Source organism: Paenibacillus durus ATCC 35681, assembly GCF_000993825.1.
Taxonomy (GTDB): Bacteria; Bacillota; Bacilli; order Paenibacillales; family Paenibacillaceae; genus Paenibacillus_AQ; species Paenibacillus_AQ durus_B.
Map to the genome: position 1 here is coordinate 3,571,985 of NZ_CP011114.1, position 57,671 is coordinate 3,629,655.

Below are 57,671 nucleotides of genomic sequence, written 5' to 3' on the forward strand. Positions count from 1 at the left end.
CTGTTTGCAGCGGTTGTAGTAATCCTTGTCGCGCGGCTCGCCAATAACCAGGAAACGCGCCTCCGGATGCTGCTCTGCCACAAGTACGGCCATGCGGATGAAATGCTCCAGCCCTTTTTGCTCGATAATAAAGGAAGAGATGTAACCGACGAGCCGATTTACGGGCTTGATACGCAGCTCCCGCCGCCGCTCTCCCCTCAGCTTGCTCCACGCCGCCGTCATCATATCCTTGTCATCCCATGTAGGCGGAAGCAGCGCGATTTTACTTGCCTGTATTTCCTCCATAAAATAAAGAGCCGCCGTTTGGGATATGCAGAGGATCTGGTCGCTGAACCGATTAATCACATTGATGCTCAGCGAAGTATGCTCGTTCTCGGTAATAATCTCACTGATCTTCCATACCACTGGTATGCCCAGCGATTTGGCGGCAATAGCCGGCAGAACATGTACACACGTACTCGTTACGATGAAGGCTGGACGCCGCTTAGCCAGCCATGCATGAAGCTCCTTGAACTCCCTGCCGTTCTGAAACGACTTGATGTCCTCTTCGAGTCCCGCATAGGGGGTATACATGCCGTACACCAGCGGAATCGGCAGCAGTTCGACCGCTATTCCGCTGCGGCGGGCCTGACGCGTCAACTTCCCTTCCTGAGGCGCGACAAGCAGGCAGTCAAAGTAGGAGGACAGTTCCCGGGCGAAGAACAGCAGCAGCTTTTCGGCGCCGGTTATGCTGTTGTCATTGGATACATGGGAAAAAAGGACAACGGCAGCTTTATCAGCCATTGGCGTATTGGCGCTTCCGAACAGATGATTCGGAGCGGCCGCTCACCTCCCTGTTAGGTATGCATTGCCCGGACGTTAGCAGAAACCTCCTGCGGTTCCGCCGCCCGAAAAGAAAGACTCCCCCTGCCGCTTTCCAAGGTCCGCACCGGACAGAAGCCCCCTGAAATGATCCAGCGTTTACCGGATTTTGTCTTGACTTATCGTATGAGGCCCGCAGCGGCAGCGGACATGACAACCGCCCTCGGCAGGAGTATAAATCGGCAGACCCGGAGCCCGGCGGATATTTATCCGAAAATAGTGGCCAACAACTGATTAACCCGTTTCGGATACGTGTGATCCCGGAGTGTCCGTTCCAGCCCCTTCAGCACTATCGCTTGACGCTCCTCCTCATGCGTCAGGTAATAACGGATTTTGTCGATCATCTCCTGCGGTGTGCTGAACGTTACAATCTCCTCTCCCGGATTGTAGAAGGAGGCCAGATCATCCCGTACATCGCTTAGCTGCAGCGTTCCGCTGGCCGCAATCTCGAAGGTCCGCGGATTCGGCGAAGCCGCCGAAATCGCCAGTGTATTGTTGTTGAATGCATCATCGACATGGGAGCGGTGCAGATTGATCACAATTTTTGATCCGCTGTAAGCGGCAGCCGTCTCCTGCGGAGACATCCACTTTCCGACCTCGATCCGGTCCCCATAAAGCGAGGCCTCCGGAAGGCGATCCCACCATATTCCGTTGATAACCGTATTGAATTCCATCAGCTGCGGCATGATTTCCCGGAAGAAATTGACCCGGTTCCAATACGCGGAGCCGATGAAGCTTACCTCGCGCGATATCGGCGAGCGGGAGATCGTGGGGCGGTAATGCGGCCGGTAAGCCGCGAACGGCAGATAATGGACCTCCGCACAGCCAAGCTGCCGGTAATATTCGACGCAGTTTCGTTCTAGCGTGAATACATAATCGTAGTGATTCACGATACCCAGTGTAAAATCAGTATAATAAGGATCATCTGTAAGCCAGATTGCCGTAAGGATACCCAATCCCCGGATCTGGTCGATTTGTTCCAGCGGCAGTTCCATACCGTCGAGCACAAGGACCAAGTGCGGCCGCTTGGCGCCGGCCAGTTCTACCAGGTTCTGATGCACATTCGTTACCGTTACTTCCGCCGTCAGGCTTTGCAGCGATGTCAGTACGGCTTCATCCAGCGGGGAATAGGGGTAGCCTTTGCCGGAACCGACATACATAACATGTATATCGCGTACGGGCAGCGGCTCTTCGGGGCGGCCGTCCAGAATGGCTAAGCGTCCGCGCAAATAACCTTCGGCATAGCCGTTCTTAAAGCCGTTCAGCCTTCCCTCCAGCTTCGCTTGCTCAGCCGGCGTAAGGGGAAGCGGCGGAACAGGAAGAATGAATTCTTTGCTCATCGTGCCTCGCTCCTTTGTTTAATTAATGTCTCGCTCGCGCCTCGTCGATCACATCAAGCAGCTTTGGCAGCCGAGCCGCAAAGGTATGATTCCGAAGTGTTGTCCGCAGAGCTCTCAAGGCGAAAGTCCGCCGCTCTTTCTCATGTTTGAGATAATATTCAATTTTGGATTCCAGTTCCCTGGGCGAGCTGAAGGTCTCCAGGTCATATCCAGGCCGGTAATGTTCCGTCAGATCCTCGCGGACATCCGTAATCTGCATCGCGCCGCAAGCGCTGATCTCATAGGTGCGCGGATTGATGGACTTTGCGGGAATCCGGTATGAATTGCGGTTATCCTGTCCCGATTCCCAGGGGCGGTGAATATTGATCACAAGCTTCGCGCCGCTGTAATAATTCGCCGTCTCCTCCGGCGGAATAAAGCCTTTGTGGATGAGCGGAGACAGCATGTCGAATTTTTTCAGCCGCTCCCAGAACCCGCCGGCGATAAACGTCCGGTGACGGAGCAATATCGGGGTCAGGCGGTCAAACAGCTCAGTCCGGTTGAAAAAAGCATTGCCGATAAAAACGATGTCATAGCAATACGCCGGTCCGATGCGGCGGGGATTGAACATTCCCGGATTAACGCACAGCGGCAAATAATGCACCGAATCCGCTCCAAGGGACCGGTAAAAATCCAGACATCCAAGCTCATGCGTGAACACATGATCGTAATGCCGGCAAAGAACAGCCGTATCCTCCGTAAAATAAGGATCGTCGACAAACCAGATGGCGGTGGAAATGCCCCGCCTGCGGATTTCCGCGATCTGCTCCAGATGGTCATCCGGAAATACATGCAGCCCATTCATGACCAGCACCGCTTCCGGAGATTCCCGGGCGGCGGTCTCCAGCATGGCATGCGGCGGGCATACAATCAGTTCGGTAACGAGCCCGGCCAGCGCCTCTGATACCCCGGCATCGATCGCATCGAATCCCTGCGGGACATACATTAACCTTAAGGGACGCTGAGCACCTGCAGTACCCGGATTCAGCTGTCTCACAGCTTCGCACAGACCCAGATGGTAGCCCTGGCGGTAGCCGTCACGGTAGCCCTGTTTTCCCTCCTGCTTTATTTTCGCTTTCACAGCCTCACCCTGCCCTGTCGTAATCTGATGACAGTATAGTTATATGCTTCGGAGATATCCGCCTCATGGACACCTGTCCGTCATCGCAATAAATTGGCAGATGCCCTCTGGCAACCGTACAAGCTGCATATCTAGGCCTGGACTCTGACTTGGACTTTAGGAACTCCTGATGATAGAGTGGTAGAAACAGGAACTGGGCCTAAGCGCGGCTCGGAGCAGTCTTGCGGGGAGGAGCATGACAATGGAGAACGACAAGCTGTATTTACGCCATATGGAGCTATTGAGGAACAAGGTTCCCTCCTTCCGCTCCTATCCTTTTCAACTGCCGGTGATCCGTTCTTTGAAGCGGCTTGTGTTCAGGAATCCGGTTACTTTCCTGGTGGGAGAGAACGGCAGCGGCAAATCGACACTGCTGGAGGGAATCGCCGCCGCCTGGGGATTTAATCCCGAAGGGGGGACGCTGAATTTTTCGTTCGAGACCCGTCCCTCCCACTCTGTCCTATATGAATATCTCCGAATCGCCAGAGGGGTCAAACGGCCGAAAGACGGGTTCTTTTTGCGAGCGGAAAGCTTTTATAACGTGGCTTCTTATATCGATGAGCTGGGTATCCAACATTCTTACGGGGGCAAATCGCTGCATGAGCAGTCGCATGGCGAATCCTTCTTCGCCGCTTTCATGTACCGGTTCAGCGGACGCGGCCTGTACATCCTGGACGAGCCCGAAGCCGCGCTGTCGCCTCTGCGGCAAATGTCGCTGCTGGCCCGCATGCATCAGCTGGTGCGCAGCGACTCGCAGTTCGTCATCGCTACCCACTCGCCGATTCTGATGTCCTATCCGGGGGCGGATATTTGGCTGCTGGAAGGGGAAGGAATCCGGGAAGTTTCTTTAGAGGAAACGGAGCATTACGCGGTGACCAAGGCGTTCATGAATGACCGCGAGGGCATGCTGCGCGAGCTGCTGGAGGAGGAGTGAAGGTTTTTATCTGATGGTGCCCCATAAACTATGGAAAAGGCTGCTGGACGCCCTTTGTTTCTGTGGTGGAGTCAGGCAGGTGTACGGGGCCACTCTCAAAATGGAAGCAGGATAATGCAGAATACCTGAAATTGTGCATCTTTTGGTCGTGCAGGAACACGCGTTTTATACCATACCTACGAAAGTACAGGTTTTTTCCCGCTCACCTTCAAATTCACTCAGCACATCCTCAAATTCCTGTATAGAAGCAGGACTTCTCTGTGAATAAGCGTTTTGTGTTCAAAAAGATGCAGTTTAGCCGTTTTCAAAGACACTACACTAAATTTACAGCCAACCTGAAGGCTCGTTACTTGATTTTGGAGCGTCAAGCTGGCTTCTCCTAAGCCCGCAGTAATACATATCGATGTCGAGCCGCCCCAAATGTCTTTTTCGAACCATTGCCGATAACAGAACAACGGGAGCCAGCCAAGTCTTTATTTCTATAACCGAAAGACTTGCTGGCTCCATAACTTTTTTTCTAGAACATGATATCAATATCTATTTTCCAGGCCCCGTCTTCCAATCTCCACAAAACCACATAGCCGGAGGTGGGATGAATTTCTTCCTCGCCATTCTGAAGCGTTAAGTGAGCAATTCCGCTTTCACGTACTTGATCTTCCCCGCCGGCTTTAATTTCCTTGCTTTCCAAAGCCAGATCGGTCAGTCCACTATTGAGCATGGTAACCCAGAAGGAATGAATAGCCTCGCTGCCTTGAATATTGGCGGAACCGCTTGGGATCAGGATGGCTTGCTTCGTGTATAAATCTGTGATTCCTGTGGCGTTTTTTTGCTGAACAGCTTGTACAAACAATTGATTGTTAGATTCTATGACCTTACGAATCTCTTCCATATTGCTTCTCTCCCTGGCTTAATAGCCACTTATTCTTCAAATGGAGCATTGCTCAGTATATCCATAAAGCCGATTTCTTTGTTCACCCGGTCAGCGAGCATATTGGGTTTGCGTTTGGCCTCAGACATCCATACCTCTGCAAAAGCCTTCTTAAATCCAAGACGGGGATACGCTTCAAGAATTTGCTGTACACTGCTGGAAGGCAGGTCCTTAATGTGGAATGCCCCAACGTCAAACCCAGCGCCAAAGTGAACGAGAGCAATCTCCGGCTGTTTTTCTTGTGCGAGCAGAGAAGTATGCAGAACGATCGCTTCACGGACGATGTCTATCTTGTCTCTGGGATAGCCGTGATGCGTAAGAAACTCCTCCGCCGCATCCGCGCCATCCACCTCAAAGGAATGACCATGGTCACAGCGTTTGGTCAGGCCGATATCGTGCAAAATGGAAGCTAAATAGAATAGCTCCGGGTCCACCTTCATTCCTTCTCTTTGCGCTAGAAGTCCTCCAAAGCGGTACGTTCTTACAGAATGATTGAACAAAAATTGCGGGGACAACTCCAGAACAAGCTCCGTCGCTTTTGTGCACAAGGAACTGTCAGGAATACTGAGTTCGGCATTCATATTAATCGCTCCCTCCTATCTCTTGGACGATTTCATCTTATCAAAGACCGACCGGTCGGTCAATTAAAAAATATGAAGTCTGCTTTCTTGACATCGAATGGTTCAAATGGTAACTTGGGTGAATTGGTAATAGAGAGGGAGGGCTGCAGCATGCGAAAAGGAGCAGAGACTCGGGAGAATATTATCCGAAAAACGGCCGAATTGCTCAACGTTCAGGGTTATCATGGACTATCCATTTCTGATATTATGCGTGAAACCGGTCTTCAAAAAGGAAGCATATATAACCATTTTCAAAATAAAGACGAAGTGGTTCTGGAAGCATTGGACTACGCTGTAGACATTGTAAATACCCGTTTTCAGGAAGCGATAGCCGGACATACCCGCGCATATGATCAGCTTATTGCTGCGATCCGGGTGTATGAGCATGTCGTCGAAGCGCCGCCTTTTATCGGGGGGTGCCCTGTCATGAACATCGCTGCTGAAAGTGATGATACCCATGAGGCATTAACGGAAAGGGCGCAGAAGGGGTTAACCGCATTCGTTTCTTTTGTCTCCAACATATTGGAATACGGAATGGAAAGAGGCGAATTTAAGCCGGATATCGATAAGAGAAGGGTTGCCAATTTTATCGTTACGTCCATTGAAGGCGGAGTTATGATCAGTAAGCTCTTTCATTCCAATACGCCCATTCAGGAGAATAACAAACTGTTAATAGATTTTATCATGCAAAATATTTGCAAATGATTGGTTAGCGGCAAAGTCCGGGCCCTGACATTAAGCATTTTGGCAGATATAGCATATATCATGAGCTACCGAGCTTTATTCCATAAAATCATTTCTCCTTTTCTAGGGACAAAAGGCAAGGCAACCAGGTCAAATTGTTCAGCGTAGGTTCCCTCTTTATCATTTAATACAATGGCCAATTCGATAACTTTCAATTCCTCACCTCTCACATGTAGAATTATTCTTTAATTAATGCCTGCATTACTGTATGTCCATGTTTGAGTGAGAGTTACTCCTCCCGCATTCGGCCCCTTAAAACTAGTAGTATCCGTAAATGAAGCCCCCCTAAACCGGCTTCTGAACATGCATAAACTCTTTGATCAGATCGCCGAAATAAGTCTCGCTGTTAGTCGTGGAGGACAGTGCAAGCGCCTTCAGGCAGCTTTCCATACCTTCTTTCATTTTTCCCCGCCGGACACAATAGATGGAATACTGAATAGCAAAACGCAGCCGCCGCTCCATATTCACCACATCCGTGAATTGATCGAAGCCGGAAATCGAGTCGGCAAATTCATTTATAATCCAATCTATCGAAAAATGATATTTATTCGCGGATTGAACGATTGTAACCAGCCCGGACAAAATTTCATTCGGGTGACTCCGCAAAAAATCAACGTAGGCTTCCAGCGACTCCTGACGGCCCATCAGGATGTCTTGGGTGTAGGAATTCGCCGTGGCCCATTCGCGAAATTGCAGTACTTGCCTCACTTCTTCGTCATCCGCCGGCCCCAGCCAACTCAAGTCGGCATAACAGTCAATCGCTTCTTTGGCTTCTTCGTATCTGCCCATTTTTTGCAGCGCGGTCGCTTTGCAGAGATACCCCTGTCCAAAATAACGAATCAGCGGCTTTTGTAGCCGGATCGGCTCCACTCTGGACGGATTGGAAGATCTCTTACCCCGCTCCCGCTCCGCGTATACGGCTTGTGACTGCTCGATCAGTTCATCGGCTAAACTCTCAAGCTGTTCCCAATTATGTACGGAAAAGTATATCTTAATAAGTTCAATAAGAGCATCAAGTCGATGCTGCACAGGCAACCCACTCCGATAAGGTTCAAACCTTAGAGCTGCCCGCAAGTTGACTTGCGCATCTTGCCCAATATTTATTTGTAATAGTCGGTAGTAACTAATAGCCAGACGTTCGGAATTATTGTATTTCTCACATTCAATCACGCATTGATACAGTAAACCAGAAGCCTCCCTATGGCCTTGGTCAAACATCTGCTCCGCCGCGACAAAGATACCTCGGATATAAGATAAGTCATCTGCCAGCTTTTCCAGTACAATTTTGATACAGTCCAGTTTACCTATTGCCGCGCAACGCAGCAAAAAAGGCTTTACACGCCGCCAATGGGGAGCAGACTGCATCAAGCATTCTTCTGCATATAGAGAGTATAGCTCACCTTCCGGAAGCTCCATCCCCCATGAAATCATATCAAGTTCGCGCACAGAAATGCTGCGTGGAGGATTTCTGTTGATAACAGCGCTTAAGGTTCCACGATTGAGGCCACATTTTTCCGCAAAGCCCTGCAGAGTCAACCCATTCTCGCGAATATAAAATTCAATTTTACAGCGAATCATAGAACTTTCCATTAAAGCAAAGGCCCCCTCACTAAACATTCACCAGCAGCCTAAATATCGTTATGCAAAAATTGTAATATATTAGTAACTTATGGTCAATCCATTAATAATTCAACAGAGAATTTTATAGAAATCCATAAAAAAACAGGCCCTGTTAAGGCCTGTCCAAATTAATGGCTTTAGCCGCCATATCCGTGATCTAACGGCTGCACTGTGGAACCACCATGATAACCTGCGGCGGATGCCAGCACCGTAGTGCCAGATGCTAAGAGAAATACAACAACCAGGGAAACTGCAAATTTTTTCATTAATCCCAAACCTCCTCAAATGGCTATATTTGCATTGAATATTTTAGAGTTGTTCTTATTCGCATCTGTTCTATCACCGTTTTAAAAACCTCTTCATGAGGCGGCCCCGTATAAGCCCTATATGCCTCAAAAAGAGTTACGGCTTCTGCAAATACTGTCTGATTATTAGTCGTAACAGCTAAGTCCAGAGCCTTAAGACAACTCTCAATGCCTTCACTGAATTTGCCGCGTCGAAAATAGTAGATAGACATCTGAATGGCAAGGCGTAATCGCCGTTCCATACTGACAGAATCATTATAACTCTCAAATCCAGAAATTTCATCAAAAAATTTCCAGAGAATGTCGTCTATTGAAAAATCGTATTTATTTGCAGATTGAATGATTGTTGCCAATCCCGATAAAATCTCTTCAGGATTATTTCTCAAAAATTCAACATATTCCTTAAGCGTATCCTTTCTTCCTGCGAGGATGTCCAATGTATATAAATTCGCCTTGGCCCATGAAGCATACTTCTGTACTTCCTGCTCTTCTTCAGTGTTTGCGGGCTCCAGCCAGCTTAAATCAGCATATCGTGCAATCTCTATTCTGGCTTCTTCAAGATCCCCCATTTTTTGCAATGCGGTTGCTTTACAAAGATAGCCTTGGCCATAGTAATGAATCAGCGATCGCCGAAGCCGAACAGTATCCGCTCTTAATGAATTGGAGTTTGACTTTCTCCGCTTCCGTTCTCCAAACACAGCTTGGGATTGCTCGATCAACTCATCGGACACTTTCACAATATGATTCCAGTTATGTATAAAAAAATATATTTTTAATAGTTCTACTAGAGAATCCAGCAGTAACTCCAAAGGCAGCGATTTCCTATAAGGCTCAAACTGCAAAGCCGCCCGTAAATTGGCCTCCATATCCTTTCCAATGGCTATCTGAAACATCCGGTAATGGCTGATGGCCAGACGCTCGGAGTTGTTGTATTTTTCGCTTTCAATCACGCATCGGTACAATAATTTGGAAGCATCGCGGTATCCCTGTTCGTACATCTGCTCCGCGGTAGCGAAAATCTCCCCGATATGGGACAAGTTGTCCAGCAGCATTTCGAGCACTTTTCCAATACAATCCAGCTTCCCCGTCTCAGCGCAGCGCAGCAAAAAAGGCTTAAGCCGCCGCCAATGCGGAACAGCTTGAATGAAGCACTCCTCCGCATAAAGACTGTAGAGCTCCCCTTCGGGCAGACCCATGCCTTTGGTTATCAAATCAAGCTCGCGCACGGATATTTTGCGGGGCGGATTTCTGTTGATGATAGCGCTCAAGGTTCCCCGATTGACACCGGCCTGCTCCGCAAAGCTCTGCATGGTAAGTCCCTGCTCCCGAATATAAGTTTCCATTTCACATCGGATCGTAGCATTGCTGATCAATAGAGTCACCTCCAACAAGACATTTACTAAACATCCAAATATTAGTATATCACAATACTAATCTATTACTCGCCAGCGGTCAATTAATAATCCTTGAATTTATTAGGAGCCCATTCAGGGAGACAGGTGCCGTGCCGGTCTACGCATTCAACCGATATACTGCAGTATTCGGATTCCAGAATAAGGAGGATGATCCACCCGTGATTATCGGAACGGTAGTTAATGCGTCCGGATTAGCCCAGGCCAGGCTGATGGCTAACTCAGTCAAGCGGCAAATGCCTGACGCCAAAGTTTTAGTCTGCCTAGTAGAAGAGAGCCCAGTGGGACCACTGCCGGACATTGATTGGATTTTTACGGCCAGACAAATTTCCAGCTACATCGGATTTCATGATTTTGACAGATATATATTCAAGTTTAACTCCCTCCAGTGTGGTACGGCAATGAAAGGACAGCTGTTAACCTATCTTCTTGAAGCCTTTCCGGCTGAAGAGCATATTATTTATCTCGATCCGGAGATGTATGTGTTTAAGCCGTTTCACGAGATCGAACACATGCTTGGCTATTACGATGTTGTGTTAACCCCCCATCACCTTGAACCTTCGGACGCCTGGGATTGTTCCCGTGAAATCGGAACGCTGCAGGACGGCACCTTTCACAGCGGTCTTGTGGCCGTGAAGAACTCCTGGGAAGGACGCAATTTTGCAGATTGGTGGATGAAGATCATTGCAGGCGATTTTGACGGCCAGCCTGGCGGAATTTTTACCGATCAGCCTTATTTGAATTTCGCTCCGGCTTTTTTCAATGTGGGCGTATTGCGCCATCCGGGATATAATCTGGCATTCTGGAATCTGCATGAGAACGGGAGAAAGCTCTTTCGCACTGGCGATGAATACGGTCTAACCAACCACACCCCTCTTCGCTGCGCGAATTTCAGCAACTTTTTGGGACTGCTGGACAGCTGTATAGACACCTATTTTCCCCATGACGGGACTTATAGACAATTGTGGAACGAATATCAGCAAAACCTGGCTTGGCTGTCTCTTCAGCATCCCGCCCTGCCTTGGGTCTATGACTACTTTTACAGCGGGGAGAAGATTGCCGATGAGACCAAACTGCGCTATAGAGCGGCCAAAATAGACCACTTCGTCGAGGCAAATCCCTTCACGCTTTCAAACCACAGTGATTTCTAATCCACATTATGAAAAGGAGGCGCTCCATGATTATTTGTTCGGTGACCTGTGCCGATAACCTGCACGAAGCAAAAATGATGGCAAGAGCAGCCAAATACCACATGCCGTATGCCAGGGTTGTCATCTGCCTGATGGAACGGACCATTCATCCGGCGGCGTATAATGTGCCGTGGTTTGATGAGGTTATTCTTGCCAAGGATCTGGGAATTCCCCGGTTTGAAGGAAGTGTTTTTAAATACAGTCTGCTTGAGGGGGTAACCTCGATCAAACCGGCGTTTCTCCGCTTATTGTTTGACCGGCATCCGGAGGAGATGAATGTCGTATTCATGGATACCGATATCATCGCCTATGCTCCTTACGACGATCTGCTGGCCGCCCTGGAGCATCATGATATTCTGTTATCCCCTCACCGGATCGAACCTAACGGCGAGCCTCTTGGTTATTTGCACCACGGTATTTTTAATACCGGCTTTCTGGCGCTCCGGAGATCGGAGGAAACAATGCGCTTTCTCGAATGGTGGGGGCAGCGGCTGTACAGCTACTGCTATTATGACGCTCCCTTTTTTGTCGATCAGAAATGGGTGGACCTGGCTCCGGCTTTATTCAATGTAAAAGTATGGAAGCATCCGGGATATAATGTCGCCGCATGGAACCTGCATGAGCGCTACCGAAAGATTGTCCGTGAGGAGAATGGGCGGTATTGGCTGGAAAATAATATTCCTTTCGTATGCTATCACTATTCCGGATTGCACGGGATGCTGCAGTACTGCATGAACAAGTGGATTCCCGACCGCGAAAACCCGCTGTACCAGCTGCTTCAGCTCTATTTGGAGGAGATGGATACGATGGGGAAAGAGGAACTCTCCAAGGTCCCCTGGAGCTATGACTACTATCTGGATGGCAGTCCGGTAACCGCCGAAGAAAGGAAAGCCTACGGCAGCGATATTCAGGCTTTTGAGTCAGGCCGCGATCCCTTCCTGTCCAGATACGGCTCCCGCGAGGGAGACGGAGGAATATGAAGGGGTTGATCGTCTGCGCCGGAAAAGGCACCCGCCTAAGACCATTTACGCTCACCAGGCCGAAAACGCTGCTTCCTGTCGCCAATAAACCGATTCTGTTCTATGCGATTGAAAAGCTGGCCGCCGAAGGCATTCATGAGATCGGCATCGTGATCCATCCGTCCCAGGAAAAGATGATTCGCGGCGCCGCTGGCAGCGGGGAACGATTCGGAGTATCCCTGACTTACTTGTACCAGCAAGAGCCGCGGGGCATTGCGGATGCGGTGGCCGCAGCCGAGGATTACATCGGACAGAGTGATTTCATTCTGCTTCTCGGCGACAATCTGATCAAAGAACCCCTTAAGACGCTGATTGACCTGCTGAAGCACTCGGCGGCCTGCATCCTGCTGAATCATGTGGAGAATCCGCAGCAGTTCGGTGTTGCAGAAATCAATGAAACCCGCATTATCTCGCTGGAAGAGAAGCCGCGATTCCCTAAAAGCAATCTCGCGGTCGTCGGCAGCTATGCTTTTAAGGCCGGAATTTTTAATTATTTTCGAGCCTTGACGGTTTCTGAACGGGGAGAGCTGGAAATAACGGACGCCATCCAGCGGTTGATCGACAGCGGAGAAAGGGTTGCCTATGCGATAACCCGGGAGCGCTGCTCCGACGTGGGGACCTCAGAGCGGTGGCTTGCGGCCAACAGCTGGATGATGGATGAATTGTACGGAGGGAAGAGTGAAATTGCTGAGGAATCCACTCTGGTCAATTGTACGGTTCAAGCTCCGGTGGCCATCGGTCCCGGCTGCGCATTAAAGAACTGCACGATCGGTCCTTATGTTTCGGTCATGTCAGGAGCCCGTTTAGAGGAATGCCATCTTGCGCACAGCATTCTGCTGCGGAATGTCACAATCAGCGGCACCGGCGAAGAGGTCATTGCTGGCATTTTCGGCGATGAGGCGAGCATCACAGGCACCTCTGTCAAAGGGCCAATCGCCCTTAAGATCGGAGGAGATCAAGGATGAAGATTATTCCAAGAAGGCTGGAAGGCGTGTTTGAAATCCAATTGTCTCCGCTTTCCGATCACCGGGGGCAGTTCATGAGAACCTACGACGAGTCCATCTTCGCCTCTTACGGCATCCATCGGCACTGGATTCAAGAGAATCAATCGGTGTCGGTCCGCAAAGGGACGATCCGGGGACTGCACTTCCAATATTCTCCCAGCTCAGAGACCAAGCTCGTAAGAGTCGCTACCGGCGCCGTGCTTGACGTATTTGTAGATCTGCGGAAAGACTCCCCGACCTTCGGAGAATGGGACAGCATTGAGCTGTCCGAAGACAACCGGGCGATGATCTATATTCCCCGTGGCTTCGCCCACGGTTTCTGCACGCTGTGCGATCATTGCACCGTACAGTATAAAGTAGACCGGGCATTCTCCCCCGCAGAGGATGGCGGCATCCGCTGGAATGATCCGTTGGTCGCTGTGAAGTGGCCTACGGAAACTCCGATTCTCTCTGAAAAAGACAAGAACCAGCCTACGCTCGAGATGTTCATTTCGCAAAATAAAGGTCTTGATTCGGTATGAGATATATAGTTACCGGAGCCGGAGGATTTATCGGGAGCTCTTTGTGCGAGCAGCTTCGCCGGGAAGGCCATGAGGTGGTGCGGATCTTTCGAAGCCTTCCAGAGCATGCGGCCGATCCCGGGAGGAGAGCCTATGAGGATGTAGCGGCGGATGTACTCGCGGACGGCTTTCCCGGACTCCGCATCAGCGGGGATGCCGTCATTCATCTGGCAGCCGCTAACGACATCCTTTCCAGGAATGGCCGGGAAGGAATTAAGCTCTCCTTGATCGGGACCAAAAATGTGCTGGATTTTGCCGTAAACAACGAAATACGGCAGATGATATTTTTTTCGACCATACAGGTACTCGGATCGGAACTGCAAGGGATGATCACGGAAGAATCGGCGGTCCTTCCTGAGAACGATTATGCCGCCAATCATGCGGTGGCTGAACTGTATACGGAAATGTACGCCAGAAAAGGACTGCTGCGTGCGGTCAGCATCCGGCCGACGAATGTGTACGGCCACTTTACGTCTCCGACCATCAACCGCTGGAGCCTGGTCCCGGCCTGCCTGTGCAGGGAAGCTTTCTTTAACAAGACGATTACGATTCGTTCCTCGGGAAGGCAAAGAAGAAACTTTGTCAGCGTCGACAGTGTGGCCAAGGCGACAAGCGCCGTACTGGCGAACTTCCCGGCTTCCTACGATACGTTGAATACCGGTTCCCCACTTCATATGACTATTCTGGAAGCTGCGCAATGCGTAAAGGAAGTTCACGATGAAATGTATCCCGATCCGGTTCAGCTGCTCGTTCAAGGGGAGGAGCCGCGGCAGGAGAACCGGTTCGAAATATCCCTGCGGAAATTGGAGGACTGGTACGGATTCAAGGAACACCTGGGAGCCGAGGATTTCCGGAAGGAGATCCGTCTCATCTTCCTCAGCCTGGAGCGTTCAGCTCAATGAGCGTTAAAGGACGGGGCTATCCCTTACAAGTTAAGAAGCCAGCAAGCCTTTCGGTTGTTGAAAGACTTAGCTGGCTTCTGCTTTTTTAGATCAGGTCGACCTTCATTTTAGTTCAGCACCTTTGCAAAACAGCTAAAGCGGCTAGGCCCCTTTAATCCGGAGTCATGCCCTACAATTAACAAGCGTTCGTAAAATAACTCTTTATTTCAAGATATTACATGGCTTTATGAAATGTCGATGAGTCTTCCAGCGTTTTAACCCACTCTGAAAACTTCGCTGGAGGCATTAATTTCAAGCTGCCATGCATCTTGCGGTTGTTGTAGAAGTCCATATATTGATCGAGGGCCTCATAGGCTTCGTCGAAGGTCATGAACTCTCTTTTGCTGAACAGATCGCGTTCCATTAAGCTATGAAAGGATTCAATGTATGCATTCATATTCGGTGTCCGCGGCGGGATACGTTCGTGAATCATGTCCAGGCTTTCACAGGTATCTCCAAATAACTTGCTGACGAATTGCGGCCCGTTGTCCGTTCGAATCACGGGCATGACTTCTCCGGATTGGAGACGACTCTGTAGCGCCCGCCATAGGGTTTGGACTGCATGTTTGGCCTCACATACGGGTCCTCTGTACTGCCGAACAACCATACGATCAAACACATCAATGATGCTAAGTACAAAAAAGAAACGTTCCTGGCCGATGATGTAGCCGTACTTGATGTCCATTTGCCACAACTGATTGGACCCGGTGACGACCCGGTTCTTGGGAAGCCGGCGTGGATGTGAGGGGAGGCGCTTACGGGATTGCTGAAGAATCCCTAGCTCTTTACACAAGCGATATCCTTTCTTCTTGTTCAGCTTTACGCTGTACCGGTTACGAATACATTGCGCAAGAAGTTTGTAGCCATAGACATGCTCTTCGCCTTCGAGGAGCTCAAGCAGCCATTCCTTGATTTGTTCGTCGCTGACTTTTTCTCCCGTAACCGTGAAGGAGTAACCCGGCACCGGACGTCCCATCTGGCCTTCTGGTGGGCGTTTTGTTGCCGGACGGGCAGCTCGTTTTTTACGATCGTAGTACGTCGATTCGGATAATCCAAGGATGCGCAGAACCCATGCCACCGGTTCCCCCCGCTTAATAAATAGGTCTGCTACTTCGAATTTTTCGGATAAGCGGGGTCTTTCTTTTTTAGCAGTTCTCGCAGAATCTCAAGCTCCAGTTCTTTTTCCCCGAGCACCTTCATGGCCTTTTCGTAGCGCTGTTCCACATCCTGCAGTCGCTGAAGTTCTTGCAGATGCTCATCTGCAACCGGAATATCTTCGGGTGGAATGGAGTCACGATGATCCCTAATCCACCCGCGTATGGTTTCTGGATGGATGTCATACATGCGGGATAATACCCCCACCTTAACTCCAGCTAACGCTTCCTTAACAACTTTAAGCCGTTCTTCCTCTTTCAGCCTCTTTCCCATCCTCGTCATCTCCCCCTTAGCTCCAGTTTAAATTATTGGGTGGGAGGACTCCAGTTTAATTAGGGGGCCTAGGAGAAAGTGCATCTTTTTTCGGTCAAAAATGTTGATTTACAGGGAAACCTACGAATTTACAGGAATTTTCGGCTCAGCTGACTGAATTTGAGGCTGAACGGGAAAAAAAGTGTATCTTTGCAGGTACGTAATCGAACGAATGTTCTCACATGACCAAAAGATGTACAATTTCAGGTATTCTGCCCTATCCCGCTTCCATTCGAGCAGCCCCGAACACCTGCCTAAATCCCACCACAAAAAAACCAGCTAATACTTGTCAAGGATTTTGTATTGGTGATTTGCGTTCTTCTTGGTATACTATTTTTAAAGCATGACAAAGAACCTTCATTGGCGTGAAGGTTATGGATAATTATGGGTTATGGTTGGAAGGGCTGCTTTTTACGGAGGATGGCGTATACGTGATGGAGTAGCTTGTTGGCGCAGGCGATCACAACCACCTTGTAGGGCTTGCCCTCTTTTCTTTTTTTATCGTAATAGTCTCGGATTCTAGGATTGGTTCTTCCTCGAATCCCGCACTGTACGGCTAAATATAACGCTCGACGAAGTCTCTTGGAGCCACGTTTTGTAATTCGGGAGCTAGTCGCCGTAAATTTGCCGGAGCTGAATATTCCAGGGTCTAAACCTGCAAAAGCCACAAGTTGTTTTGCTTCTTTAAACTGCCGAGCATCACCGATCTCTGCGACAATTGCAGCTGCAAGCTTATCCCCGATTCCCGGTATACTCTTCACTAATTCGACCTCTGGAAGACACGTTGCCAGCTCATCCATCTGCTTTTCTAGTTCGCTCAGTTGGTCTGAAAAAGCAAGGACTAAGTTGACCATACCACGCAAAACGGAGGTTTGAGCACGACTCCTTGACTGTTCTTTCCAGTAAGATAATGCTTCTTTCATTTGCTCCATCTTGGCTTCCGTCCACTTCTGAGAATGTGAACTCCTTGTACATTTTTGGATGACTGCATGAAGATTCTCGATTTGACCTTCCAGACAACAGGCCAATACGTGTAAAGACGTCACGGAGAATAGATTGCGAAAGACCTTCTCGTATGTCGGAAACACCTGATCCAGCAAGGCCCTCATGTTTAACTTCGCTTGCACAAACATCCCCGTCACAAACTCATGTTGTCTGGTTACATGTTGGAGCTCCGTAAACCCCTCATCCCAAGTCCGATGCGGTGTAACATCTCCCCGGTAGTACATTTCGGCTAAGTGCCAGGCATCTGCAGCATCCGTCTTTACCTTGCGCAACTGTGTGCCTTTCGCTCGTTTTGCTTGTAACGGGTTGACAATGAAGTACGTCCATCCGCTGCGCTCTAGATAGGCGACAAGTCCACGGTGGTAATGGCCTGTCGCTTCAAGAATAACGACCGGGGGATGCATTGTCTTTGTCTGCAGCTCTGCTAGAATCTCCCCCAATTGCTCAAATCCGCCTTCCTCATGCGAGATGCTCATCGCTTTCCCGCAAGGCTCATTCCGTTTTAGAAATGCTTGTACCACACTGAATCCCTTTGCTACATCCACTCCCACTACGGGTTCCATAACAACCTCCTGATTATTATTTACCGGCAATCCTACGATGGTTCCAACCCCATAGCTTCGCTTGTGATGCGGGGTCCATTGCCCCTACCAGCTCAAACATGGTCATTGGAGGCAGTAGGAGAACAGTTTTTTTGACGGGGTATGCTCCCCAAGGACATCCACGTTCTCCCGGCTACCGCCATCTTAAAACAACTACAAAAATAGGCCAACTAGAAGTTTCTGGCTGACCTAATAATACGAAGGGCATCCCCGCAGCCATTTCCATGGCTTGTGGAACACCCCAATCTCGCCTGAATCAACCCCCTGCCTGCTCAAACACCCTAATCTGTGCGCGGCAGAGTTCCAGCATGTCATCCCCATTCAAATAAGCTTTGTACCAGGCGGCGGTCTGAGCCAGGGCGGTATCCAGATTCCATCTGGGCCGCCAGCCAAGCCTAGCCCTTGCCTTGGAGCAGTCGAGCTTCAGCGCGGCGGCTTCATGGAGCTTGCCATCAGGTACAACCTCATAGGCCGCTCCCTCTCCCCATAAACGGCAAAAACGGCTGACTACCGATTCAACGCTCTGCGCATCCTGCTCCTCTGGTCCGAAATTCCAGGCTTCCGCATACCGCACTCCTTCTTCGAACAGCCGCTGAGCCAGCAGCAGATAACCGCCAAGCGGCTCGAGTACATGCTGCCAGGGGCGTACCGAATGCGGACTTCGAATGACCAGGGGAGCCTGATTGCAAAAGGCCCGGAAGCTGTCCGGGATCAGCCGTTCACCGGCCCAATCTCCGCCCCCGATCACATTGCCCGCTCTTGCTGACGCGATGGCTACTCCATGCTCCTCATACCGGCTGGGGTTAAAAAAGGAATCCCGATACGAAGCGGTGACAAGCTCGGAACAGGCTTTGCTGTTAGAATAAGGATCAAAGCCGCCAAGCCTGTCATTTTCCCTGTACCCCCAGAACCATTCCTTGTTGCTGTAGCATTTGTCCGTCGTAACGTTAACGACCGCCTTAATCCTGCCTCCTTGGGAGTTGTTCTGGCGCACCGCTTCGAGCATATGCACGGTTCCCAGCACATTAACCGCATACGTATCCACCGGCCGTTGATACGATTCCCTGACGAGCGGCTGTGCGGCAAGATGAAGCACGATATCCGGATCGGCATCCTGCATTGCCTTCTGCAACCGGGCGGCATCCCGGATATCTCCTGTGATTGAAGTCAGAAGCTGACCGGCCTTGCTGCATTCATACAGGCTGGGATCAGTCGGAGGCGCATCGGAGTAGCCGGTGATTTCCGCTCCGTGCTGATGCAGCCAAATGGACAGCCATGAGCCTTTAAAGCCCGTATGGCCGGTAAGAAACACCTTTTTACCCTTCCAAAAGTTTATTTTTTCCACGGAGCATTCCCCGATTTCCATAACTGGTCCAAATAATTCTTATCCCGCAGCGTATCCATCGGATGCCAAAAGCCTTCGAATGGATAACCCATTAAGTGACCATCGCGGGCGAGATTTTCCAAGGGCTCCTGCTCAAATACCGTTCGGTCTCCCTCAATATACTGGAACACTTGCGGCTCGAGCACAAAAAAGCCCGCATTAATCCAAGAGTTGTCGCCTTTGGGCTTCTCGCGGAAAGCCTCTACCCGCTGCTGGTCATTAAGCTGCATCGCTCCGAATCGTCCTGGAGGCTGGGTTACGGTTACTGTGGCTAATTTGCCGTGGCTGCGGTGGAATTTGAGCAGGGCGTTAAGGTCGATCGAAGAGAGTCCGTCACCGTAAGTCATCATAAATGTCTCGTCGCCGACGAACTCGGCAATCCTTTTCAATCTCCCGCCGGTCAGCGTCTCGAGCCCCGTATCCACCAGAGTGACCTTCCACGGCTCCGCCTTGCGCTGATGAATCAGGACTTCGTTATGATTGGCATAATCGAAAGTGACATCGGAATTGTAAAGATAATAGTTGGAGAAATACTCTTTGATCATATTCCCTTTGTAGCCAAGACAGATCACAAAGTCGTTAAATCCATAATGGGAATACAGTTTCATGATATGCCATAAAATAGGCTTTTCGCCGATCTCGATCATCGGCTTCGGCCGCAGATGCGATTCTTCACTGATGCGCGTGCCGTAGCCGCCTGCAAGAATTACTGCTTTCATTCCGGACATCCCCTTTCAGGATTTACGTGAAAACTATCCTCTCAAGACACTGTTCAGCACATCCATCAGCGCGACCTGATCATATCTTCGGACAAGCAGATTCTGGAAAAATATTTTCCGGGTCCATTCCCTTTCGGACGGTCCGCGGCTCCTCATATGGCATAAATTCAGATGAAGCGCCCATTCTTCGGCTGTGGGATCAAGTCCCATCCCCTGTAATAAATCCAGACGAATCCGATCCGCTTGCCAGATCTGCTCCAGGCTTTTGGTTCTGCTGATCTGCTGATCATGATAGCGGTAATGCAAATAACATTGGTTCAAATTGGCTATACGAGTGATTGCTGAAAGCCTGGCCCAGAGATGATAGTCTTCCGCATGCTGATAGTTGGAGTCATAAGGCGAACTGTGAAGCTGGTCCAGAACCCGCCTTCTCATCACTACGGTAGGGTGTGCGAGACAGCAATTGATCAGCAGCGAACAAGCAATAATATCCGGATCGCAGGGAAGCGCGGTATTGAAACCTCCGAACTTATGAGAATCCATTATCCGGTACTGCGTACCGCAGACCCCGATATCCGGGTGCAGATCCATAAACTGAATCTGTGCCTTGAAGCGCTCCGGCAGACTGTAATCGTCTGCGTCCATTCTGGCAATGTATGCTCCTGAGGCAGCGTTCAAGCCGCAATTAAGGCTGGACACAATTCCGCAGTTCGTCCCGTTATGAATCAGTTTGATACGGGGATCGGAATATCGCTCAAGAATCTCCAAGCTGTTGTCGGTTGATCCGTCATTGATAACGATCAGCTCAAAATCGGTATAACTCTGCTGCAAAATACTCTCCACCGCGTGCTCCAGAAAGCGAGATGCGTTATAGACCGGCATCAGGACAGAAAGGTTCGCCATTCATATCCCCTCCTCTTACAATAGATTCCTGCGGAAGGACGATAGATATGGACAATTACACCGGGAAATCCGCATATTTTGACCGATCTTTTAGCAAAAGGATTATTCACGATATAGGCAGACTCCGTATGCAGCGGCGAAACGGAAGTCATATGATGTCATAGTCCATAAACAAAAGCTTAAGTACAGGAGGGTTATACATGAGGATTCTGCAAGTCGCGCCAAATCATGAAACAGTCCCTCCCTTCAGGGACGGAGGAACGGAACGCATAATCTATGAGCTTTCCCAGGGGCTAGCCCAGAGGGGACATGAAGTTATTCTCTATGCTCCATCCGGCAGCCATATTTGGGGAACCGTAATAAACTACCCGTTCTACGGAGATGATTCCATCGGATCTTATGTCATGGAAAATCTTCCCGAAGGCATCGACATTATTCATGACCATACCTTTGATTCTACGCTCAGCCGTATTGGAGTAAATGTTCCGTTAGTGCATACCATTCATCTGCCTGTCTACAATCCCGTCCATTTTCCGATCTATGTAAGCCGAAGCGCCAGAATATCGATAGGCGGCGGATACGGATTCGATGTGCACAACGGTATTATTCCTGAAGAATATGAGTTCAGCTATGAAAAAGAAGATTATCTGCTCTTTATGGGCAGAGTGGTCCGGGAAAAAGGAATTCTCGAAGCGATGGAACTTGCGGAAATGACCGGACAGCGGCTCGTTATAGCCGGGCCGCTTCATGATGAAGAACTGTTTTATCAGGAGATTTCTCCCCGGTTGAACCGCAATCCCCTGCTCCAATTTGTTGGCCCGGTCGGCGGAAGAGTCCGCCAGGATTTGTTAAAGCATGCCAAATGCCTGCTTTTTCCTATCCAGTGGGAGGAACCGTTCGGGCTTGTACTGATTGAGGCGATGGCCTGCGGGACCCCTGTACTCGCTCTCTCGAAGGGTGCCGTTCCGGAAATACTGGAGTCCTTCCCCGAGATGATGTGCGAGTCATTCGAACAGATGGCAGGAAAGCTTTATTATTACGAAGCCCCCTACTCCCCTGACCAATTAAGATACTATGTCGCAGAACGGTTCTCGGTATCCAAAATGGTCGACGGCTATCTCTCTCTGTATCAACTGGCCATCTCAGAGTATTGGGGAAAGTAGGAGGGATTGTACATGTATAACGGAAGTACATTACATTTTGATGGCAACGAATGGATTAAGTTTCAGAGGACCTGTGAAATCAGCAATACCTTTACTTATGAATTTTGGGTAAAAGCAGAAGAGGAACAGATTCTGGACGAAGAACGGAATACAGGGGCGGACGGTATAAACGGAAGAAAATATTTAGTAGGGCCGGATTTCTACCCGGCAGGAGCCGCGGGTTGCGGAATCTCCGTGGGCACGAACGGCATCTCGGTGTTTGAACATTCAGTAAATCATCTTCCCGCCAGGCTCGTCTTCGCACATGATTTCTCGGATTGGCAGCATGTGGCCGTTGTCTCCGACGACAAAAAGCTGCGGCTGTATATTAACGGAGCCTGGGTAAAGGGAGAGAGCATGGCCAGCAATGCCGAACGGGTCATCCCCTCTCTCGGCCTTGGAGGACATATGTACGGCACTTTTAAGGGCCAGGTCCGGGAGTTCCGCTTATGGTCCTCAGCCCGAAGCGAGGAAGAGATCCAAGATCACATGTTCTCTAGTCTGGATGGCGATGAGGCCGGTCTTTATTTTTACCGCGATCCAAGCAGAAGCCTTGCAGTAATTAGGGGGATCAAAAGAAGCTTTACGGCGAGCGTGATAATGCCTTCCTATAACCGCTGCCCTTCGAACTATTTCTCCCTGCTGAGCTTGGAGCGGCAGCAGTTTCCGCTTCAGCAGATGGAGGTTATTTTTCTGGATGACGGCTCTACGGATCATACGCCTGTCATTTACTACTCGATATACCCGGAATATACATTTATTTATGTGCAGCAGCTTAAGAGCAGAGGAAGATCCAAGATCCGGAACATCGGCGCAAGCATTGCCGTAGGGCATGCCTTGCTGTTCGTGGATGCCGAGATGATATGCGGGCCGGATTATGTCATGACCCATGTAGGCCACCATCAAAGCGGTGAACGAAAGATTGTATCCGGGGCCATGCGATGGAGACAAATATATACAATGACGGGTCCCGGCTATTCTCCCGGGCAAAAGGCGGCTATGAACGCATTATATGCCGGCCATCCGATCGCCGCGCCTATCATTGAGCGATTTATACAGGGGGATCAGACCCCGGTGCAGCTGCTCCCCTTTGAATTGATGTTCGATCCCGGGCACCTTAACCGGTGGAGCAGCAAGAACGATTTCTTCGAGATCGTACTGCAGACCTATGGCAGCAGATTTAAACTGTTTCACTACGCTTGGCTGAATCTGATCACGAATAACGCCTCGATGACCAAACGCTTTTTTGATGAACTCGGCGGCTTCGAGGAACATTTCGAGGGATTCGGCTGGGAGGACTGGGAGCTCGGATACCGCGCGGCCCGGAAAGGAGCGATATTCATCCATGATGACGCAGTGATTAATTACCACCAGGAGCATCCGGTTTCCCCCAGCAATGCTGTCCATTCCCGGTTCAACTATTTAAGATTTTATGAAAAGAACCCTCAAGCGATAGAGATCAAATTATTCGTTCTTACCATGGTGCCTGACTATGTGACTCTGCCCGTCCTTAACGATTATTTAACGGATTATAATAACCTCGAGACGATATACATGAACCGGTTCGGATCCTTGCGTCACTACTTGCACCGGACCTTGGATCTGCTGGTCGACACTTTACGGCATAATGATTCAGTCACACTGCCCCTTACCCGTTCGGCATCCTGGCAGGAAGAAGAGGCGACGGTCTATGAAGATGTTGCCTCGGTCAAAGAGATTGGCGCATTTCCTAAGCTGCTGGAGATGTTCGAGCGAGTCTCCAAATACTATGATTGAAATAATGCCGCAAAAAAGCCGTGACCTTCTTATGCGTCACGGCTTATAAGTTAAAACGCGTCAGTAAGACCTGCCGCGCCCCAGAACCCATCCTGTCAATTTGTAAATGACCCAGATGAACATCGTTACGGCCATCATATCGAAGCAGACATTGAACAGAAACAGATGCTTGCTAATATCTGCGCGCCCGTCGCCGAGGATCGGAACCAGAAAGGCGAATATACCGATGAGTCCGAGCAGCAGCATCAGCTCGCAAGCCACGCGGTGCCGCCGGTCCGCGCTGCGCAGGTATTCGTACAGCGCCCCGGCATAATAAACGGCGTAGAATATGGCTAGAAAGGCGAGATGATGCGGCAGGACGTTATTTTTAAATTGGCTCCATGCGCTGTATGTATAGGCAAGGGCGCCTGGCGGCTTGTTCTCCGCCTTCTCGAAATTCCCGAGGTACGAAGGGCGAATCGCCATGCTGTGCGCTGCGGCGTAACGCATGTTATCCAGCAGACGGCTGGGATGCTTCAGATAGAACAGCAGCACATCCTTGTGGGAAATCCGGCTGTAGAAGTCGGGAACGAGCGACGGATCATCCTGCTTGATCGCCGTGCCGCTCTCGAAATAGTTCGTGCCCGCCAGCACCTCAAGCCGCTCAGGCAGCCCGAGCTCCCTGAGATCCCCTTTCACATCCGGCGAACCGTTCAGAATACCGTAAAATACCGTCTGGTACAGATTGATATGCTTCAAATCCTTGGGCGCGGCGGCGTACATAATGACGGAAATAAGAAAGATGGCAGCCGAGAAACGGATCGCTGCTTTGCGGAAGCCCGCAGTCCCTTGAAGCGACGCGAACCGCAGCAAGATCAGGGCGAAGGCGACGCCGATCGGCGCGTTCTGGATTTTGGAGCAGGTCAGGAAGAAGACGGCAATAAAGAAGAGCCAAAGGTCCTTGACCGCCGGATTCTCCTTGAAAGCAAGCCTCAGCCCCAGCGCGAAGGTCAGCAGCATGAATACGAGCGAGACCGGCTCGCCGAAGAGCGAATTGAAATACGCGAGATAGCCGATATCGTAAAAAACGAACAGCAGCGCTCCCGCCAGCAGCAGCCCCGTAATATAAGAACCGCGGGCGTTATGCTTGACCAGCAGCCAGGTAGCCGCCAGCAGTAATAACCCGTACACCGCAGCCAGCAGCCGGATGTCAAACCAGCTTCCGTGCAGCAATCCGCCCAGCAGCCTTGGCACCAGCACAATAAAAATCTGCGACGAGGGATAGAACCCCCGGAACAGATTCTCATACGCGAACCGGGAATGGCTGTAGCTGAAAAAGCGGTCTGCGTACGTCTCGGAAGCATTGTAATAATTCAGGCCGATCGTGTTCATCATTCGCAAAAAGTCGCCATTGTCGGCCACGCCAATGAATGGCCCGAGGAACAGCAGACCGAGCAGCAGGCCAAGGCCCGCCGCTACCCCCAGAACATGCGGTTTTAACCATCTTTTCATTGTCTTTTTCTCTCCCAGCTTCTTCTTCATCGTTCAGCCTCTTTGCCGGGCTTCTAACGTCTCGGCAGCAGCTTCACATATTCGTCGGACAGGCTCATCCATTGCGAAATATACTTGTAGTCCGGTTCATATTTGGCAAAATCGGCGACCTTCTGCAGCGTCTTCAGCGAGACGGCCTCGCCGTCCTGAAAGCTTTTTCCGGGAACGAACAGAATGTCGTCATTGAAAAAAGAGCCCGTGGGGAGATAGTATCTCATGCCCAGCACATTATGCTGTATATTCAGCAGATCGTGGCCGAATGGCGTAACCCCTTCATTTTTTAGCGATATCCCGAGCAGATTAGCCAGGGTCGGCATGATATCCAGCTGTCCCCCCGTCCGTTCGATCCTTTTCCCCTGCTCCGAGCGGGGCATGTGAATGATAAGCGGAATATTGAACCGGCTGATCCGGGAATCGTATTTGATCCCAAGCGCGCCTTCCACCTGTTCCGGCGGAACCTCCTGCGGCTGAAGGCCGAAATGGTCGCCGTAAAACACCAGCATCGTACTGTCCCACAGCCCGTTTTGCTTCAATCCGTCAATCAGCGTGCCGATGGCATAATCGGTATAGTTAATCGCGGTCAGATAATCGCCGAGCATGGTGCCTTGGAGATGATCCGGTACGCTAATTTTTTTGAACGAATCCGGAATTTGAAAAGGGTGGTGGCTGGAGGCCGTCACGAACTGGGCGTAAAAAGGCGTCCCTCTGCTCTTCAGCTCGGCCAGCTTCTGCACTCCCGTAAGGTACAGCTGCTCATCCGAAGCGCCGAAGGCATTGAAATGATCGTTCTTATAATACGGCTTGTCGTAATAGCCATTAAAGCCAATCGCCGCATACAGCTCCTTCCGGTTCCAGAAGCCGACCTTGTTGACATGGAACGTATAGGCTTCGTAGCCCTTCTTCTCCAGCGCGCGCGGCAGGCTCGGCAGCGTCCGGTCTCCGAACCCCGTGGACATTGCCACCGAGCCGATCGGGTAGATCGACGTATTGCTCATAAATTCCGCATCCGAGGTGTTGCCCGGACCAATCTGCTGGAAGACATGGGGAAAATAGAACCCTTCGTCAGCCAGCTTGTTCAAGTTCGGCGTAAGCTCCTGCCCGTTCAGCGACTGATGCAGCGGGAAGTTCTGGAACGCCTCCATCTGCACGACAATGACGTTCTTGCCTTGCATGGAACCGAAAAAATTCGCGGACGGCGTGCCGGAAGGCGCTCCCCCATAGTTATAGGTGGATTCCAGCGCTTCAACCTTGGCGATCGTATTTTTGATATCGCCGCTGCCGACCAGGTCGTTGTTCCGGCGCTCCCGAAGCGCGGCGACGATCTCGTAATTCAGGAAGCCTGCACTCTCCGCCTGCAATAGCTCGTTCGTGATTCCTGACGAGGCATGAATCGAATAGGCGGACAACGACCCGCCTCCGATAATGGAGACCAGAATAACGGCCGGATACACGCCCCGGAGCCTTGGACGGGCATCGGACGAACGCGTATCCCTTGTGCCTGTCTCCCTTGTGCGGAACAAGCGGTAAATCACATAGACGGCAATGTCCGCAATGAACAAGTAATCGACCGGCTGAATCGTCGACTCCACGCTGTCTCTGATCTGGAACACCTGGTTCAGCTCATAGAGAGCCTGGTAAGTCGGGACCGAGCCAAAATGTTTGAAATATACGCTTGAAGCGAACAGCAGCAGCGACAGTATGCCATTAAAAATCCAAAATACGGCGGTCTTCGCCTTCGCTGGCACCGCAGCAGCCAGTATTCCCATCAGCAGCAGCACCGGCGCGGCATCGGCCAGTACCCATTCCCAGGCGATCCGGCCATAGAACAGCATCCGCAGCACCAGCAGCTTCAGCACGAGCAGCGTGGACACGGTGTAGAACCCGGCGGCGGCCCCTTTATTTTGTACGTTCATGCTTACCCCTCTTATTTGTAAAATTCATGTAATACCCATTATAGTCAAAATAGAGCAAACCTCAAAGGCGATCGTGCAGCGGTTATATATTTGCGGATTTCCGCTTTAATATGAACTATGGGGTGAGAAGATGAGAGAGAAGACATTTGTGCTGGCGCCGGATTCCTTTAAAGAGAGTATGACGGCAAAAGAAGTCTGCATTGCGATGGAAAAAGGGCTGCGGAAGGTCTACCCGGCGGCTAATTATATTCATGTTCCGATGGCGGATGGCGGCGAAGGAACGGTGCAGTCGCTGGTCGACGCCTCGGGCGGACAAATCCGTTACAAGGAAGTAACGGGACCGCTCGGGCAGCCGGTCACAGCCAAGTACGGTATTCTGGGCGACGGGACGACTGCGGCAATCGAGATGGCGTCCGCTAGCGGAATCCATCTGGTGACCCCGGAAACGAGAAACCCTTTAATTACAACAACCTATGGAACGGGCGAGCTGATTCGCGAATGTCTGGATCAAGGAATCCGGAAAATGATCATCGGCATTGGGGGAAGCGCGACGAATGACGGCGGCACAGGCATGGCCGAAGCGCTCGGAGCCAAATTTCTGGATGAGGAAGGGAAGGCTCTGCCCCGGGGAGGAGGAAATCTGAACCGTCTGGACCGTATTGACATTTCCTCGCTGGATGAACGGCTTCGCCATGTTGAGCTTATTGTAGCGTGCGACGTTACGAATCCGCTGTGCGGGGAGCATGGCGCCTCTTATGTGTTCGGTCCGCAAAAAGGAGCCACGCCCGAAATGGTGCGCAGGCTGGATGCCAACCTCGCCCATTATGCAGAGGTCGTGAGACGGCAGCTTCAGAAAGATGTGCGGGATATTCCGGGAGCCGGAGCGGCCGGCGGTTTGGGCGCGGGTCTGCTGATCTTTACGCGGGCGGAGCTCCGGAAAGGCATCGGGATTGTCATTGAATATACCGGCTTAAGACAAAAGCTGGCTGATGCGGATTGGGTGTTTACCGGGGAAGGCGGCATAGATTTTCAGACCAAGTTCGGCAAAACCCCTGTCGGGGTAGCCCGGGTTGCCAAAGAAAGCGGCAAAAAAGTGATTGCCGTCGCCGGGTATATCGGTGAGGGAATCGGTACCCTATATGCGGAAGGCATTGATGCGGTATTCGGCATTGTTCCGGGGGCATCGGGCCTTGAGAAGCTGCTGGTGGAGGGACCGCGCAATGTCGAGCGAACCTGCGAGAATATCGCCAGGGTACTTAGATTAAGTGAATAAAGGGTTGGTGAGGGTGTCCTGCATGAATGCCTGCTGCATCCCGATGTGGTGGAGGTGCTTGCGGTCAATCGAAGGCCCTAATGGGGCCGAAGCATGTGGCCCGGGTGAAGGGCAAGACCGAGAAACGGCTGCTGCGCCTGCCCTTCAAGCCGTCCTACATGTACCGCCCGGGCTATATTCATCCGACCAAAAGGCTTGCGGAATACCCATCGCTACTACTATACTTTAACCTGGCTGTACCCGGCGCCGCATGTTCTTTTCCCCGGTCATGTCATAACGGTAAGGAGACTAGGGCAGGCGATGATCCGATCAGCCGTTCACGGCACGGACAGTTCCATCCTGCACAGCCGGGACATTACGGCTATGGGCAAGATTATACAGTAGGGTAAAACAAAAATCCCCATATCGCTCCCGAGGTGCTGTAAGAAATGAACATATCTGAACCTCCTGGCTTGGTAAATATAGCGGTACCAGGGGTTTCCAGACTTTTCTTTAATTGATAATCCGTAAGCAGAAGATGTATGCTGTAAGCTGAAGTCACAGCTTCCGCCGCCGACCGCAGCTTCTGCTCGCTGACCGTCAGCAGCTGTCCGTCCCGCTTGGCCTTCGCCGATAGGGAGTCGGACTTCCCGTCGAATAGGGTACGGTCGCTCACCCCGTAAACAATCCGGGTCGCAGAGTCCATCGTAACGGAAGCCTCGCCTGCGAAACGTACTGTCAGCAAATCCGATGTTCCTCTAATCACGCGGTAGGCTCCCGTCAGAGAAAGATTTCCCCTGTTCTTGTTCATGATCTTTAGCGCCTTGATTCCGGCTTCCACGGTTGCAGGATCTACGGTTCCGATATCCGTTTCGCAGCTCATCATCACAATGTTCTCGTTAATAAATTCGACCCGCGCATCTTTTGCGTTTAATATGGTTTGTATGACCACCGACTTGTCTCTGGCGGCATCATAATTGACATAACGTGAGGCCCTGTAAACAAAGCTTCCTTTATACCCCAAACTCGCCAGCTCCGTTTCCGCTCTCCGGCGCAATTTCTCCCAAACCTCTCCGGGTTTAAGCGTACTATTCACCTTCGCCCGGACCATGGCTCCCGTTTCCGTGCTGATCCATATATAAGCGGTATTGTATCCGCTGCGGTACGAATAGCGCATCTGCTTCTTGTCCGGCAAGTAATCGGTGCTTTCCAGAGGAAAGGGGTTTTCCAGCATGCTGTGTATGGCCTGGTCTGCCGTTTTCTTCATAGCTGCTTCAACAGCCGTCCCCGGGGCAGCGGAGAAGGTGTTGCCTGTTCCCCGGTAGCCGGAGAGAGGGCCATCCATTGCGGTCCAGCCCAATCCGGCGATAGTCAGCGTAATGCAGGCCACAGCAGCAACTGTAACGTACCGGTGGCGGGTGCGTTCCCGTGCCGCTCGGGGCTGGCCCTCGCGGATCGTACGGATCACATTCTCCGCATGCTCCGCCGTAAATCCGTTCTGCTCAAAAGGGCCTCGTCCCGCCTGTTCATACCATTTCGGCTTGTTGTCCATTATTCCATCTCCTTCAGCTTGGTTTGAACCTTGCGGCGGGCGCGGTGAAGCCTCGATTTAACGGTTCCCTGCGACCAACCGGTGAGTTCCGTGATATCTTTTACCGACATGCCGTACTTCAAATCGAGCACTAGCACTTCACGGAATCCTGCGGGCAGTTTCATGATCACATCCCAAATTTCATTGACATGCACGCTGCAGAAATACTGCATTTCCGCCGAAGCCGCAACAACCATTCCTCCACCTGCGTTCACCCCGATCTTTTCCGTTCGATCCGGCAGCGCGGCGATATCTCCCCACAGACTTTTTCTGAAAAAACGGGATTTTCGGTAGGAGAATACAGCGTTGCGCGCAATGGAGAACAGCCAGGTCTGAAATGAGGAACCGCCTTTGTACGTGCCGATGCGGTAATAACATTTTACAAATACTTCCTGAGACAGCTCATCCGCCTGCTCACGGCTTGACGTCAGATAATAGATGTAATTCCAGACATCGCCGCCGAAACGGTCCATCACAGCTCGCAGCGTATCTTCGTCCATGCTGTCTGCATCTTTCAGCTCGTCGAAATTCAATGTACTCACCTCACTGGATTAGACGAAGTAACAGCCGCTGCGGTTCCCGTTACCTGCAATAAAAGGACAACCCTATTCATACCCTATACAAATGGAAAAGGATAGAGTAAGATGATGGCATTCTTGTTCACCCAAGGAGGACGATCAATGGCGCAAGAGAACGCAAAAACGGTCCCGCCCGAGGACGTGACCATTAATGGTTTCGGTATTGAACTGAACGACAAACATAAAGGGCGCATTGACAAATATGTGGAGCTTTATGAAAAACGCATCGTCGCTCATCTGGAAGAGGAATACAGCAAGCAGACGAGTCGCGGCGGAAAATTGGCTGACCGCATCGCCGCCTTCGGCGGAAGCTGGAAGTTCATCATCTATTTCACCTGCTTCTTGGCGCTGTGGATCGTTTGGAACGTGCTTAGCTTCACCCGGCATTTTGATTCGCCGCCGTTTATTCTGCTGAATCTATGCCTGTCCTTTCTGTCCGCGTTCCAGGCTCCGTTCATCATGATGAGCCAGAACCGACAGGCTGCCCGGGACAAACATGAGGCCATCATTGACTTTGCGATCAACTACAAGGCGGAGCAGGAGATCGACGATATGCAGGGCCATCTGCACCGGATTGAAACGGAGCTTCAGGAGCTGAAGGCCCTGCTTATAGCCCAGGCGAACAGTAAAGAGTCCAAATAAGGAAATGCTTCATTCATTGTACTATAGGGGCCACAGCCCTCATTCCGGATACTTCCGAATAATCAGCACGGCATTATGCCCGCCAAAGCCGAATGAATTGCTCATTCCAATGTTAAGCTCCTGGCTTCGGGCCGTGTTGGGGACGTAATCCAAATCACAGGCCGGATCGGGCTGCTCCAGATTTATGGTAGGCGGGATTACGTTTTCATTTAGACTTTTGATTAGAGCGATCGCTTCGGCTCCTCCGGCAGCGCCGAGCATATGTCCCGTCATCGATTTGTTGGCCGTAACCGGAATGCGGTAAGCCGCTTCTCCGAACATTGCTTTAATCGCGTTCGTTTCGGAGAGGTCCCCCACTCCCGTGCTGGTCGCATGCGCGCTGATGACATCAATGTCCGCAGGTGATAGCTTGGCGGCTTGCAGGGCCAGCTTCATCGCCTGATAAGCTCCTCTTCCTTCCGGATGGGTCGCCACCATATGATAGGCGTCTGAGCTGTTTCCGTAACCGATAACCTCCGCGTAGATTCGCGCATTCCGCCGCTGCGCGTGGGTAAGCGACTCCAAGACGAGGATGCCCGCCCCTTCGCCGATCACGAATCCGTCCCTTTCCGCATCAAACGGACGGCTGGCCCGTGTGATGTCTTCGTTTCGGACCGATAAAGCATGGGCGTTGCCAAAGCTGGCAAGCGAAATTTCATTAATCGCCGCTTCCGTTCCCCCGGCCAAGATAACGTCCGCCTCACCGGACCGGATGGTCCGAAGGGCTTCACCGATTGCTGTATTGCCGGTGGAGCAAGCTGTAACCGGAGAAAATGACGGACCCATCGCGCCATATCGGATACTGATCACAGCTGCGGCCATATTGGAAATCATCATCGGCACCAAGGTCGGGCTCACCCGGTCCGCTCCACGTTCGAGCAGCACTCGATGCTGCTCAAGCAATAACCCCATGCCTCCGATTCCCGAGCCTACATATACCCCGATCCGTTCCCTGTCCAGATCGTCCAGCTTCAGTTCCGAATCAGCCACGGCTTGATCGGCGGCCGCGACCGCAAATTGAGTGAAGCGGTCCATACGCCGCGCCTCCTTGCGGCCAAACAAAGCGTCGGCGTCAAAATCCCGGACAACGCCCCCGAACCGTGTTTTATAGGCGGAGGTGTCAAATGCATCAATTGCAGATATGCCCGACTGCCCATTTCGTAATTTATTCCAAAATTGTTCCACATCGTTGCCAAGGGGAGAAACGATACCCATGCCGCTTATAACAACTCTTTCCATTTTGAATCCTCCTTCATTTCACATCCCCGTTATCATGTCATGGAAATTATCCTATTACAAGTTGTTGTTTAAACTAGTATAATAAGTGCTATGATAATAAGTAATGGAGGAATGATTCATGAATGCCGAGGCTAGGCTGGAGGCGCTATCCGCCTTTCTGAAATCGCAGCGCTCCAAAATTTCTCCCCTATCGGCAGGACTGCCCGGGGGCACCCGCAGAAGAACGCCGGGACTTAGACGGGAAGAAGTGGCTCAACTTGCCGGCGTAAGTACAACCTGGTACACCTGGCTGGAGCAGGGCCGCGACATCAAAGTGTCTGTCTCCGTTCTCGACAATATCTCCAAGGCTCTCCGGCTTACTCCCGACGAACGTAAATATTTGTATTCGCTCGCGTTGGATACCCATACCGGACCTGAATTTCCTCCTGAGACTCAATCTGAAATCCGCCCATCACTGCTTAAAATTATAAGGGAGCTGAAATATTCGCCAACGATTGTAACCGACCGCCGCTGCCAGATTGTCGGCTGGAATGAAGCCGCAAGACATGTATTCCTTGATTTCGAACAAGTTCCCGCCCCGGAGCGAAATTTAATCAGGCTGCTGTTTGCCCGCCAAGAGCTGCAACGGCTAGCCGTGAACTGGGAGGATTTTGTCGGAGGCTTTCTCGCCATTTTCAGAACCTATTACGGACAATACGTTGATGACGCATGGTATACCGAATTCATCCGCGATATGGACAGAAACTACCCGGACTTCGACCGTCTCTGGCAGCGCAGCACAGTGAACAACGCTCCCGATGTGTTGATCGAGTTCAGGCATTCCAAAGCCGGCAAAATGCTGTTTGAGCTCACTTCAATGCACGTCCACGGCAGCGCCGATTTGCGGTGCATTATCTATACTCCGGCGGCCGATGGGACAGAGATGAAGCTGATGAAGATGATGGAGAAGCTATAAAATAACCCCGCAAAAGTAGAGCCTTAACTTTGAATCTCATTTGTACAGGCAACAGATTTTGTGAATCTTCGTCCATTAGGTAAAAAATTCTTTTAGCTGAAAATCAGTGTTTTAACCATAATGAAATCCGTTTGCTTCTCATCCCCCATGTAAAAGGAGTGGGCTCCACTCTCGACAAAGCCCATTCCTTTATAAAATTTGATTGCACCCTCATTTTTTTCCCACACGCCTAACCAAACCTGCGTTTTATTCTGCTCTTTCGCAATTTCTATGCCTTTATTGATCAGATGCTTCCCCAGACCTTGCCCTTGGAATTTTCTGCTTATATAAATCCTCTCAATCTCAAGCGCTTCGCCAGCAATATTGTCTGACTGGGCCTCATCGACATTAACCTTTAAATAACCAGCGAGCTCTTCATTACTATAAATAAAAAAGAAAGATGAACTAACATTAGATAATTCTTGCTCTAATTTCTCTAAATTAAGTGCTCTTTCCAAATAGGATTTCATATTTTCGGGTGCATTCAAATCTCCAAAAGTATCATTAAATGTTTCATAACTTATTTCTTGAAGCATGCGTAAATCTTCTATCGCGCACTTCTTTATTATGATTGTCATATTAGCAGACCTCTCCTAATGGTTAATCGTTATCATTTCCGCTATTAATTTTGTTGCATTTACAACAAAAATCATTTAACTTATATTATCATATGACTATTAATTTTGACTAGTCTATATAAAATGAATTTAAAAAATGACATCAGGGTAAGGAGTAACGAAGGGGAAGTTTGGAACTGGAGGAGCGACAGCGATCGCCTTTGTCTCCGGATTTCATCCACGAAGAGTGTAATAAATTTAGAAATCTGGAGATGGGCAGCGGCCGGAAGTCCAAACATTCCTCGAAGTTACGAACGATACCCAAATGGGAAAATCCCAAGTTCACTTTATATAGATAAATAATTCTAGAAAAGGACTGAGAAAATGAAATCAAAAAGAATAACACGGGATCACGATTTAAACCAAGCTTTTCAAATAAGAAAAGAAGTATTTGTTAAAGAGCAAGGTGTACCCTTAGACGATGAGTTTGATGAATTCGACACCCTTAATGAGCTTTCTGAACATATTTTGGTCTATTACAATGAACAACCTGTCGGAACTGGACGAGTAAGATGGGTTGATGGCTCAGGCAAATTTGAGAGAATCTGTATCTTAGAGCCTTACCGTAAATTTGGTCTTGGAAGATGGAATTCCGCATATTTTAATGATAAAAGAATTATCTACTAAGCAGTTATGATAAGGTTGGGGGCAACGAAATATATTTATTATGGATTGGGAATCTTCATATTAACCCTTGGTGCTTCTTTTACTATACAATCAGGCCTTGGAGCATCACCTTTTGACGCGCTTTTGGTCGGGCTATCTCTAAAAGTGGGTCTTACTGTGGGAAGCTGGGAAATCATCATAGCTTTAATACTGATCGGATGCAACTCATTACTAAAAAGACAAAGACCAGAATTATTGGGTCTGCTAACAGCCCTCATAACTGGTCTTGGTATTGATACATGGCTTTTTTTATGGCGTCATTTGTTAATTCCGGAACTATGGTTCAGTAAACTTGTTTGTTTCGGGATTGGCATAATCGTTATAGGGCTGGGATCTGCAATCTATTTATACGCTAACTTTGCGCCAATGCCTGTTGACCGATTAATGCTGATCATTCGCGAATTAACTGGGATGAGCATATTGTTTTCGAGAACATTCATATATCTTCTCTTTTTGACAATGGCAGTTATATTCCACGGACCCATCGGCGTTGGGACTCTATTCACCGTTTGTTTAGGGGGTCCGATTCTTAGCTGCTTTATGCGTTTAAAATAACCCCATTACCCCAGCGGCGAGCGGGCCAGCAGCCTTTGAATGGAACGGTCCGCCTCACGCAGCACGGTATCTTTATCGACCGTCTTCAGCATGCCGCGGTCCATCACGATTTTACCGTTAATGATCGTGCTCTCCACGTCCGCGCGCGTAGCGGAATACACGATCCGGGAGATCGGGTCCGCGTCAAAGGAAGGGAACGTATGGAAGTTGAACAGGTTCAGAATCGCCAAATCCGCCTTCTTGCCGACCTCGATGCTGCCGATTTCATTTTCCATCCCGACCGCCTTGGCTCCACCGATCGTTGCCATCCGGAATACGGATTTAGCGTCCATCGCCGTTGGTCCGTGAATCGGCTTCTGAATCAGCGCGGCCAGCCGCATTTCATTGAACATATCGAGGTTGTTGTTGCAGGGAGCGCCGTCCGCGCCAAGGCTTACCGATACATGCTCGTGAATTAGCCCCGGAGTGTCGGCGATGCCGGACGCCAGCTTCAGGTTGGAGCCCGGACAATGGCTGACATGCACGCCCCGTTCCCGCAAAATACGCCGCTCTTCCTTATCCAGCCAAATACAGTGGGCCAGAATGAGCCGCTCGTTCGCAAGGCCAATATGATCCAGGTACACGATATTGCGCATGCCGGTCATCGCCTGCACAATTTCGATCTCCCCCTGATTCTCGGAGGCATGGGTATGTACTTTAACCCCGTAACGCGCCGACAGATCACGGACTTCAGTCAGCAGCGGCTCGGTGCACGAAACCACGAACCTTGGGGAAAAAGCGTAGCGGATGCGCCCGCCGTCATGCCCGTTCCATTTTTCCAGCAGATCCACACTCTCCTGAAGCGAAGCCGCCGTATCCTCCTGGAGCGCCTCAGGCACATCCCCGCCCTTCTGGTCCATCATGACCTTGCCGGAGAGGGCGCGGATACCGCTCTTAGCAATTGCCTGGAACGCGTAATCCGTGTGATGCACCGTCTCCATATCGACAATCGTCGTCGTTCCGCTGGAGATCAGCTCCCCGATGCCGAGCATCGCGGAATAATAGAGCGATTCCCCGTCATGCGCCGCTTCGAGCGGCCAAATGCGCTTGCGCAGCCAATCCATCAGCTCCAGGTCGTCCGCTTTGCCGCGAAACAGCGTCTGGCATAAATGAATATGCGTCTGCACGAAGCCGGGGATTATGCTTCGCCCCGTGGCGTCGATCACCGTCTCTCCCGCAAGCGGCGCAAGACCGCTACCGATTTCCGTAATCAGGTCGTCCTTAATCCGGATATCGCTGCCGCGCAGAATTTCCTCCTGCTTGTTCATCGTGATGAGTTCCGCGTTCTTGATCAATATACCGCCCATGACTGTTTCCTCCTTGAAATAGCTAAAATTAAAAGCAAAAAGGCTACAAAAACATGCCAAGGCACATCTTCGTAGCCAGAAATTTACGGTTTCCGGTAGAGACCCTTAATCCAATCATTAAGGATATACGAAAAATTTAAAATTCTTATGAATACCCTTATCATAATTCAGGGGCGCTTCATTGTCAACACGAGTGAACTAAATTGACATCACCCTTGCATATTGCGGCAAAACCAGACAAAACCTAACATAATCGACAAAGTCATAGTGACTAAATGGCTATTCATTCTGCCTCGTTAGGTTTAAAATAGCATAGATATCCTTGAAAAGGAGTGTAATCCAATTGAAAAACATTGCATGGATTGGAACGGGGCACATGGGGCTTCCCATGGCCCGCAATTTACTGAAGGCGGGCCACAGCCTGCATGTTTATAACCGGACGGCGGAGAAGGCGGAGCCGCTCAGAGTGGAAGGCGCCGTCATTTGCCGGACGGCGACGGAAGCAGCCGCCGAAGCGGATTTGATCTTTCTGATGCTGACCAAGGGCGAAACGGTCCGGGAGGTGCTGTCGGGAGAAGAAGGCGTTCTTGCAAAGCTCCGTCCAAAGGCTCTTGTCGTGAATATGAGTACGATCGGACCGGAGGAAGCCAAGGAATTCGCCCGGATTACCGGCGAAGCCGGAGGAATTTATGTAGATGCGCCCGTATCCGGCTCGGTTGGGCCTGCGGTGCAGGCGCAGCTGGTCATCCTGGCAGGCGGAGACAGCGAGGCGGTTGAAGCTTGTCGGCCATACTTCGATAAGCTGGGAAAGGCGACTATTCATTTCGGAGATGTCGGAGCGGGCAGCTCCGCCAAACTGGCGATCAACCTGCTGCTCGGCGTGGTTGCCCAAGGCGTGGGCGAGACGCTGCTGTTTGCGGAAACGGCCGGACTTGACCGTGAATTGGTGCTGCGGATGATCAGTGAATCGGCCGTATCCACGAAGCTGTTCGAGGGTAAAAAAGAGATGTTTGTAAAAGAAGAGTACCCATCCGCCTTCATGATCAGCCTCGTTGCCAAAGATTTGGGGCTGGTTGCGGATGAAGCGCACAGCTACGGCATCCGGCTTCCGCTCGCTGAAGCAGCCAAGGAAACCTACGCGGCCGCTGACCAGAGCGGCAAGGGGGCGCTGGATATGGCCGCCGTATGGCTGCAATTGAAGGAGCATAAGGGGGAGAACTGATCCTCCCGCCAACTGTAGACAAACGCTTAAAACCCCGTATACCTTTTTATGGTAACGGGGTCTTAAGTCTCCTCTTGGCTATGCAATTTTATTCATATCCTCCTACAACAATCCATACTTTTGACATGGTACATTAATCGATGATTCCATGTTACCCGATTTCCAATCGGCATGACCGCTTTGGACAATCGCTTTCAGAATTGTTTTTCAAATTTTACCTTACAATCCTCATACTCCGATTTCGGAGTACTTCACCGAAACTCCATGTCCTGCATATGGGTGTTTTTCGGTTCCCGCGTACACGACTCTCGCGAAAAACGTTGTCACGTCCGTTTTCCTTATGTGCGATTATCGTATATTGTACGCTTCGCCAACCTTTTCCAATGGAATCCCGCTCCTTTCTCACAAGACATTTCGTCTTGTTTTGAAACAGCTTCTTCCTTCTTCCATGGTTCGCCTGGATTTTCCGGATAACATACCCTTTGGTCTGCTTAAACGGTTCATATGTCCGTTCGTGCTTCTCCAGTGCTTCCGCATAAACGGCTCATTTGTCTATCTTTGCTTATGCCAATGGCTCCCACTTAAACGGCTCACGATTCCGTTTTGGGCTTTGCCAATTGATCTGCTCAGATAGCTCATTTGTCCGTTGCCGCTTCACCGACCGGTCTGCTCAAACGATTCATTGTTCCGTCTTGGCCGTCCCCATTTAAGGTATGCACCGATTGCCTAGCCCATCGGAGTTTGCTCCCTTCCTTATATAAAATAAGGAATTTGGGATTATCACCTTCCGCCGCTGCAAGAAAAATGGTGGGCCGCTGAATTTCAAACCATCCGCTTTAGAGCGTTATCCATCCGGCTCTTTTTTTCGTTCAGCTCTTCTGGTGATGTCTTTATTATAGACTACTTATCTTAAATTTTAAAACTTGATATTGCGGACTTTAGCGGCTTATTTTCCGATATTTGGGCGGCAGCAGCGATTATCCGTAAAATGCTTACGCTTTCATTTAATATGTCGAGTTTACGGCTATTTCCTATGAAAGTGCTTTCATCGTAAAAATAAAACTCTTTTTCTGCTAAAAATGTTAGAAAACTTGTCTACTCGGCAGCCGCCAAAATCTTCTCCAGCACAGGGAAATTCGCCGTCCGTCCAGGGAAACTGACCTCGCCTCTTACCTCGTAACCGAGACGCCGGTACAGCTCGAGCGCCTTGGTGTTTTTGGCGTATGTATCCATTCGGATGCTCTTATATCCTCGTTCAACTGCAAAATTCTCGGCACACGCAATCAACCGGCGCGCGATTCCTTTTCCCTGAACCCGGGGATGAACCGCAAGGCGGTGCATGATCAAATTTGGCCCTTCCGTCTGCACCCATTTGATTTCCTTATACTGCTCGGCCTGATTTTCATCCAGCACCAAGATTCCCGCAGGAGCCCCGGCCTCCTCGTAAACATACAGCGTTCCCCGCTCTATGTCCTCAGTGATAATTTCCGCATTCGGATAGCTTTCATCCCATTGGTCGCTTCCGCCCTCTTGCATCACGCGCACGCATTCGGCAATCAGCGCCATAATCTGCTCCAGCTCTTCTATTCTTCCTTGTCTGATGTCACGCTCCATGTTTCCGCACCTGCCTCTTTTGTCTGTATCCGAGTCTATGTGACTCTGCCACTTGACAGTCTACCACAGATGGCGGAAAAAACTGAAATCTTGCAAATATTTTCGCATAAAGGTACGGTGGAGCGGCGGCGAAAGGGGGCTCTTTCACCGCCGCAATCCTTCATTTGAACTCCAGCTTGTGCCCGTCCTCAAAGCCTTTGGCGAACCCGGTATCGAATCCGACATCGTAGGCTTCATTGTAGCCCTGCTGATAGGCGCCATCGGGCGGCGTTTCCGGAGCAACGCCCGGTTCGGCGGGAAGCGGCACAACCACCTGTTCAGTCTCCGCTGGAGGAGCGGCGGGCACGGACTCCGGAACCGGCGGAACAGCGGGCCGACGGAGCCGTCTCTTTCTGCGCAGTTTGACGCCTTTTTTCCGCAGCCGTGGGCGAAGAGTCCGGCCTGACCGTTTTTTACGGCCCTTAAGCGCGGTACCCTTGCGGATTTTACGGATTTTGCGAACCTTGATTTTCCGCGACAGCAGCAGTTTGCGTCTGCGGGCCGTTGCTCCCGTACGCGACGGCTTACGGCTTGTTTTCTTCATCTCTGTCACTCCTTCGGTACTGCGTTCGCGCCGCGATGCCCCAAAACGCAGGACGATGCCAGCCATGGCGCGGAGGGAATTCCTTCTTTGTGTTGATGCAGCGAAATGCCGGACATCATCCGGCACATAGCGCTCTGGTATTCGCTAAGCACCCTCACATTGTCGCACAGCTTGCGGGCTGCAAGCTCCGAATGGCCGGTCAAATCTGCTATAGTTTCCAGAATAGCCGCCAGCGCCGCCTGGCTGCGGGCGATGGAGCGGATCATTTCCAGCTTGACGGCGCGTTCCGAGAGCTGCAGCCCGCTCATTTCTCGTCTTCCCCGAAGCTGAGTCCGCCTCCCATCAGACTTCCGAAGCCGTCTTCGCCGCCGCTTTCCTCTTCCCCGGTGTTCAGCATGGCTTTCAAATTGCTGCACAGACCGTTCTCCAGTTTGGTTAATCCCTCCACCAGTTCTACAATCGCGTCATGGATGGAGAGTGATTCCTTTAACTGATCTTCGTGCGTATCGAACGCACGGGGATGAATATGATGGTGCGTCCACTCCTTTACCTTCTCCGCTTCCACCGCCTTAGCTTCCAGGATCATCGCGATATTCGACTGGATGGTAGCGGTGGATTCCAGCATTTTCAGATAAGCTTCTTCTCTGCTCATCGTCCGCCTCCCGCTATTCTTCTTCCTGGCCGTTCAGTTCCTTGATGACTCTGCCCACCTGCTCGGCAAGCGCCTCCTGAAGATCGGCGAAGGCGTTAAGATAGGCGATAATATTCTTGTTCACCTGGCCCGCGCTTTCAATTACTCCCGCACTGCCGCCGAATTCCGGTTCCGCATCTGGCAAATCATGGACGATTTGCGCCATGCGGACAGCCACGTGGCGCTCGGCGTCAAGAATGCGAGCCATCTGTTCATGCGAATGGGCCATGTGCTCCAAAATTTTGGTGATCTTATTCTGCATGATCATGTCTCCTTTGCTTAGGCGCCCTGCTACAACATATGCGGCGGCGCCTCGGTCGGTTACGAGGAAGCAAAGGAATGGCGGAATTCAGACCGATGCAGCCCGATGGACAAAAAAGCGAGCATCCCAGCCTGGGACGCCCGCCTTCCTTTTTCATTTGTAATCATTTGGTTAGTACATAGGTTCTTGGATAGAATCCGAATTTTCCATAAAAAGGCAATGCCTCATCATTTCCGAACATTACTGAAATCGTAATAGTCTTGGCGCTGTTTGCCTTCAACCAGTCAAGCGATAATGTCATCAGCTCTTGTCCAATACCACTGCCCCTGTAATCTTGCAGAACAAAGATAGAATCCAGCTCTCCCCGGTTCCCGCCGGTAATTGAACTTATGCAATATCCTGCCAGCTTTCCCGAAAGCTCATCGCTCGCCAGCATAATATTTAGAAGTCCCTGTTCCGCTTTGTCCAAAAGATCTTTGGATCGTGCTTTAAAGGTATTAGCCATGATTTGCTCTAAAAAATGATTGGAAATCGATGCATGATGATCTCTCAGCCGTTCCCATAGCGGCTCTACCAAATGAAGTCCGGCTTGATCGGTTTGTGTATAGGTTATCTTCACAAGCGCCTTGTGTCCTCCTGTTCCAGTTTTTTTGCAAAATAGGCTTTTTCCGCTCCCCTGCCTGCGGGTCCCCGGCCAAATACGGCCAAAAGGGGCAGCAGCAGTAGGCTTGCCGCCAGCAAAGACGCCCTGATCGAGAACCGGCTGCCGATCCAGCCAACCACCGGTCCGCCGGCCGTCTGGCCAAGCGCGTCGGACTGGCTGACCATCGACAGAACGGTCGCCCGGCTCCGGCTCTCCAAATTCCGGTTCAGCCAGGAGGCGTATACCGGCTCGGCTACTGAAGAAGCCATGCCGATCAGTCAATTCGACAGGCTCTTCGTGGAGATGTAGAAAACCGTACCCTCTATCGTAGCCCCAGTAAAGAAATCCAAATCGGATGTCAAGCAATGATATAGACACTTAATTTAGAATAATCAATAATATATTTCTAAGAAATCGCATTTAACTTCTTATTTTTAAGTTCATATTTTTTTTTGCATAAATTGGCAACCGATTTATCATGGGTAACAACGACCATGGTAGTCCCTCTATGATTTAGATCTTTAAATATTTCTAAAATGGTTTCTTCGGTTTTCTCATCTAATGAGCCGGTTGGTTCATCAGCTAAAAGGATAGAAGGATTTTTCACAATAGCCCTCGCTATTGCTACCCGCTGCCGCTCACCACCGGATAAGTTGCCAACAGGTCTACTTTTCAGGTGACTTATCTCTAATTCCTCTAAAACCTTTTCAACCTTTAACTTGATCTCTTTCTTTGATTGTCTAAGATATTGTAAAGGCAGAGCGACGTTATGGTATACATTTCGGTCACCCAAGAGATTAAAATATTGAGTAACAAATCCAATATTGTATTTACGATATCCTGCAAGTTCATTGGTTGTCATTGCCGACACGTCTTTACCGTTAAACAACATAATCCCTTCGTCTGACTGTATTAACCCGGCTAAAATGTTAAGAAGTGTAGACTTTCCGGAACCGCTTTTCCCTTGTATAGCTACCGATTCGCCTTTATAAATTCGAAGATCAATATGATCTAGCAAGCTGCTATAATCATTTCCGTTTCTAAATTGTTTCTTTACACCTGAGAGTTCAAGTATCATACTTATTAATTCCTTTCATCGTCATTAGTTTTCAAGAAGTACGTTTTCTTGAGCCCGTTCCTGATAAGAAAATGAATAATAAAAATCATCATAATACAGATTCCCAACATGTAAATCAGAATGCTTATCTCACCTATTTTCAGTATATTTCTTAATATGACTCCGCTAAATATGCAAGCAACCAGCAATAAAGAGCTTATTTCAAGCCATTGCGACGTCAATAAGAATTTCTGAGAAGCTCCATTGATATAATGCACATAAAAGGATGCAAACCTTCTTTTTTGCTGCAACAGAAATATGATGCTGATAATGATTATATTTAGAACCAAAGTAGTGATAAAGATCGCAAAGGCTAGACCTTTGTTTTCTAACATAACGGTTAGCAGCCCTCTGTATTTAGCAAAATGAGGATTCAGATTTATGAATGAATAACTTCCAAAAGATGTTTTTTTTGAGATTGCTTCTACTCTTTGCATCATTAGTTGATTAGCTTTTGGAGTATTATCCGTTATGATGTAACCGTTATCCATAGCAAAATAATTTTTACGTTGAAAAAGCTCATCTTCTTTGGTAACAGGATTACCATGGGATTGATAGGGTAACAAAAGGTGTTCGTCCAAATAAAACTCTGAAGAGGCCTGGTAGTATATCTTACTATTTTTTTTGAGAAATCCGATAATCTTTGCTTTTATAATTTCCCCATAGTACTCAATTTCTATCTTTTCACCAATTTTAAAAAAAGATTTATAGGAATTTCCCATGACCACGGGCATGATTTCCTGGGGATTTTCAAAATCCTGTTGATTCCACAATCTACCATCTTCGGCCTTCAACTCAAAAAAAACAGGAACCTTCTCATTGATCTGAAGTGATTTAACTTCAGTGAATACTTCCGTTCCAGATGTAAACCGATTGATTTCAGCGCCTCGTTCATATCCTTGTCCAAACGGTTCAAGCGGTTGATCACTCTTCAGAAGTATAGGGTGATCGAACATGGCCAAATAATTAAAATTTGACGCTGAGTTCAGTTCTTTATAATAATTCTTAAGGATACTTAAATAATTGGGTCGGCTTATGAAGTTTTGATAGTCTTCACCATCGTAGTAACCATCCAGCAGTTGATATACCGCCTTGCCATCATATATATTTTGAAGATGCTTGCTTTCATAATTTAATTGTTCAATGAACGTCAGGAAAGTGCCTACAAGAATGAAAAATGCAGTCAGATGCAAAACCAAAAATATTATTGTAGCTTTGTAAGCGAAAAAGTAATGCTTTAATTCTCGAATAATCACCTTTTTACTACACCCCGTTTTTTCTCTAAATGATCTCTCCCTATAAAAACACCTATGATAATCCATGACATTAGAATTGTTATAGGCATAACTAGCAATACTTTACTTAAAGCAAGAGAGTCGAAAATAACAGCTCCGCTAAAGATAAAAAGGCTGATCAGAGATGAAAGAAAGATGATGACTGAATTTTTAATTAATATTTCAAAATAAAGATTTTTCTTTGATATACCTAACATATACAGGGTTTTTATGACCTTTTGTTCCTTTTCATACCCATATCTTAATATTGAAATAAGACCGATCAATAATAAGAAATACATTTCAAGTAAAAGAAACTTATATAGAAAGGGAGCATCACCTGTTCTAAGAAACCCTTTTTGAAAGTTATCAATAGTAGAAATAAAGGAATCCGATTTTGTAGCTCTATTTAGTATTTTTTTCACAACATTCGGGTTATCACTGTCAATAACTATTTTAGTATTTAAATCATTTAATTGAAGACCGGGATCATGCAATAGAATAAGATAATCCACGGAGCTTGGAAAAGACGCACCCATTATTCCTATAACTTCGTAACTTTTTGTTTGATACGATATGTACTTCACTCCACTTATTGTACGCGTATACTGCTCCATCTCTCGTCCTATAACTGCAGTTTTGGTTCTTTCGGAGAGATTTAAGAAATCTCCTGAAATCATAGGGGGAGACCAGTGTCCATTGTTCTTCAATAAGTATCTGTGAGTGTCATCTTCTTCTAGGAACAAACGATATTGGGATCTGCTTAAATCTTCATTAATCCACGTTAGATCCCCCTTTGCAATTAACATCGACGAGTTGCTGGTATAGAGATTATTCGATAGTTGCTCATACATTTGTTGTTTATTTACATAGAATTGAAAGGTATAGGTCATTAAAAATAAAAAAACAAAGAGAATAAAAATAGGAATATTATTCCTGTTAAATATAAGCATTTCTGTATCCCCACTTTTCAAAAATAGAACCAGAGCTTGTCGTATTCAACAAGCTCTGGTTCTTATTTAGTTATATTAACTTTGACCCCAGTAAGTTCTTGCCTCAGGATTGTCGAAAATATCAGGTTGAAACCAAGGTGAAGTAGCTTCTGAAATCCAGTTGCTATTGTTATAAACTCTTCCACTGGTGGTTTTGACTGTCCCATTGGAAAGTTCCATTCGTGCGGTAGTATAATGTGAAACATAATACCATGTGGTTTTTCCATGAGCTGCGTATTCATTAATGGGCGATGCGGAACTTCCAACATTCCTGTATAAACGTTCCCCTACATGTGAGTCAGGTGTGCTACTGGATGCTAATTGAACGGACGCCCCATCGCTACTCGAATTGTTATAATACCCTTCAGATTCGCTCCATCCCCCTGAAGCTAATTCGGCAGTTTTAGCAGCAAAACTAGGAACGGCTACTGTCAAAAGAGAAAGTCCTAATGCACAAGTGAAAATAATCTTTTTTTGCCTTTTCAAGATTTCATCCTCCAAAAATGTATTTTTATTACATTACCATATTATACTATATATGAGAAAATATCAACTATAAATATCATATATTTTATTATTCCATATATTTTTCTATATATGCATATATAAATGTCTTATCCAAAAATTGTAGGACAATCCTTGCTTAGCAAAGGTTAGATTATACAAAATAACTATTTTAAACGTAAAAAAGACACCCCTTCACTAAGAAAGAATGTCAAAAAAATTTTCAAGAGACTTCGGGAATTCTACTTTGATAGTGAATTTCTTGAAACTTAAATTTTTAATTTAATATTTCAATAGAAATAACAATGAGTACTTTTGGGATAAACCAGCCGGTTTAGGACTTAGAGCGTTTATCCTACTAAAATAATAATGGCCTGTGACCTGCACTTTTAGTACGCAAAAAGCAGATTCACAGGCCAAGTACATTTTTATGTTTCCTCGCTACTAGACATGGGTAAAATGGAATGAGATTTTATATGGAGATGTGGGATGATAAGCTGATTAGCAGCGCAAGGTTCTTGTGCTTCGCGGCTTTCACGAGCACTCATGTGCGCAGAGGCACCATGTTAAATCGCTCTATTAGTCTAGAATCCGTAGTTTTAACCACGCAGTAAAGCGAAGAACCATTTTTATTCATGGTTTGGTAAAACCCTGTATCCACTAGATTTTCCTGCAAAACGGGCCTTCGCAAATGATATCCGCTCCCCTGCCTGCGGGTCCCCGGCCAAATACGGCCAAAAGAGGCAGCAGCAGTATACTTGCCGCCAGCAAAGACGCCCTGATCGAGAACCGGCTGCCGATCCAGCCAACCACCGGTCCGCCGGCCGTCTGGCCAAGCGCGTCGGACTGGCTGACCATCGACAGAACGGTCACCCGGCTCCGGCTCTCCAGATTCCGGTTCAGCCAGGAGGCATACACCGGCTCGGCTACTGAAGAAGCCATGCCGATGACAAGTACGGCGGACATCGCGAGGCCAAATGACGGCGACAGCGCAAGTAAGGCGATACAGGCGATGCGGACAGCCGTCAGCAGCAGCATAACCGCAGACAGCTTCCGCTCGCCGCCCATATCGATTCTTCGCTCGGCAAAATGCACGGCAAGCAGTCCCAGCAGGGTTTCCGCCGCTCCGATAAGGCCGAACCAAGCCGCCATTGACAGCGGCAGATCGGGAAAGCCGATGCCGTTAATCAAATGCACCTGCCACAGACGGTCATAGCCTTCGGAGGCGGCGCCTCCCAGCAGTGTCACACAGACCATCGTAATCAGTAGGGGGTTTCTGCGCACCACGGCTGCTCCTTCCAGCCACGTATTCCGCATCGCCCGAAAATGCGAGACTTGCGGCTCGCGGCTCCGGGGCTTAAACTTCGTCTCCCTCATGCAGCGAAGCAAATACAACCCCGCCGTGAAGTAGATTGCCCCGCCAGCCAAATACGGTAGATTCGGCATAAGCATCGACAGCCCCACACTGATGCCGATGCCCAGCAGGGATGCGACCAGCGAGAGACGCTGGGATCACATGAACAGGCTTCCGGCTTCTTCTTCGCCTGCCTCATCGACAATCCATGCCGTGTCCGCCCCGCTGATGAACGTCCAGCCAAGACCGAACAGCAGCTGTGCGCCCAGCACCACGGCAAAGGCGGAGAACAGAGACGCGCCGCCCGTAAGCCAAACCGCGCTTCCCTCCAGCGTGAAGCCGCCCCCCAGAATAAACATGCCGATAATGACAGACAGCCGCCTTCCGTACGTATCGGCAACCACCCCGGTGATTCCCTCAAACACCAGTACCGTCAGTTCCAGCACCGTTCCGATCAGCATAAGCTGAAGAGGATTAAATCCCAGCTTTGCCACATAGTAGACACTATACGTCGTAAAAATGGTACTCCCCGCCAGAGCCGTCATAAACTTCATCCATAAATACACTTGTGATGCCCGGTACCGATTCAAAATATGTTCCGCCTTTCAGGCAGGCGGACCTTTCATGCCATGACTATTAGGCGGAGGACTAATCCTCCGCTGCCGCCAAGCCGCCCAGCCCGCGCTGCCGCTTCGATTGAGATTGGTGTACATTTGGTTTTCCATTGAGCAGAATAATCGTTGTTTGATCGAACTGTCGGCTTCTTGACATGCTGAAGCACCTCCGTTAATAAATTGCCTTAATTATAGCTTATACGCCATGAATAGAATACCTAAATTTTTACATCCGCTTTGCCTGTAAAGCGGGTTCCGGAGAGGATGTTGCAGGGCGGGTAAATATGCTGAATTTTGGGAGGCAAAAAAACCGCCGGCGCTTTCGCAGGCGGTTCAAACTCTTTTCTACTCGGACAAAATACGCTTCTGCCCTTCCAGGGCGCGGATCGGAGCGATGTTTTGTGTAAATTCCAATGTTCCCAGATAGCGCCCTTCTTCGTCGCGGACGGCAAAGTAGCGGATATAAATAAATTTGTCCTTCATTTGAATCCAGAAATCCTCGGCGTCCTTGTTGCCGGACTTGAAATCCTCCAGCAGCTTCTCTACGACATGCACGCTTTGCGGCGGATGGCAGTTCTGCACGGTGCGGCCGATCACGGCCTTGGTGCGGGCAAAGATACGTTCTTTGCCGTGGGAGAAATAACGGACCACATCGTTCTCATCGATAAACGTCAGATCGACCGGCAGATGATTCATGATCAGTTCAAGCTGCTGCACAGACAGTATGCCGGTCTCAAAGCGGATGAAGCCCTGCGGGGTTCCGGCGCTTTCCGCTTCCTTCGCCTCTGCGTCCACGGGCTCGGGATTGCGCTCCGGCACCCATTCTTTCTCCGGCGCAGCCAGACAGAAGCCGATCGTGCCGCTCTCCCGGGCAATTTTTACCCATTCGTCCTCGGTCAGCTTGTCCAGCGCCATCGGCAGCAAAATATTCTCTTCCTTAAAAACCATCTCATTCACTTCTTTAATGATAAGCTCAAGCGCCGACACCACTTCCTCCCGGTTTCCGGTATAGCCGGACAGAAGGGCTTTGGCCTCCTTGATCATGCTGCGGATGCCGTCGTCCACGCCCCACATCACCTGAGTCGGACCGTAAATTCCGTACTTCTCCAGATAAGGGAATAGCAGGTTCTCCTTGCGGCTGAAGTGTTTGTCGATGTCCAGCAGAAGGCCCAGATCCTCCAGCAGCTTGAAGATGATTCCTTCATCATCGCTTTTGCGGAATTTATCCTTATGCAGCTCCACCCGGAAATTAACCAGCTTCTCAATCTCGCGGTTCTCCAGCTTGAACGTATGCACCGGATGACCTGGCTGCTCCTCGGGCTTGGATGACCGGTGAATCTCCTCGATGGAGCCTTTGAAGATAGCCGTATGCACAGAGCATAGACGCTGCACTTCGGTTACCGGAATCCCTTCCTCCGTCATCAGTGAATGCTCCATTGCGGATATTTCCGCCACCGTCACATCTCCGACCGCTTCTTCAAAGCGGGCTTTCACTTCCTCGACGCTTTTGCCGGCATGCAGTTCCTTGATGATTTCTTTCAGCATATTCTGCCGATGGGTCTGCTCTGTCTCATGGACTTCCCGGTTATTGATTAATTCGCTCATTTTGATCCTCTCCTCTATTCCTGAATAATGAATCCGTGACGACGAAACGTCTGCTTGACGGTGTCTATATCTATTTTCTTAAGCTTGATGCCTTTCGCTAGTGTCATAAAACGTCCGGCCGTCTGCAGCATGCCCGGCTTGGCGATATCTTGGAAACCCAGCTCAATCATGATGTCCTTTACTTCGGGATCACGGCTGACCAGATCGAATATCGGTTCATTTATGCTCAATGTTTTTTGCATACAGCTCAGCCCCTTGCCAGTGGCCTGCCCTTTTACGGATAAGACCCATTTTATTGATAATCCTTCTCAACACAAGACTAGCATGGGTGAAATATCGGAATTGTGATTACAATCACAAAGTAAAAAAACTCTTATTGAACTCCTGTTCACAGGCCTCAAGAACCATTAAAAAACGCCGCCGTTACGGCAGCGCGTCTTTCAATTTCTCTCCCGCCTCCCGCAGGGACTCGAACGTTCCCGCGTCGCTCCACCACTCTTTCAGCACATCGTAGCTCAGCTTGCGGTCTGCGGCATACAGGTTGTTGACATCGGTAATCTCAAGCTCACCCCGCCGGGAAGGGGTAATTCTCCGGATAATATCAAATACGGCCTTGTCGTACATATAAATGCCGGTTACGCAGTAGCCGGTCTTCGGTTGTTTCGGTTTTTCTTCGATATGGGCAATCCAGGCCGAGTCCGTACCATCGAACACGGGAACGCCGTACCGTCGCGCATCCTCCACCGGCTTGAGCAGCACCTTCGCGGTACCCTCCGGCTGCCGGAGGTAGCTGTCCACATAAGGAGTAAGATCCTCTGTAAATAAATTGTCTCCAAGCAGCACGACGAACCGCTCCCCCGAAGGAATAAAATCTTTTGCAAGCTCCAGCGCCTCGGCGATTCCGCCGGCGGCTTCCTGAATTTTATAGGTCAGGGACACGCCGAACTCGGCGCCGCTTCCCAGGAAATCCGTGTACATTCCGGCGGACTGTCTGCTGATTACAAGAAGAATGTCGGTGATGCCTGCCTTTCGCAGCCTGTCGACGCCGTAACAGATCATCGGATATTTGCCGACCGGAAGCAAATGCTTATTCATCATCCGGGTGAGCGGATAAAGCCTTGTTCCCGTTCCGCCTGCCAGTATGACTCCTTTCAAAGCCCATTCCTCCTTTCCACATGTAACCTAAATAAATTGCGTAGGGTCGACACCCCATTTTTCAATATATAACCCGCGATTGCGGTTGATCAGCTCATCTAATCCGGAACGGTAAACCTCCTTGAAGCTTGCGCTTCCCTCGTGATGCACCAGACAATCGCCGGCGATCAGCAGGTGGTAACCGTGAAGCCGGGCGCGCATACAATAGTCATCGTCCTCGTAATGCCCCGGAGAGAATCTTTCATCGAGCAGACCAACCCTGCTAAGCACTTCCCTTTTGAATAAAAAGCATAAACCAACCAGCCGCTTCGTCTCGCTCCATTTGGAGGGATCAGGGATATTCGCCGTTGCCGCTGCCGCGTGGAACCCGGCAATGTCCGCATACCGGGTATCGACCATCTGCCGGCCGCTGGCATAATTCGTCACGGGACCGACAATACCGATATTTGGAGAACTGTACAGGGCGGTCTTCAGATTGGCAAGCCAGTTCTTCGAGACAATGACATCATTATTGAGCAGCAGCAGTTCGTCCCCGGAAGCTAATTGCAGGCCGCGATTACAGGCGGCCGGAAAGCCGGCGTTGGCGGGCAGAGAAATGAATGTAATCTTTTCTCTGCGGCAGTATGTTGTCGTTCCGTCGCTGGAGGCGTTATCCACGACAATTAATTCGTAAGGTTCCGCCGTATATCGGCGGATTGCATCTACACAGGTCCTTAAAAGGCTCAGCCCGTTGAAGGTCGGAATAATAATGCTGGTCCGTGTCATATTCCGTTCCTCCAGGCCGCAACCAGGCGTCGGCTCTCCGGGCCGTTCTCTTTCAAGAGCCGGTCTGCCGCGCCGCGGGCGAGTACTTCCGCCAGCGCTTCGGCATGATCGCCAATAATCATTTGTTCCACGTTGTTTCCCGTCCCCGTATTCCCCTTTCGTCTTCTGTTCCGTTTGATTACGTTGACCGTTCCCGCGTTCTCTACGCGCAGCTTCTCCAGAATGGCCGTTGCCTGCGCCTTGGGCGGCACCGACAGCGCCTGGGGTCCGATAAGCTCCAGCATTTTGCGGGACAGGGCATGAGGCACGGCGGTCATTGACCCGGCTCCCAAGTCTTCCCTGCCAAGCGCCATGTTCAGAAACATTTTGCAGCGCGTTACGTTATCGCATTTTCCAAATATGGGAAGTAGTGGATTCAGATCATTGAGCGCCACATCCGCTCCCTGGTCCACAGCGGCAACGAATGGGAAGAGCGCCGGAGCGGGAATGGGCAGATCGCCATCGAGAAAGAGCATAATATCTCCCTGGCTGAGCTTCGAGCCGATCGCCCGCCCCACATCATGTCCAGCCGCCCTAGGACAATGGACGACAATTGCCCTGCCGCACTGCCGCGCCTGCCGGAAGCTGTGATCGACGCAGCCGTTGAGCACAACGATGATCTCCTCTGGCATGAGCCGTTCCGCTTCTCTCAGGACAGACCTCAGCGTCTTCTCCTCATTGCAGGCGGTAATGATAACCGACAGCTTTCCATGCAGCGCCGGCGGAGTCCATAAGAACCTGCGGGCGGTTCTTGCATAGCGATGGCTGGCAGGTCCTCCGGCGCGGTTTCCGGCAGCTCTTCCAGCGGCTCTTCGGTCGGTTCCCGCACCCGTACCCAGAGCGGTTCTTATGGAGGTCCGCTGCGATTTGGGCGATCCGGCTCTCTTCATGCCGTTTCCCTTCCGAAGCTTTCGCGGCTTCGCAGGTCCCGAGAGGGCGCTTCTCCGGCGGGAAGAGGCGGCTGTAGAAGACCTGCCCGCAGGCTTCGCATGAATTCCAATTCTCATGAATCTGTCACCTCACCATCTCCCGCCGCCGGGCTCCGTCGCCGAATCCGGCTCTCCCGCCTCTGTGCTCCAGCACCAGGGAAACCGCTCTAAGATGATCCACGACGATAATCTGCTGCAAAGGGTCCGTTCCATCCGCTTTGGGGCGGATGACATTCATTCGGCCGACAGGCACTTTATGCGCCGCTACTACCCTAAGCCCTTCCATAACAGCCTTGGCCTGCGCCACCGGAGGCGATGACAACAGCCCGCTGCCGAGCGTGTCCAGCGCCCTGCGGCTCAGCGCGTGCGGAACCGCCGTCATCGAGCAGCCTTTCAGGTCCGGACGGCGCAGCAGAATATTGAGCGCATGCTTGGAGAGTACAACCGGATGGGGACGGTGACGGCCGACCGGTCCGGAATAATCGTTCAATGCGACGTCTGCACCTCTTCTTACAGCCGCCGCAAAAGGGCGGAGCTGCTCCGCTGGAATAACGAGATCACCGTCCGTAAACAAAAGAATCTCACCCTTCGCCGACTCCGCCCCGACACTGCGGCCAACATCATGTCCCAGCGGCTCCGCGCAGGAAATTACGCGCGCTCCGCAGGATGCGGCAATCTCCGCAGTGCCATCCGAAGAGCCGTTGGCCACAACGATGACCTCGCAGCGCGAATCGACCTTTTTTGCTTCCGTGACGGCCGCAGCAATCGTACCGGCTTCATTCATTGCCGGAATGATCACGGACACTAGCGGCTCTGGATGATTGCCGTCGTATACGGCTTTATGAGACCGGGCCTCGCGGCGTAAAGGGGAACGCCGGGACCTAAGGGAGCGCTTTGCTGGCTTCATGCTCATTCATCCTCCTTGCAGAGCATTTCCCGGGGCGGGGTTCATCACAGTGTATGTAACGGATTCATACCGGCAACGGCCAACGTCCACGTTTGTTCAAAATTTAGGCATCAGCAAAGCTGTCTTATGTATGCTGAAAAAGCACAGCCGGGGGCTGCGCTTTTTCATTATTTTTTAATTATGGGACCCGTCTATACAAAATCCTGTTCTGCAAACCCGGGAGCTATATTTTCAATCGTATAAACGCTCCTCTGGAGCAGGCTTCGCCGCAGGAGCCCCAATAGCGATCCAGGAGAGGACGCCGTAGAAATGCTGAGTCTCGCCCAGACGAACAACTTGAATAATAGCATCCGCACTACCCCTGCTTTTTAACGAGGCATGGAAGAAGGGCTGGTTGGTCATGGCAACCATAACATAGCCCGTGTGGCCGAACGGCTCATCGAAAGTCACCGCCACGTCCACGCTGTCTGATTCTGCGGCAAACATGAACGCCGACATTCCGAACTGCTGAAGCGTTGAACGGTTTCCTGCGCTCCGCACCGGGTTGAACGTCAGATGCTCAGGGCTCACCGCTTCACGCATCAGATGCTCACTGCCTACAGAAGATGGAGCAATATGGCAGCTCTGCACGCTTTCCTCCTCCAGATGGCTGGACTGGATAGAAAATGGGGCGATCTTCGAACCGTCCACCGCTTCGTCCTGAAGCTCCGCTCCGCCCACTGCTCCGTCCGCCAGCCGGTCGCTGCCTATGCTCTTCGGCGCAAGCTTGCTGCCGGTGATTGATCCGTCGGGCAGCAGCTCCGAAGAGCGCACCTCGGGCGACAGATGCTGGAGCGTAATTCCGCCCGGCGTGATATGGCGGCCTTCCACCGAGCCTTCCGCCAGATGCTCCGATTGAACGGAGGATACCGTCAAGTGCTCACCGCCAATGGAGGAAGGAGCAAGATGGTAACTCTGTACGCTTTCTTCTTCCAGATGGCGGGACTGAATGGAGAAGGAAGCAATTTTCGAGCCGTCCACCGCTTCGTCCTGAAGCTCCGCTCCGCCTACCGCTCCGTCCGCAATCCGGTCGCTGCCGATACTCTTCGGCGCAAGCTTGCTTCCGGCAATCGAGCTGTCGGGCAGCAGCTCCGATGAGCGCACCTCGGGCGACAGATGCTGGAGCGTAATTCCGCCCGGCGCGATATGGCGGCTTTCTACCGAGCCGTCCGCCAGATGCTCCGATTGAACGGAGGATACCGTCAAGTGCTCACTGCCAATGGAGGAAGGAGCAAGATGATAACTTTGCACGCTCTCTTCTTCCAGATGGCGGGACTGAATGGAGAAGGAGGCAATTTTCGAGCCGTCCACCGCTTCATCCTGAAGCTCCGCTCCGCCCACTGCGCCTTCCGCCAGCCGGTCGCTGCCGATGCTCTTCGGCGCAAGCTTATTTCCGGTAAGCGAGCCGTCGGGCAGCAGTTCTGGGGAACGCACCTCGTATGATAAATGCTGGAGCGTAATTTCGCCCGCCGCGATATGGCGGCCTTCTACCGAGCCGTCCGCCAAGTGTTCTCCAGTGATGGCTTCCGTGGTCAAGTGCTCGGAGTGAACGGCTCCTTCACCTAGTTTGCCGGATGTGACGCTGCCGTCCTGAAGCTGTGCGGACGAGACCGAGTCCGGCTGGAGATGGCCGACACCGACAGACAGGGATTGGATATGCTCGCCGCCGATAACGCCGGGGGTCAAATGCTCCGGCTGAACCGTACCCGGCGCGATATGGCGGCCTTCTACCGAGTCGTCTGCCAGATGTTCTCCAGTGACGGCTTCCGTGGTCAAGTGCTCGGAGTGAACGGCTCCTTCACCTAGTTTGCCGGATGTGACGCTGCCGTCCTGAAGCTGTGCGGACGAGACCGAGTCCGGTAGAAGATGGCTGACTCCGACAGACAGGGATTGGATATGCTCGCCGCCGATAACGCCGGGGGTCAAATGCCCTGGCTGAATCGCACCCGCCTCAATATGGCGGCCTTCCACCGAGCCGTCCGCCAGATGCTCCGATTGAACGGAGGATGTCGTCAAGTGCTCACTGCCAATGGAGGAAGGAGCAAGATGGTAACTTTGCACGCTCTCTTCTTCCAGATGGCGGGACTGGATAGAGAAGGGGGCGATCTTCGAACCGTCCACCGCTTCATCCTGAAGCTCCGCTCCGCCCACCGCTCCGTCCGCCAGCCGGTCGCTGCCGATGCTCTTCGGTGCAAGCTTGCTTCCGGTAAGCGAGCTGTCGAGCAGCAGTTCTGGGGAACGCACCTCGTATGATAAATGCTGGAGCGTAATTTCGCCCGCCGCGATATGGCGGCCTTCTACCGAGCCGTCCGCCAAGTGTTCTCCAGTGATGGCTTCCGTGGTCAAGTGCTCGGAGTGAACGGCTCCTTCACCTAGTTTGCCGGATGTGACGCTGCCGTCCTGAAGCTGTGCGGACGAGACCGAGTCCGGCTGGAGATGGCCGACGCCGACAGACAGGGATTGGATATGCTCGCCGCCGATAATGCCAGGGGTCAAATGCTCCGGCTGAATCGCGCACGGCGTGATATGGCGGCTTTCTACCGAGCCGTCCGCCAGGTGTTCTCCAGTGATGGCTTCCGTGGTCAAGTGCTCGGAGTGAACGGCTCCTTCACCTAGTTTGCCGGATGTGACGCTGCCGTCCTGAAGCTGCACGGACGAGATCGAGTCCGGCAGAAGATGGCCGACGCCGACAGATGAGGGGCGGATATGCTCGCCGCCGATAATGCCGGGGGTCAAATGCTCCGGCTGAACCGCGCCCGCCTCAATATGGCGGCCTTCCACCGAGCCGTCCGCCAGATGCTCCGATTGAACAGCCGAGGCCGCCAATTGCTCGCCGCCAATAGATGATGGAGCAAGATGATAGCTCTGCACACTCCCTTCTCCCAAATGGCGGGACTGAATGGAGAAGGGGGCAATTTTCGAGCCGTCCACCGCTTCATCCTGAAGCTCCGCTCCGCCCACTGCGCCTTCCGCTAGCCGGTCGCTGCCGATGCTCTTCGGCGCAAGCTTGCTTCCGTCAATCGAGCTATCGAGCAGCAGCTCCGACGAGCGCACCTCGTCTGACAGATGCTGGAGCGTAATTTCGCCCGGGGCGATATGGCGGCTTTCCACCGAGCCCTCCGCCAGATGTTCTCCAGTGACGGCTTCCGGGGCCAAATGCTCCGAACCAACCGCTCCTTCACCCAGTTTACTAGCGGTGACGCTGCCGTCCTGAAGCTGCATGGACGAGACCGAGTCCGGTAGGAGATGACCAACACCGACAGATGAGGGGCGGATATGCTCGCCGCCGATAACGCCAGGGGTTAAATGCTCTGGCTGAATCGTACCCGCCTCAATATGGCGGCTTTCTACCGAGCCGTCCGCCAGATGCTCCGATTGAACGGAGGATGCCGTCAAGTGCTCACTGCCAATGGAGGAAGGGGCAAGATGGTAACTCTGCACGCTCTCTTCTTCCAGGTGACGGGACTGAATGGAGAAGGGGGCAATCTTCGAGCTGTCCACCGCTTCATTCTGAAGCTCCGCTCCGCCCACTGCGCCTTCCGCCAGCCGGTCGCTGCCGATGCTCTTCGGCGCAAGCTTGCTTCCAGCAATCGAGCTATCGAGCAGCAGCTCCGACGAGCGCACTTCCTCAGACAGATGCTGGAGCGTAATTCCACCAGCCGCGATATGGCGGCTTTCCACCGAGCCCTCTGCCAGATGCCCCGATTGAACGGCGGATGCCGTCAAGTGCTCACTGCCAATAGAGGAAGGAGCAAGATGATAACTTTGCACACTCTCTTCTTCCAGATGGCGGGACTGAATAGAAAAGGAGGCAATTTTCGAGCCGTTCACCGCTTCGTCCTGAAGCTCCGCTCCGCCCACCGCTCCGTCCGCCAGCCGGTCGCTGCCGATGCTCTTCGGCGCAAGCTTGCTTCCGTCAATCGAGCCGTCGGGCAGCAGCTCCGACGAGCGCACTTCCTCAGACAGATGCTGGAGCGTAATTCCACCAGCCGCGATATGGCGGCCTTCTACCGAGCCTTCCGCCAGGTGTTCTCCAGTGATGGATTCCGGGGCCAAATGCTCCGAACCGACGGCTCCTTCACCCAGTTTGCCGGATGTGACACTGCCGTCCTGAAGCTGCACGGACGAGACCGAGTCCGGCAGAAGATGGCTGAGGCCGACAGACAGGGATTGGATATGCTCGCCGCCGATAATGCCCGGGGTCAAATGCTCCGGCTGAATCGCACCTGGCGCGATATGGCGGCTTTCTACCGAATCTTCCTCCAGATGTTCTCCATTGACGGCTTCCGGCATCAAATGCTCGGAACCGACCGCTCCTTCACCCAGTTTACTAGCGGTAACGCTGCCGTCCTGAAGCTGTACGGACGAGACCGAGTCCGGCAGAAGATGGCTAACGCCGACGGATGAGGGGCGGATATGCTCGCCGCCGATAACGCCAGGGGTCAAATGCTCCGGTTGAACCGCGCCCACCTCAATATGGCGGCCCACTACCGAGCCTTCCGTCAGATGCTCCGATTGAACGGAGGATGCCGTCAAGTGCTCACTGCCAATGGAGGAAGGAGCAAGATGGTAACTTTGCACGCTCTCTTCTTCCAGATGGCGGGACTGGATAGAGAAGGAGGCAATCTTCGAGCCGTCCACCGCTTCGTCCTGAAGCTCCGCTCCGCCCACTGCGCCTTCAGCCAGCCGGTCGCTGCCGATGCTC

General features: G+C 50.8%; 57 protein-coding genes, 2 pseudogenes and 1 riboswitch (2 of these 60 running past the window's edge). Of the genes and pseudogenes, 16 read left to right on the top strand and 43 right to left on the bottom strand.

The genetic code is table 11. The features are described from left to right. The 3 genes from VK70_RS16495 to VK70_RS16505 form a co-directional block, all read right to left on the bottom strand. Positions 1–783: the 5' portion of a glycosyltransferase family 4 protein gene (locus VK70_RS16495; protein ID WP_046723524.1), read on the bottom strand. The gene continues 630 nt to the left of window position 1, outside the view; the window shows 783 of its 1,413 coding nt (coding positions 1–783); the start codon lies at positions 781–783; its stop codon lies off the left edge, out of view. Positions 784–1,067: 284 nt separating this feature from the next. After that, a complete protein-coding gene (locus tag VK70_RS16500) occupies positions 1,068–2,201 on the bottom strand; it encodes a CgeB family protein (RefSeq protein ID WP_052756011.1) in 1,134 nt (377 codons plus the stop codon). Between the two features lie 22 nt (positions 2,202–2,223). Further along, positions 2,224–3,321 carry a CgeB family protein gene (locus VK70_RS16505; protein WP_025698588.1) on the bottom strand — a complete coding sequence of 366 codons (1,098 nt, stop codon included), beginning with the start codon at positions 3,319–3,321 and terminating at the stop codon, positions 2,224–2,226. A gap of 241 nt (positions 3,322–3,562) precedes the next feature. On the opposite strand from VK70_RS16505, the gene VK70_RS16510 reads away from it, so the two are divergent. After that, complete coding sequence (locus VK70_RS16510; RefSeq protein ID WP_036642157.1) at positions 3,563–4,294, top strand: AAA family ATPase; 732 nt, start codon at positions 3,563–3,565, stop codon at positions 4,292–4,294. A 517-nt stretch (positions 4,295–4,811) separates the two neighbouring features. Here the strand turns inward: VK70_RS16510 and VK70_RS16515 are convergent. Both VK70_RS16515 and VK70_RS16520 read right to left on the bottom strand, forming a co-directional pair. After that, entirely contained in the window at positions 4,812–5,183 is a 372-nt protein-coding gene (locus VK70_RS16515; protein WP_025698591.1) for a YybH family protein, read from the bottom strand. Between the two features lie 29 nt (positions 5,184–5,212). Further along, on the bottom strand, positions 5,213–5,803 hold the full coding sequence (locus tag VK70_RS16520) for an HD domain-containing protein (RefSeq protein WP_025698593.1): 591 nt from the start codon (positions 5,801–5,803) through the stop codon (positions 5,213–5,215). 150 nt (positions 5,804–5,953) lie between these two features. Here VK70_RS16520 and VK70_RS16525 point away from each other — a divergent pair, with 150 nt between their 5' ends. Continuing rightward, positions 5,954–6,547, top strand: a complete 594-nt coding sequence (locus VK70_RS16525; RefSeq protein WP_025698594.1) for a TetR/AcrR family transcriptional regulator — start codon at positions 5,954–5,956, stop codon at positions 6,545–6,547. 65 nt (positions 6,548–6,612) lie between these two features. Here the strand turns inward: VK70_RS16525 and VK70_RS29240 are convergent, their stop codons facing one another. From VK70_RS29240 to VK70_RS16535, 4 genes are all read right to left on the bottom strand, one after another. Next, complete coding sequence (locus VK70_RS29240; protein ID WP_267885601.1) at positions 6,613–6,741, bottom strand: hypothetical protein; 129 nt, start codon at positions 6,739–6,741, stop codon at positions 6,613–6,615. Between the two features lie 130 nt (positions 6,742–6,871). Continuing rightward, entirely contained in the window at positions 6,872–8,203 is a 1,332-nt protein-coding gene (locus VK70_RS16530) for a helix-turn-helix domain-containing protein (RefSeq protein ID WP_144415252.1), read from the bottom strand. A 140-nt stretch (positions 8,204–8,343) separates the two neighbouring features. After that, the gene (locus VK70_RS29245) at positions 8,344–8,472 is read right to left on the bottom strand and encodes a hypothetical protein (RefSeq protein ID WP_267885602.1); all 129 of its coding nucleotides are present in this window, start codon (positions 8,470–8,472) and stop codon (positions 8,344–8,346) included. 23 nt (positions 8,473–8,495) lie between these two features. Beyond that, complete coding sequence (locus VK70_RS16535) at positions 8,496–9,884, bottom strand: helix-turn-helix domain-containing protein (protein ID WP_025698597.1); 1,389 nt, start codon at positions 9,882–9,884, stop codon at positions 8,496–8,498. Positions 9,885–10,084: 200 nt separating this feature from the next. On the opposite strand from VK70_RS16535, the gene VK70_RS16540 reads away from it, so the two are divergent. From VK70_RS16540 to VK70_RS16560, 5 genes are read left to right on the top strand one after another with little or no spacing between them, the layout of a single operon-like run. After that, entirely contained in the window at positions 10,085–11,074 is a 990-nt protein-coding gene (locus VK70_RS16540; protein ID WP_144415253.1) for a hypothetical protein, read from the top strand. A gap of 26 nt (positions 11,075–11,100) precedes the next feature. Further along, positions 11,101–12,093 carry a hypothetical protein gene (locus VK70_RS16545; RefSeq protein ID WP_025698600.1) on the top strand — a complete coding sequence of 331 codons (993 nt, stop codon included), beginning with the start codon at positions 11,101–11,103 and terminating at the stop codon, positions 12,091–12,093. Further along, positions 12,090–13,097, top strand: a complete 1,008-nt coding sequence (locus VK70_RS16550) for a sugar phosphate nucleotidyltransferase (protein ID WP_025698602.1) — start codon at positions 12,090–12,092, stop codon at positions 13,095–13,097. Before VK70_RS16545 ends, VK70_RS16550 begins: the two co-directional genes overlap by 4 nt. Next, complete coding sequence (gene rfbC / locus VK70_RS16555) at positions 13,094–13,657, top strand: dTDP-4-dehydrorhamnose 3,5-epimerase (protein WP_025698604.1); 564 nt, start codon at positions 13,094–13,096, stop codon at positions 13,655–13,657. Before VK70_RS16550 ends, rfbC begins: the two co-directional genes overlap by 4 nt. Continuing rightward, positions 13,654–14,598 (top strand): NAD-dependent epimerase/dehydratase family protein, encoded by a 945-nt coding sequence (locus tag VK70_RS16560; RefSeq protein WP_025698606.1) that lies wholly within the window; start codon positions 13,654–13,656, stop codon positions 14,596–14,598. The genes rfbC and VK70_RS16560 overlap by 4 nt, the downstream gene beginning before the upstream one ends. 214 nt (positions 14,599–14,812) lie before the next feature. Here VK70_RS16560 and VK70_RS16565 read toward each other — a convergent pair whose 3' ends face one another. From VK70_RS16565 to VK70_RS16590, 6 genes are all read right to left on the bottom strand, one after another. Then, positions 14,813–15,715 carry an IS3 family transposase gene (locus VK70_RS16565; RefSeq protein WP_233277695.1) on the bottom strand — a complete coding sequence of 301 codons (903 nt, stop codon included), beginning with the start codon at positions 15,713–15,715 and terminating at the stop codon, positions 14,813–14,815. Between the two features lie 29 nt (positions 15,716–15,744). Continuing rightward, complete coding sequence (locus VK70_RS16570) at positions 15,745–16,065, bottom strand: helix-turn-helix domain-containing protein (RefSeq protein ID WP_025700192.1); 321 nt, start codon at positions 16,063–16,065, stop codon at positions 15,745–15,747. A 428-nt stretch (positions 16,066–16,493) separates the two neighbouring features. Then, positions 16,494–17,672 carry an IS110 family RNA-guided transposase gene (locus VK70_RS16575; RefSeq protein ID WP_025694011.1) on the bottom strand — a complete coding sequence of 393 codons (1,179 nt, stop codon included), beginning with the start codon at positions 17,670–17,672 and terminating at the stop codon, positions 16,494–16,496. A 295-nt stretch (positions 17,673–17,967) separates the two neighbouring features. Next, positions 17,968–19,077 carry a CDP-glucose 4,6-dehydratase gene (gene rfbG / locus VK70_RS16580; RefSeq protein WP_046723528.1) on the bottom strand — a complete coding sequence of 370 codons (1,110 nt, stop codon included), beginning with the start codon at positions 19,075–19,077 and terminating at the stop codon, positions 17,968–17,970. Beyond that, positions 19,044–19,814, bottom strand: a complete 771-nt coding sequence (gene rfbF / locus VK70_RS16585; protein WP_025696880.1) for a glucose-1-phosphate cytidylyltransferase — start codon at positions 19,812–19,814, stop codon at positions 19,044–19,046. Before rfbF ends, rfbG begins: the two co-directional genes overlap by 34 nt. Before the next feature lie 33 nt (positions 19,815–19,847). After that, entirely contained in the window at positions 19,848–20,717 is an 870-nt protein-coding gene (locus VK70_RS16590) for a glycosyltransferase family 2 protein (RefSeq protein ID WP_025696878.1), read from the bottom strand. Positions 20,718–20,917: 200 nt separating this feature from the next. Between VK70_RS16590 and VK70_RS16595 the strand changes: the two genes are divergently transcribed. Next, complete coding sequence (locus VK70_RS16595; RefSeq protein ID WP_046723530.1) at positions 20,918–21,880, top strand: glycosyltransferase; 963 nt, start codon at positions 20,918–20,920, stop codon at positions 21,878–21,880. A 12-nt stretch (positions 21,881–21,892) separates the two neighbouring features. Further along, a complete protein-coding gene (locus tag VK70_RS16600; RefSeq protein ID WP_025696876.1) occupies positions 21,893–23,695 on the top strand; it encodes a glycosyltransferase in 1,803 nt (600 codons plus the stop codon). 60 nt (positions 23,696–23,755) lie between these two features. Here the strand turns inward: VK70_RS16600 and wsfD are convergent, their stop codons facing one another. Together wsfD and VK70_RS16610 are read right to left on the bottom strand one after the other, a co-directional pair. Beyond that, positions 23,756–25,216, bottom strand: coding sequence for a glycan biosynthesis hexose transferase WsfD (gene wsfD / locus VK70_RS16605; RefSeq protein ID WP_025696874.1), 1,461 nt, complete (start codon positions 25,214–25,216; stop codon positions 23,756–23,758). A 23-nt stretch (positions 25,217–25,239) separates the two neighbouring features. Beyond that, a complete protein-coding gene (locus tag VK70_RS16610; protein WP_025696872.1) occupies positions 25,240–27,138 on the bottom strand; it encodes an LTA synthase family protein in 1,899 nt (632 codons plus the stop codon). Between the two features lie 130 nt (positions 27,139–27,268). Between VK70_RS16610 and VK70_RS16615 the strand changes: the two genes are divergently transcribed. Next, positions 27,269–28,411 (top strand): glycerate kinase family protein, encoded by a 1,143-nt coding sequence (locus VK70_RS16615; RefSeq protein ID WP_025696870.1) that lies wholly within the window; start codon positions 27,269–27,271, stop codon positions 28,409–28,411. Positions 28,412–28,491: 80 nt separating this feature from the next. Further along, positions 28,492–28,800 (top strand): hypothetical protein, encoded by a 309-nt coding sequence (locus tag VK70_RS28965; RefSeq protein WP_025696869.1) that lies wholly within the window; start codon positions 28,492–28,494, stop codon positions 28,798–28,800. Here the strand turns inward: VK70_RS28965 and VK70_RS16625 are convergent. After that, positions 28,785–29,942: a hypothetical protein gene (locus VK70_RS16625; protein WP_025696868.1), complete on the bottom strand. Its 1,158-nt coding sequence runs from the start codon at positions 29,940–29,942 to the stop codon at positions 28,785–28,787. The genes VK70_RS28965 and VK70_RS16625 overlap by 16 nt on opposite strands. After that, the gene (locus tag VK70_RS16630; protein ID WP_025696866.1) at positions 29,942–30,514 is read right to left on the bottom strand and encodes an RNA polymerase sigma factor; all 573 of its coding nucleotides are present in this window, start codon (positions 30,512–30,514) and stop codon (positions 29,942–29,944) included. The genes VK70_RS16625 and VK70_RS16630 overlap by 1 nt, the downstream gene beginning before the upstream one ends. A 147-nt stretch (positions 30,515–30,661) precedes the next feature. Here VK70_RS16630 and VK70_RS16635 point away from each other — a divergent pair, with 147 nt between their 5' ends. Continuing rightward, entirely contained in the window at positions 30,662–31,201 is a 540-nt protein-coding gene (locus tag VK70_RS16635) for a DUF1003 domain-containing protein (RefSeq protein ID WP_025696864.1), read from the top strand. Between the two features lie 39 nt (positions 31,202–31,240). Here VK70_RS16635 and fabF read toward each other — a convergent pair whose 3' ends face one another. Beyond that, entirely contained in the window at positions 31,241–32,479 is a 1,239-nt protein-coding gene (gene fabF, locus VK70_RS16640; protein ID WP_025696862.1) for a beta-ketoacyl-ACP synthase II, read from the bottom strand. A gap of 118 nt (positions 32,480–32,597) precedes the next feature. Here fabF and VK70_RS16645 point away from each other — a divergent pair, with 118 nt between their 5' ends. Beyond that, positions 32,598–33,434 carry a helix-turn-helix transcriptional regulator gene (locus VK70_RS16645; protein WP_025696861.1) on the top strand — a complete coding sequence of 279 codons (837 nt, stop codon included), beginning with the start codon at positions 32,598–32,600 and terminating at the stop codon, positions 33,432–33,434. 92 nt (positions 33,435–33,526) lie between these two features. Here VK70_RS16645 and VK70_RS16650 read toward each other — a convergent pair whose 3' ends face one another. Beyond that, the gene (locus VK70_RS16650) at positions 33,527–34,051 is read right to left on the bottom strand and encodes a spermidine/spermine N(1)-acetyltransferase (protein WP_025696860.1); all 525 of its coding nucleotides are present in this window, start codon (positions 34,049–34,051) and stop codon (positions 33,527–33,529) included. A gap of 363 nt (positions 34,052–34,414) precedes the next feature. Here VK70_RS16650 and VK70_RS16655 point away from each other — a divergent pair. Both VK70_RS16655 and VK70_RS28970 read left to right on the top strand, forming a co-directional pair. Continuing rightward, positions 34,415–34,675: pseudogene (locus VK70_RS16655) on the top strand (GNAT family N-acetyltransferase); the annotation flags it as partial. Positions 34,676–34,723: 48 nt separating this feature from the next. Then, positions 34,724–35,305: pseudogene (locus tag VK70_RS28970) on the top strand (YczE/YyaS/YitT family protein); the annotation flags it as partial. 11 nt (positions 35,306–35,316) lie between these two features. Here VK70_RS28970 and VK70_RS16665 read toward each other — a convergent pair. Continuing rightward, on the bottom strand, positions 35,317–36,657 hold the full coding sequence (locus tag VK70_RS16665) for a 5'-deoxyadenosine deaminase (RefSeq protein WP_025696854.1): 1,341 nt from the start codon (positions 36,655–36,657) through the stop codon (positions 35,317–35,319). A 52-nt stretch (positions 36,658–36,709) separates the two neighbouring features. Continuing rightward, positions 36,710–36,808, bottom strand: a riboswitch (purine riboswitch). 192 nt (positions 36,809–37,000) lie between these two features. On the opposite strand from VK70_RS16665, the gene VK70_RS16670 reads away from it, so the two are divergent. Beyond that, complete coding sequence (locus tag VK70_RS16670) at positions 37,001–37,879, top strand: NAD(P)-dependent oxidoreductase (RefSeq protein ID WP_025696852.1); 879 nt, start codon at positions 37,001–37,003, stop codon at positions 37,877–37,879. A 1,095-nt stretch (positions 37,880–38,974) separates the two neighbouring features. On the opposite strand, the gene VK70_RS16675 is transcribed toward VK70_RS16670, so the two are convergent. The 21 genes from VK70_RS16675 to VK70_RS16770 all read right to left on the bottom strand — a co-directional run. Continuing rightward, the gene (locus tag VK70_RS16675) at positions 38,975–39,493 is read right to left on the bottom strand and encodes a GNAT family N-acetyltransferase (protein WP_025696850.1); all 519 of its coding nucleotides are present in this window, start codon (positions 39,491–39,493) and stop codon (positions 38,975–38,977) included. 160 nt (positions 39,494–39,653) lie between these two features. Further along, complete coding sequence (locus VK70_RS27960; protein WP_025696849.1) at positions 39,654–40,076, bottom strand: FliH/SctL family protein; 423 nt, start codon at positions 40,074–40,076, stop codon at positions 39,654–39,656. 5 nt (positions 40,077–40,081) lie between these two features. Further along, on the bottom strand, positions 40,082–40,384 hold the full coding sequence (locus tag VK70_RS16685; RefSeq protein ID WP_025696847.1) for a hypothetical protein: 303 nt from the start codon (positions 40,382–40,384) through the stop codon (positions 40,082–40,084). Beyond that, positions 40,381–40,728 carry an alpha-helical endospore appendage domain-containing protein gene (locus VK70_RS16690; RefSeq protein WP_025696845.1) on the bottom strand — a complete coding sequence of 116 codons (348 nt, stop codon included), beginning with the start codon at positions 40,726–40,728 and terminating at the stop codon, positions 40,381–40,383. Before VK70_RS16690 ends, VK70_RS16685 begins: the two co-directional genes overlap by 4 nt. Positions 40,729–40,741: 13 nt before the next feature. After that, positions 40,742–41,029 (bottom strand): hypothetical protein, encoded by a 288-nt coding sequence (locus VK70_RS16695; protein ID WP_025696843.1) that lies wholly within the window; start codon positions 41,027–41,029, stop codon positions 40,742–40,744. Between the two features lie 163 nt (positions 41,030–41,192). Next, positions 41,193–41,648: a GNAT family N-acetyltransferase gene (locus tag VK70_RS16700; protein ID WP_046723534.1), complete on the bottom strand. Its 456-nt coding sequence runs from the start codon at positions 41,646–41,648 to the stop codon at positions 41,193–41,195. Beyond that, on the bottom strand, positions 41,645–41,941 hold the full coding sequence (locus tag VK70_RS16705; RefSeq protein WP_025696842.1) for a hypothetical protein: 297 nt from the start codon (positions 41,939–41,941) through the stop codon (positions 41,645–41,647). The genes VK70_RS16700 and VK70_RS16705 overlap by 4 nt, the downstream gene beginning before the upstream one ends. Before the next feature lie 137 nt (positions 41,942–42,078). Continuing rightward, complete coding sequence (locus VK70_RS16710) at positions 42,079–42,750, bottom strand: ABC transporter ATP-binding protein (protein ID WP_144415254.1); 672 nt, start codon at positions 42,748–42,750, stop codon at positions 42,079–42,081. Positions 42,751–42,755: 5 nt separating this feature from the next. Beyond that, the gene (locus VK70_RS16715) at positions 42,756–44,045 is read right to left on the bottom strand and encodes a hypothetical protein (protein ID WP_025696839.1); all 1,290 of its coding nucleotides are present in this window, start codon (positions 44,043–44,045) and stop codon (positions 42,756–42,758) included. Continuing rightward, complete coding sequence (locus tag VK70_RS16720) at positions 44,042–45,016, bottom strand: ABC transporter permease subunit (RefSeq protein WP_025696837.1); 975 nt, start codon at positions 45,014–45,016, stop codon at positions 44,042–44,044. Before VK70_RS16720 ends, VK70_RS16715 begins: the two co-directional genes overlap by 4 nt. Before the next feature lie 75 nt (positions 45,017–45,091). After that, positions 45,092–45,541 (bottom strand): hypothetical protein, encoded by a 450-nt coding sequence (locus VK70_RS27965; RefSeq protein WP_144415256.1) that lies wholly within the window; start codon positions 45,539–45,541, stop codon positions 45,092–45,094. A gap of 678 nt (positions 45,542–46,219) precedes the next feature. Beyond that, a complete protein-coding gene (locus VK70_RS28975) occupies positions 46,220–47,005 on the bottom strand; it encodes an MFS transporter (protein ID WP_233277697.1) in 786 nt (261 codons plus the stop codon). A gap of 66 nt (positions 47,006–47,071) precedes the next feature. Next, complete coding sequence (locus tag VK70_RS28980) at positions 47,072–47,503, bottom strand: MFS transporter (RefSeq protein WP_025694368.1); 432 nt, start codon at positions 47,501–47,503, stop codon at positions 47,072–47,074. 58 nt (positions 47,504–47,561) lie between these two features. Then, the gene (locus tag VK70_RS29250; protein ID WP_267885603.1) at positions 47,562–47,684 is read right to left on the bottom strand and encodes a hypothetical protein; all 123 of its coding nucleotides are present in this window, start codon (positions 47,682–47,684) and stop codon (positions 47,562–47,564) included. A gap of 188 nt (positions 47,685–47,872) precedes the next feature. Further along, the gene (locus tag VK70_RS16735) at positions 47,873–49,132 is read right to left on the bottom strand and encodes a DUF438 domain-containing protein (protein ID WP_025694367.1); all 1,260 of its coding nucleotides are present in this window, start codon (positions 49,130–49,132) and stop codon (positions 47,873–47,875) included. Positions 49,133–49,146: 14 nt separating this feature from the next. Beyond that, positions 49,147–49,374 (bottom strand): DUF1858 domain-containing protein, encoded by a 228-nt coding sequence (locus VK70_RS16740; protein WP_025694366.1) that lies wholly within the window; start codon positions 49,372–49,374, stop codon positions 49,147–49,149. A gap of 181 nt (positions 49,375–49,555) precedes the next feature. Then, positions 49,556–50,287: a sugar phosphate nucleotidyltransferase gene (locus tag VK70_RS16745; protein ID WP_025694365.1), complete on the bottom strand. Its 732-nt coding sequence runs from the start codon at positions 50,285–50,287 to the stop codon at positions 49,556–49,558. Positions 50,288–50,314: 27 nt separating this feature from the next. Further along, the gene (locus tag VK70_RS16750) at positions 50,315–51,052 is read right to left on the bottom strand and encodes a glycosyltransferase family 2 protein (protein ID WP_025694364.1); all 738 of its coding nucleotides are present in this window, start codon (positions 51,050–51,052) and stop codon (positions 50,315–50,317) included. Beyond that, complete coding sequence (locus tag VK70_RS16755; RefSeq protein WP_025694363.1) at positions 51,049–52,098, bottom strand: glycosyltransferase family 2 protein; 1,050 nt, start codon at positions 52,096–52,098, stop codon at positions 51,049–51,051. Before VK70_RS16755 ends, VK70_RS16750 begins: the two co-directional genes overlap by 4 nt. A gap of 7 nt (positions 52,099–52,105) precedes the next feature. Continuing rightward, positions 52,106–52,927: a glycosyltransferase family 2 protein gene (locus VK70_RS16760; RefSeq protein WP_025694362.1), complete on the bottom strand. Its 822-nt coding sequence runs from the start codon at positions 52,925–52,927 to the stop codon at positions 52,106–52,108. Between the two features lie 231 nt (positions 52,928–53,158). Beyond that, positions 53,159–57,671, bottom strand: partial view of a WIAG-tail domain gene (locus VK70_RS16770; RefSeq protein ID WP_046723539.1) — the 3' portion only. It continues 5,504 nt past the right edge of the window; 4,513 of the gene's 10,017 nt are visible here — the last part of the coding sequence; its start codon lies beyond the right edge, outside the window; its stop codon occupies positions 53,159–53,161.

Coding starts and splice junctions, on each gene's coding strand:
- VK70_RS16500 (WP_052756011.1), bottom strand. CDS start 2,201: ATGAGCAAAGAATTCATTCTTCCTGTTCCGCCGCTTCCCCTTACGCCG.
- VK70_RS16510 (WP_036642157.1), top strand. CDS start 3,563: ATGGAGAACGACAAGCTGTATTTACGCCATATGGAGCTATTGAGGAAC.
- VK70_RS16515 (WP_025698591.1), bottom strand. CDS start 5,183: ATGGAAGAGATTCGTAAGGTCATAGAATCTAACAATCAATTGTTTGTA.
- VK70_RS16520 (WP_025698593.1), bottom strand. CDS start 5,803: ATGAATGCCGAACTCAGTATTCCTGACAGTTCCTTGTGCACAAAAGCG.
- VK70_RS16525 (WP_025698594.1), top strand. CDS start 5,954: ATGCGAAAAGGAGCAGAGACTCGGGAGAATATTATCCGAAAAACGGCC.
- VK70_RS16530 (WP_144415252.1), bottom strand. CDS start 8,203: ATGTTTAGTGAGGGGGCCTTTGCTTTAATGGAAAGTTCTATGATTCGC.
- VK70_RS29245 (WP_267885602.1), bottom strand. CDS start 8,472: ATGAAAAAATTTGCAGTTTCCCTGGTTGTTGTATTTCTCTTAGCATCT.
- VK70_RS16545 (WP_025698600.1), top strand. CDS start 11,101: ATGATTATTTGTTCGGTGACCTGTGCCGATAACCTGCACGAAGCAAAA.
- VK70_RS16550 (WP_025698602.1), top strand. CDS start 12,090: ATGAAGGGGTTGATCGTCTGCGCCGGAAAAGGCACCCGCCTAAGACCA.
- rfbC (WP_025698604.1), top strand. CDS start 13,094: ATGAAGATTATTCCAAGAAGGCTGGAAGGCGTGTTTGAAATCCAATTG.
- VK70_RS16560 (WP_025698606.1), top strand. CDS start 13,654: ATGAGATATATAGTTACCGGAGCCGGAGGATTTATCGGGAGCTCTTTG.
- VK70_RS16570 (WP_025700192.1), bottom strand. CDS start 16,065: ATGGGAAAGAGGCTGAAAGAGGAAGAACGGCTTAAAGTTGTTAAGGAA.
- VK70_RS16575 (WP_025694011.1), bottom strand. CDS start 17,672: ATGGAACCCGTAGTGGGAGTGGATGTAGCAAAGGGATTCAGTGTGGTA.
- rfbG (WP_046723528.1), bottom strand. CDS start 19,077: ATGGAAATCGGGGAATGCTCCGTGGAAAAAATAAACTTTTGGAAGGGT.
- rfbF (WP_025696880.1), bottom strand. CDS start 19,814: ATGAAAGCAGTAATTCTTGCAGGCGGCTACGGCACGCGCATCAGTGAA.
- VK70_RS16590 (WP_025696878.1), bottom strand. CDS start 20,717: ATGGCGAACCTTTCTGTCCTGATGCCGGTCTATAACGCATCTCGCTTT.
- VK70_RS16595 (WP_046723530.1), top strand. CDS start 20,918: ATGAGGATTCTGCAAGTCGCGCCAAATCATGAAACAGTCCCTCCCTTC.
- VK70_RS16600 (WP_025696876.1), top strand. CDS start 21,893: ATGTATAACGGAAGTACATTACATTTTGATGGCAACGAATGGATTAAG.
- wsfD (WP_025696874.1), bottom strand. CDS start 25,216: ATGAAGAAGAAGCTGGGAGAGAAAAAGACAATGAAAAGATGGTTAAAA.
- VK70_RS16610 (WP_025696872.1), bottom strand. CDS start 27,138: ATGAACGTACAAAATAAAGGGGCCGCCGCCGGGTTCTACACCGTGTCC.
- VK70_RS16615 (WP_025696870.1), top strand. CDS start 27,269: ATGAGAGAGAAGACATTTGTGCTGGCGCCGGATTCCTTTAAAGAGAGT.
- VK70_RS28965 (WP_025696869.1), top strand. CDS start 28,492: ATGGGGCCGAAGCATGTGGCCCGGGTGAAGGGCAAGACCGAGAAACGG.
- VK70_RS16625 (WP_025696868.1), bottom strand. CDS start 29,942: ATGGACAACAAGCCGAAATGGTATGAACAGGCGGGACGAGGCCCTTTT.
- VK70_RS16635 (WP_025696864.1), top strand. CDS start 30,662: ATGGCGCAAGAGAACGCAAAAACGGTCCCGCCCGAGGACGTGACCATT.
- fabF (WP_025696862.1), bottom strand. CDS start 32,479: ATGGAAAGAGTTGTTATAAGCGGCATGGGTATCGTTTCTCCCCTTGGC.
- VK70_RS16645 (WP_025696861.1), top strand. CDS start 32,598: ATGAATGCCGAGGCTAGGCTGGAGGCGCTATCCGCCTTTCTGAAATCG.
- VK70_RS16650 (WP_025696860.1), bottom strand. CDS start 34,051: ATGACAATCATAATAAAGAAGTGCGCGATAGAAGATTTACGCATGCTT.
- VK70_RS16665 (WP_025696854.1), bottom strand. CDS start 36,657: ATGGGCGGTATATTGATCAAGAACGCGGAACTCATCACGATGAACAAG.
- VK70_RS16675 (WP_025696850.1), bottom strand. CDS start 39,493: ATGGAGCGTGACATCAGACAAGGAAGAATAGAAGAGCTGGAGCAGATT.
- VK70_RS27960 (WP_025696849.1), bottom strand. CDS start 40,076: ATGAAGAAAACAAGCCGTAAGCCGTCGCGTACGGGAGCAACGGCCCGC.
- VK70_RS16685 (WP_025696847.1), bottom strand. CDS start 40,384: ATGAGCGGGCTGCAGCTCTCGGAACGCGCCGTCAAGCTGGAAATGATC.
- VK70_RS16690 (WP_025696845.1), bottom strand. CDS start 40,728: ATGAGCAGAGAAGAAGCTTATCTGAAAATGCTGGAATCCACCGCTACC.
- VK70_RS16695 (WP_025696843.1), bottom strand. CDS start 41,029: ATGCAGAATAAGATCACCAAAATTTTGGAGCACATGGCCCATTCGCAT.
- VK70_RS16705 (WP_025696842.1), bottom strand. CDS start 41,941: ATGGCTTCTTCAGTAGCCGAGCCGGTATACGCCTCCTGGCTGAACCGG.
- VK70_RS16710 (WP_144415254.1), bottom strand. CDS start 42,750: ATGATACTTGAACTCTCAGGTGTAAAGAAACAATTTAGAAACGGAAAT.
- VK70_RS16720 (WP_025696837.1), bottom strand. CDS start 45,016: ATGCTTATATTTAACAGGAATAATATTCCTATTTTTATTCTCTTTGTT.
- VK70_RS28975 (WP_233277697.1), bottom strand. CDS start 47,005: ATGCCGAATCTACCGTATTTGGCTGGCGGGGCAATCTACTTCACGGCG.
- VK70_RS29250 (WP_267885603.1), bottom strand. CDS start 47,684: ATGTCAAGAAGCCGACAGTTCGATCAAACAACGATTATTCTGCTCAAT.
- VK70_RS16735 (WP_025694367.1), bottom strand. CDS start 49,132: ATGAGCGAATTAATCAATAACCGGGAAGTCCATGAGACAGAGCAGACC.
- VK70_RS16740 (WP_025694366.1), bottom strand. CDS start 49,374: ATGCAAAAAACATTGAGCATAAATGAACCGATATTCGATCTGGTCAGC.
- VK70_RS16750 (WP_025694364.1), bottom strand. CDS start 51,052: ATGACACGGACCAGCATTATTATTCCGACCTTCAACGGGCTGAGCCTT.
- VK70_RS16755 (WP_025694363.1), bottom strand. CDS start 52,098: ATGAGAATTGGAATTCATGCGAAGCCTGCGGGCAGGTCTTCTACAGCC.
- VK70_RS16760 (WP_025694362.1), bottom strand. CDS start 52,927: ATGAAGCCAGCAAAGCGCTCCCTTAGGTCCCGGCGTTCCCCTTTACGC.